49 protein-coding genes (2 of these 49 cut by a window edge) are annotated in these 57,671 nt (G+C 65.4%); 23 read left to right on the top strand and 26 right to left on the bottom strand.

The features are described from left to right. Positions 1–900, bottom strand: partial view of a cytochrome c/FTR1 family iron permease gene (locus tag DM373_RS02550; RefSeq protein ID WP_110992059.1) — the 5' end (the start) only. It extends 1,032 nt beyond the left edge of the window; 900 of the gene's 1,932 nt are visible here — the first part of the coding sequence; the start codon lies at positions 898–900; the stop codon falls past the left edge of the window. A 294-nt stretch (positions 901–1,194) separates the two neighbouring features. Here DM373_RS02550 and DM373_RS02545 point away from each other — a divergent pair, with 294 nt between their 5' ends. The 4 genes from DM373_RS02545 to DM373_RS02530 are packed head-to-tail and all read left to right on the top strand — an operon-like array spanning position 1,195 to position 4,314. Continuing rightward, complete coding sequence (locus DM373_RS02545) at positions 1,195–2,586, top strand: COG3014 family protein (RefSeq protein WP_110992058.1); 1,392 nt, start codon at positions 1,195–1,197, stop codon at positions 2,584–2,586. Positions 2,587–2,601: 15 nt separating this feature from the next. Continuing rightward, positions 2,602–2,958 carry a YcfL family putative periplasmic lipoprotein gene (locus tag DM373_RS02540; protein ID WP_110992057.1) on the top strand — a complete coding sequence of 119 codons (357 nt, stop codon included), beginning with the start codon at positions 2,602–2,604 and terminating at the stop codon, positions 2,956–2,958. Positions 2,959–2,979: 21 nt separating this feature from the next. After that, a complete protein-coding gene (lpoB, locus tag DM373_RS02535; protein ID WP_110992056.1) occupies positions 2,980–3,567 on the top strand; it encodes a penicillin-binding protein activator LpoB in 588 nt (195 codons plus the stop codon). A 3-nt stretch (positions 3,568–3,570) separates the two neighbouring features. Then, a complete protein-coding gene (locus DM373_RS02530) occupies positions 3,571–4,314 on the top strand; it encodes a penicillin-binding protein activator LpoB (protein WP_110992055.1) in 744 nt (247 codons plus the stop codon). 655 nt (positions 4,315–4,969) lie between these two features. On the opposite strand, the gene DM373_RS02520 is transcribed toward DM373_RS02530, so the two are convergent. From DM373_RS02520 to DM373_RS02495, 6 genes are all read right to left on the bottom strand, one after another. Next, complete coding sequence (locus tag DM373_RS02520; RefSeq protein ID WP_110992053.1) at positions 4,970–6,409, bottom strand: efflux transporter outer membrane subunit; 1,440 nt, start codon at positions 6,407–6,409, stop codon at positions 4,970–4,972. After that, a complete protein-coding gene (locus DM373_RS02515) occupies positions 6,406–7,281 on the bottom strand; it encodes an efflux RND transporter periplasmic adaptor subunit (protein WP_110992052.1) in 876 nt (291 codons plus the stop codon). Before DM373_RS02515 ends, DM373_RS02520 begins: the two co-directional genes overlap by 4 nt. After that, positions 7,278–7,490, bottom strand: coding sequence for a DUF1656 domain-containing protein (locus DM373_RS02510; protein ID WP_110992051.1), 213 nt, complete (start codon positions 7,488–7,490; stop codon positions 7,278–7,280). Before DM373_RS02510 ends, DM373_RS02515 begins: the two co-directional genes overlap by 4 nt. Next, a complete protein-coding gene (locus DM373_RS02505; RefSeq protein ID WP_110992050.1) occupies positions 7,487–9,574 on the bottom strand; it encodes an FUSC family protein in 2,088 nt (695 codons plus the stop codon). The genes DM373_RS02510 and DM373_RS02505 overlap by 4 nt, the downstream gene beginning before the upstream one ends. Next, positions 9,571–10,008, bottom strand: coding sequence for a MarR family winged helix-turn-helix transcriptional regulator (locus DM373_RS02500; RefSeq protein WP_110992049.1), 438 nt, complete (start codon positions 10,006–10,008; stop codon positions 9,571–9,573). Before DM373_RS02500 ends, DM373_RS02505 begins: the two co-directional genes overlap by 4 nt. A 127-nt stretch (positions 10,009–10,135) precedes the next feature. After that, positions 10,136–11,047: a LysR substrate-binding domain-containing protein gene (locus DM373_RS02495; RefSeq protein WP_110992048.1), complete on the bottom strand. Its 912-nt coding sequence runs from the start codon at positions 11,045–11,047 to the stop codon at positions 10,136–10,138. Between the two features lie 130 nt (positions 11,048–11,177). Between DM373_RS02495 and ycaC the strand changes: the two genes are divergently transcribed. From ycaC to DM373_RS02475, 4 genes are all read left to right on the top strand, one after another. Continuing rightward, positions 11,178–11,807, top strand: a complete 630-nt coding sequence (ycaC, locus tag DM373_RS02490; RefSeq protein ID WP_110992047.1) for an isochorismate family cysteine hydrolase YcaC — start codon at positions 11,178–11,180, stop codon at positions 11,805–11,807. A gap of 80 nt (positions 11,808–11,887) precedes the next feature. Continuing rightward, positions 11,888–12,448 (top strand): antibiotic biosynthesis monooxygenase, encoded by a 561-nt coding sequence (locus DM373_RS02485; RefSeq protein WP_110992046.1) that lies wholly within the window; start codon positions 11,888–11,890, stop codon positions 12,446–12,448. A gap of 42 nt (positions 12,449–12,490) precedes the next feature. Beyond that, on the top strand, positions 12,491–13,309 hold the full coding sequence (locus DM373_RS02480) for an alpha/beta fold hydrolase (RefSeq protein WP_110992045.1): 819 nt from the start codon (positions 12,491–12,493) through the stop codon (positions 13,307–13,309). A gap of 152 nt (positions 13,310–13,461) precedes the next feature. Continuing rightward, on the top strand, positions 13,462–15,435 hold the full coding sequence (locus DM373_RS02475) for an amidohydrolase (protein WP_110992044.1): 1,974 nt from the start codon (positions 13,462–13,464) through the stop codon (positions 15,433–15,435). A gap of 187 nt (positions 15,436–15,622) precedes the next feature. Here DM373_RS02475 and DM373_RS02470 read toward each other — a convergent pair whose 3' ends face one another. Next, positions 15,623–16,435 carry a tetratricopeptide repeat protein gene (locus DM373_RS02470; RefSeq protein ID WP_110992043.1) on the bottom strand — a complete coding sequence of 271 codons (813 nt, stop codon included), beginning with the start codon at positions 16,433–16,435 and terminating at the stop codon, positions 15,623–15,625. Between the two features lie 205 nt (positions 16,436–16,640). Here DM373_RS02470 and DM373_RS02465 point away from each other — a divergent pair, with 205 nt between their 5' ends. Continuing rightward, positions 16,641–17,198, top strand: a complete 558-nt coding sequence (locus tag DM373_RS02465; RefSeq protein ID WP_110992042.1) for a WCX domain-containing protein — start codon at positions 16,641–16,643, stop codon at positions 17,196–17,198. A 90-nt stretch (positions 17,199–17,288) separates the two neighbouring features. On the opposite strand, the gene DM373_RS02460 is transcribed toward DM373_RS02465, so the two are convergent. From DM373_RS02460 to DM373_RS02445, 4 genes are read right to left on the bottom strand one after another with little or no spacing between them, the layout of a single operon-like run. After that, positions 17,289–18,152: an ABC transporter permease gene (locus DM373_RS02460; RefSeq protein WP_110992041.1), complete on the bottom strand. Its 864-nt coding sequence runs from the start codon at positions 18,150–18,152 to the stop codon at positions 17,289–17,291. Positions 18,153–18,165: 13 nt separating this feature from the next. After that, a complete protein-coding gene (locus DM373_RS02455; protein WP_110992040.1) occupies positions 18,166–19,029 on the bottom strand; it encodes an ABC transporter ATP-binding protein in 864 nt (287 codons plus the stop codon). Between the two features lie 6 nt (positions 19,030–19,035). Beyond that, on the bottom strand, positions 19,036–20,055 hold the full coding sequence (locus tag DM373_RS02450) for an ABC transporter substrate-binding protein (protein ID WP_110992039.1): 1,020 nt from the start codon (positions 20,053–20,055) through the stop codon (positions 19,036–19,038). A gap of 18 nt (positions 20,056–20,073) precedes the next feature. Next, positions 20,074–20,973: a TauD/TfdA dioxygenase family protein gene (locus DM373_RS02445; protein WP_110992038.1), complete on the bottom strand. Its 900-nt coding sequence runs from the start codon at positions 20,971–20,973 to the stop codon at positions 20,074–20,076. A 268-nt stretch (positions 20,974–21,241) separates the two neighbouring features. On the opposite strand from DM373_RS02445, the gene DM373_RS02440 reads away from it, so the two are divergent. After that, the gene (locus DM373_RS02440; protein WP_110992037.1) at positions 21,242–21,583 is read left to right on the top strand and encodes a tryptophan synthase subunit beta; all 342 of its coding nucleotides are present in this window, start codon (positions 21,242–21,244) and stop codon (positions 21,581–21,583) included. 30 nt (positions 21,584–21,613) lie between these two features. On the opposite strand, the gene lapD is transcribed toward DM373_RS02440, so the two are convergent. Both lapD and lapG read right to left on the bottom strand, forming a co-directional pair. Then, positions 21,614–23,560, bottom strand: coding sequence for a cyclic di-GMP receptor LapD (lapD, locus tag DM373_RS02435; RefSeq protein WP_110992036.1), 1,947 nt, complete (start codon positions 23,558–23,560; stop codon positions 21,614–21,616). A 10-nt stretch (positions 23,561–23,570) separates the two neighbouring features. Beyond that, complete coding sequence (gene lapG / locus DM373_RS02430) at positions 23,571–24,263, bottom strand: cysteine protease LapG (RefSeq protein WP_110992138.1); 693 nt, start codon at positions 24,261–24,263, stop codon at positions 23,571–23,573. 276 nt (positions 24,264–24,539) lie between these two features. On the opposite strand from lapG, the gene DM373_RS02425 reads away from it, so the two are divergent. The 6 genes from DM373_RS02425 (at position 24,540) to DM373_RS02400 (ending at position 32,068) form a co-directional block, all read left to right on the top strand. Beyond that, a complete protein-coding gene (locus DM373_RS02425; protein WP_110992035.1) occupies positions 24,540–25,232 on the top strand; it encodes a GntR family transcriptional regulator in 693 nt (230 codons plus the stop codon). 33 nt (positions 25,233–25,265) lie between these two features. Continuing rightward, positions 25,266–25,838 (top strand): hypothetical protein, encoded by a 573-nt coding sequence (locus tag DM373_RS02420; protein WP_110992034.1) that lies wholly within the window; start codon positions 25,266–25,268, stop codon positions 25,836–25,838. Between the two features lie 589 nt (positions 25,839–26,427). Then, positions 26,428–27,204, top strand: a complete 777-nt coding sequence (locus DM373_RS02415; RefSeq protein ID WP_110992033.1) for a DUF3050 domain-containing protein — start codon at positions 26,428–26,430, stop codon at positions 27,202–27,204. After that, on the top strand, positions 27,201–28,130 hold the full coding sequence (locus tag DM373_RS02410; protein ID WP_110992032.1) for a diiron oxygenase: 930 nt from the start codon (positions 27,201–27,203) through the stop codon (positions 28,128–28,130). The genes DM373_RS02415 and DM373_RS02410 overlap by 4 nt, the downstream gene beginning before the upstream one ends. A 10-nt stretch (positions 28,131–28,140) precedes the next feature. Next, positions 28,141–31,572 carry an amino acid adenylation domain-containing protein gene (locus DM373_RS02405; RefSeq protein ID WP_110992031.1) on the top strand — a complete coding sequence of 1,144 codons (3,432 nt, stop codon included), beginning with the start codon at positions 28,141–28,143 and terminating at the stop codon, positions 31,570–31,572. A 28-nt stretch (positions 31,573–31,600) separates the two neighbouring features. After that, positions 31,601–32,068: an SRPBCC family protein gene (locus DM373_RS02400; protein ID WP_110992030.1), complete on the top strand. Its 468-nt coding sequence runs from the start codon at positions 31,601–31,603 to the stop codon at positions 32,066–32,068. Positions 32,069–32,140: 72 nt separating this feature from the next. Here the strand turns inward: DM373_RS02400 and amaA are convergent, their stop codons facing one another. Together amaA and amaB are read right to left on the bottom strand one after the other, a co-directional pair. After that, a complete protein-coding gene (amaA, locus tag DM373_RS02395; protein ID WP_110992029.1) occupies positions 32,141–33,427 on the bottom strand; it encodes an L-pipecolate oxidase in 1,287 nt (428 codons plus the stop codon). A gap of 151 nt (positions 33,428–33,578) precedes the next feature. Further along, entirely contained in the window at positions 33,579–35,069 is a 1,491-nt protein-coding gene (amaB, locus tag DM373_RS02390) for an L-piperidine-6-carboxylate dehydrogenase (RefSeq protein WP_110992028.1), read from the bottom strand. A 135-nt stretch (positions 35,070–35,204) separates the two neighbouring features. Between amaB and DM373_RS02385 the strand changes: the two genes are divergently transcribed. Both DM373_RS02385 and hglS read left to right on the top strand, forming a co-directional pair. Then, a complete protein-coding gene (locus DM373_RS02385; protein WP_110992027.1) occupies positions 35,205–36,089 on the top strand; it encodes a LysR family transcriptional regulator in 885 nt (294 codons plus the stop codon). A gap of 178 nt (positions 36,090–36,267) precedes the next feature. After that, positions 36,268–37,653 (top strand): 2-oxoadipate dioxygenase/decarboxylase HglS, encoded by a 1,386-nt coding sequence (hglS, locus tag DM373_RS02380; RefSeq protein WP_110992026.1) that lies wholly within the window; start codon positions 36,268–36,270, stop codon positions 37,651–37,653. 125 nt (positions 37,654–37,778) lie between these two features. Here the strand turns inward: hglS and DM373_RS02375 are convergent, their stop codons facing one another. Together DM373_RS02375 and DM373_RS02370 are read right to left on the bottom strand one after the other, a co-directional pair. After that, on the bottom strand, positions 37,779–39,755 hold the full coding sequence (locus DM373_RS02375) for a methyl-accepting chemotaxis protein (protein ID WP_110992025.1): 1,977 nt from the start codon (positions 39,753–39,755) through the stop codon (positions 37,779–37,781). 286 nt (positions 39,756–40,041) lie between these two features. Further along, on the bottom strand, positions 40,042–40,974 hold the full coding sequence (locus tag DM373_RS02370; RefSeq protein WP_110992024.1) for a LysR substrate-binding domain-containing protein: 933 nt from the start codon (positions 40,972–40,974) through the stop codon (positions 40,042–40,044). Between the two features lie 156 nt (positions 40,975–41,130). Between DM373_RS02370 and DM373_RS02365 the strand changes: the two genes are divergently transcribed. Next, positions 41,131–42,516 carry a NorM family multidrug efflux MATE transporter gene (locus DM373_RS02365; RefSeq protein ID WP_110992023.1) on the top strand — a complete coding sequence of 462 codons (1,386 nt, stop codon included), beginning with the start codon at positions 41,131–41,133 and terminating at the stop codon, positions 42,514–42,516. A gap of 63 nt (positions 42,517–42,579) precedes the next feature. Here DM373_RS02365 and DM373_RS02360 read toward each other — a convergent pair whose 3' ends face one another. After that, positions 42,580–44,247 carry a putative bifunctional diguanylate cyclase/phosphodiesterase gene (locus tag DM373_RS02360; RefSeq protein ID WP_110992022.1) on the bottom strand — a complete coding sequence of 556 codons (1,668 nt, stop codon included), beginning with the start codon at positions 44,245–44,247 and terminating at the stop codon, positions 42,580–42,582. Positions 44,248–44,570: 323 nt separating this feature from the next. Here DM373_RS02360 and rep point away from each other — a divergent pair, with 323 nt between their 5' ends. Together rep and xpt are read left to right on the top strand one after the other, a co-directional pair. Further along, positions 44,571–46,580: a DNA helicase Rep gene (rep, locus tag DM373_RS02355; RefSeq protein ID WP_110992021.1), complete on the top strand. Its 2,010-nt coding sequence runs from the start codon at positions 44,571–44,573 to the stop codon at positions 46,578–46,580. 63 nt (positions 46,581–46,643) lie between these two features. After that, entirely contained in the window at positions 46,644–47,216 is a 573-nt protein-coding gene (xpt, locus tag DM373_RS02350; RefSeq protein ID WP_110992020.1) for a xanthine phosphoribosyltransferase, read from the top strand. A 100-nt stretch (positions 47,217–47,316) separates the two neighbouring features. Here xpt and DM373_RS02345 read toward each other — a convergent pair whose 3' ends face one another. The 6 genes from DM373_RS02345 to dadA all read right to left on the bottom strand — a co-directional run bounded on the left by DM373_RS02345 (position 47,317) and on the right by dadA (position 55,152). After that, positions 47,317–49,179: an acetyl-CoA hydrolase/transferase C-terminal domain-containing protein gene (locus DM373_RS02345; protein WP_110992019.1), complete on the bottom strand. Its 1,863-nt coding sequence runs from the start codon at positions 49,177–49,179 to the stop codon at positions 47,317–47,319. Positions 49,180–49,555: 376 nt separating this feature from the next. Further along, positions 49,556–50,863, bottom strand: a complete 1,308-nt coding sequence (locus tag DM373_RS28655; protein WP_157966805.1) for a hypothetical protein — start codon at positions 50,861–50,863, stop codon at positions 49,556–49,558. A gap of 362 nt (positions 50,864–51,225) precedes the next feature. Beyond that, positions 51,226–51,630, bottom strand: coding sequence for a c-type cytochrome (locus DM373_RS02340; protein WP_110992137.1), 405 nt, complete (start codon positions 51,628–51,630; stop codon positions 51,226–51,228). A gap of 154 nt (positions 51,631–51,784) precedes the next feature. Then, positions 51,785–52,333, bottom strand: coding sequence for a cupin domain-containing protein (locus tag DM373_RS02335; RefSeq protein ID WP_110992018.1), 549 nt, complete (start codon positions 52,331–52,333; stop codon positions 51,785–51,787). 251 nt (positions 52,334–52,584) lie between these two features. Continuing rightward, complete coding sequence (gene alr / locus DM373_RS02330; RefSeq protein WP_110992017.1) at positions 52,585–53,658, bottom strand: alanine racemase; 1,074 nt, start codon at positions 53,656–53,658, stop codon at positions 52,585–52,587. 192 nt (positions 53,659–53,850) lie between these two features. After that, complete coding sequence (dadA, locus tag DM373_RS02325; protein ID WP_110992016.1) at positions 53,851–55,152, bottom strand: D-amino acid dehydrogenase; 1,302 nt, start codon at positions 55,150–55,152, stop codon at positions 53,851–53,853. A 155-nt stretch (positions 55,153–55,307) separates the two neighbouring features. On the opposite strand from dadA, the gene dadR reads away from it, so the two are divergent. Further along, entirely contained in the window at positions 55,308–55,796 is a 489-nt protein-coding gene (dadR, locus tag DM373_RS02320; RefSeq protein ID WP_003258963.1) for a transcriptional regulator DadR, read from the top strand. A gap of 122 nt (positions 55,797–55,918) precedes the next feature. Here the strand turns inward: dadR and DM373_RS02315 are convergent, their stop codons facing one another. Beyond that, entirely contained in the window at positions 55,919–56,272 is a 354-nt protein-coding gene (locus tag DM373_RS02315; protein WP_110992015.1) for a YkgJ family cysteine cluster protein, read from the bottom strand. Between the two features lie 154 nt (positions 56,273–56,426). Between DM373_RS02315 and DM373_RS02310 the strand changes: the two genes are divergently transcribed. Continuing rightward, on the top strand, positions 56,427–57,671 hold the 5' portion of the coding sequence (locus tag DM373_RS02310; RefSeq protein ID WP_110992014.1) for an NAD(P)/FAD-dependent oxidoreductase. Its footprint extends 48 nt past the window's final position; only the first 1,245 of its 1,293 coding nucleotides appear in the window; its start codon is at positions 56,427–56,429; its stop codon lies off the right edge, out of view.

Below are 57,671 nucleotides of genomic sequence, written 5' to 3'. Positions count from 1 at the left end.
GCGGTAGGCCGCCAGGCTCTTGTCCAGGGTGCTGGCGGTGTAGTCGAGCAACTGCGCCGGGCCGCGCTTGGCCTGCGGCGGCTTGGCACGCTGGGCACGGAAGGCCGCCACGGCATCGGGGCCCTCTTTTTCAGCCACTTCGGCGGGCGTCTGGCGGGCCAGGTCGGCAATGTTCCAGGCCTTGTCGCCCATGGCCACCTGCGGGTCGGCGCTGAAGCTGGCGATATAGGCCGCCACATCCCAGCGCTGGCGCTCGTCGAGCTGGTCGGCGAACGACGGCATCTCGGTGCCTTCGATCCCCAGGCCAAGGGTGTTGTACAGGTCGTACAGGCTCAGCTGATCCAGCCGCGCAACGTTGCGCAGGTTGGCCGGTGCCGGCTCAAGGCCCAGGCCGGCCGGGCCGTCACCCAGCCCGGTATCACCGTGGCAGATCGAGCAGTTCTGCGCGTACAGCGCCGCACCGCGGGCCGGGTCGGGGGTGATGATCGGCGCCTGGCTGACCTCGTAGGCCACCGCCAGGCGGGCACCCAGCTGGCGGGCCTGGCGGGCGACACCAGCACCCTCCTGGCGCTGCTCGATGGCCTCGCGCAGGCCCTGCACACCCTGTTCAAGCGCGGCGCGCTCGGGGTTGTCCGGCAGGCCCTTGACCAGCTCGGCCAGTACCCCGCTGAACTCCTGCTGCTCGCGGTATTCGCCACTGTCCACCACCTTGCCGTCACGCACCGTCGGTGGGTAATCGGCGCCAATGTAGTCCAGCAGATGCAGGGCCTTGGTCGCATCGGCGGGAGCCTCTGCCTGCGCCAGGGCGCTGCACAGCAGCAGCATCGGGGCGAGCAGCACGGCAAGCAGGCGGGAACGGGAATTCATGGCCAGTCTCGATGTAAATACGAAAGTGAACATTGTTCACTTCCACTCTGCGTCCCTCAAGCTTCAGGGGCGGATTTCATGAAAAATCTTGCTACAAAATCTCCCGATACCTTCGCCGTCCTCGTCAGGATCTTTACGACGGCAGGCCTGTCACAGGAGGGGTAAAGGCACATGGCCATTAAAACGCCGCCACTTTGCGTATAATGGCGCCCCTTGTAATAGCCATTGGCAATCAATGTGCCTTTACCCAAAGGATCTGGCCCGGCCAGAGGGCCCCGCCGCCCCGCTACAGCGGCTGCAACATGCTCCAGGGAATGAAAACCTCCGATGGCAACCCGCGTCCTGATCCTGGCAACCCTCTTCACCTTCCTGCAACTCAGCGGCTGCTCGGTGTTTCGCAGCTACGACAGCGAAATGCAGGCAACCAACCAGCAACTGGCCGCGGGCAATGTCGACGCCGCGCTGGCCCTGCTCGAAAGCCACAACACACGCGAACAGAAGGACCTGCTCTACTACCTGGAAAAAGGTGAACTGCTGCGCTCGAAGGGCGACCTGGCCGGCAGCCAGGCAGCCTGGCGCTCGGCCGACAGCGTGGTAGTGCAATGGGAAGAGGCTGTTCGCCTGGACACCGACAAGTACCTCAGCCAGTTCGGCAGCTACGTGGTCAACGACAAGGTCCGCCGCTACGAAGGCTACGACTACGAAAAAGTCATGCTGACCACGCAGATGGCCCTGAACCTGCTGGCCCAGAACGACTTCGACGGTGCCCGCGTGGCGATCCGCAAGAGCCACGAGCGCGAAGCGATCATCGCCGAGCTGCGGGACAAGGCATACCTCAAGCGCGAAGAACAGGCACAGGAGGACGGCATCAAGACCGAAGTCGCCGACCTCAAGGGCTACCCGGTCGCCACCCTCGACGCCCCCGAGGTGGTCAACCTCAAGAACAGCTACCAGAGCGCCTTCAGCCACTATCTGGCCGGTTTCGTCTACGAGGCCCTGGGCGAAAAAGGGCTGGCCGCACCGGGTTACCGCATGGCCGCCGAGCTACGCCCGAAAACACCACTGCTGGAGCAGGCCCTGCTGCAGCTGGACGGCAACAGCGCCAGCCCCGCGCAGAGCGACGTGCTGTTCGTGGTGCAGAGCGGCCTGGCGCCAGCCCGCGATTCCATGAGCATCCCCCTGCCCCTGGTGATCGATGAAAATCTGGTGATCACCCCGCTGTCGTTCCCGGTCATTCGCGAAGACCGCTCCACCGCGCACCTGGATGCCTTGCAGCTCGACGGCAGGCCCCTGGCCCTGACCTTGCTCAACAGCACCAGCGCCATGTCGCGCCGGGCCTTGCGCGATGACATGCCCGGCATCATCCTGCGCACCAGCGCGCGCGCCGTCTCGCGCACCTTGGCGCAGAAGAAGCTGAACGAGAAAGACCCGCTGGCCGGCCTGATCTTCGGCATCGCGTCGATGGTGCTGGAGAATGCCGATACCCGTACCTGGCGCACCCTGCCCGACCAGACTCAAGTGGCCCGCCTGCGCCTGAAGCCCGGCGAGCACCAACTGAACCTGCCGGCGGCACTGGGCGGGGCCGGGATCAACGTGAAGATCGACCGCCCCTATCAGGTGGTCAGCCTGCGCGTGGTCGGCAACCAGGTGTTCGCCAGCGGCCCGGCCGTCCAGGTCGCGCCCACCAACACGGCCCCCACCGTGGTCAGCCTCAAGTAACCTCAAGGATCGAACATGCGCAGAACCTGCCTCGCCCTGCTCACCGCCGCCTTGCTGGCCGGTTGCTCCAACACCGAAACCGCCGCCAGCAAGGTCGTGACCATGGGCCAGCTGGACGATATCGAAGTCCATCAGATGCGGGTCGCCCGCGAGAATGGCTTCCTCACCGTCAACGTGGCGCTGAACAACACCAGCCGCAGCAACCAGACCCTGTTCTACCGCTTCGCCTGGCTGGACGACAGCGGCTTCCCCGTGGCCGACGAGGAAGGCTGGAAGGCCCTGCCGCTGTATGGCAAGCAGGCCAAGTTCCTGCCCGCCATCGCGCCGACCCCCAAGGCCACCGACTTCCGCTTCGAAGCCCACACCCGGTAACCCCTTTCAGGAGCACCCTGCATGTTTGCACGCCTTTCCCTCGCCGCCGTCGCCATCGCCCTGGTCAGCGGCTGCAGCACCCCGTCGCCGGTCCTCGGCGGCAAGAACATCAGCTACGGCGACAGCAAGGCGGTCGAGCTGATCACAAACGAGTTCGGCTCCACCGACCTGCAGATGATCGCCGAGAGCATGACCCGCTCCCTGGCCCAGTCCGGCGTGCTGCACGGCCGCCCGGTGGTGCAGGTGTACGACGTGAAGAACAAGACCAGCGAGTACATCGATACCCGCGAGATCACCACCACCATCAAGACCCAGCTGATGAAGTCCGGCACCGCCCGCTTCGCCAGCGACAACACCGACATGCAGAGCCAGGTCGACCAGCTCCAGCTGCAGAACCAGAGCGGCCTGTACAAGAAGAGCACGGTGGCCAAGACCGGCAACATGATCGCCGCCCGGTATCGCCTGGAAGGCTCGATCAGCTCCATCGTCAAACGCAGCAGCGACTACAAGGACGTGTTCTACAAGTTCAGCCTGCAGTTGGTCGACGTGGAAAGCGGCCTGGCCGAATGGATGGACGAAAAAGAAATCCGCAAGACCACGGAGCGCTGACCGATGCGTGCATGGATGGCAGTCATTGGCCTGGCCTGCGCCTTCGGCGCGCAGGCGGCCCCCAAGGTGGCGGTGACCGACCTGGCCTACGAGGCGCAGGTTCAGGAGTACATCCACAGCGTCAACGCCCAGAACAACGGGCAGTCGAGCATGTACAACGCCAGCCAGTCGTCGAGCTACAGCGAGTACGAAAGCAGCAAGAGCTACATCCAGCAGGCCGAGCTGCGCAAGTTTGGCGGCGACATCAAGGGTGAAATCCTCAAGACCGGCATGTTCGAGCTGATCCAGGGCAAACCCTACACCGCCGAGGCCGAGGAAGACGTGTACGACGTGATCCGCCGGATCAAGAACGGCGCGTTCGCAGGCGCCGACTATGTGCTGTTCGGCACCCTGTCGGACATCGACTTCCAGGAGGACGTCAACGCCCTGGCCCACACCGACAGTTATTCGAAGGTACTGGGGCTGAGCGTGGTCGCCGACTTCAGCCTGATCGATACCCGCACCTTGCAGATCACCTCGGCGTTCACCGCCATGGGTGAGGGGCAGGACATCAAGCTGATGAAAAGCCAGGACCGCCGCGTGACCCTGAACCGCCCGAAGGTGGTGCGCGAAGTGTCGAAGGCGCTGGGGGAAGATGTGGCGCAGCAGTTGGCCGATCAGTTGGGCGGCGTAGGGCCAGGCCAGCCACGCCCGCCACGGGTGCGGGACAAGCTGCCGCCGGATGAGCCGGCGCGGATCTTGAACTGACGGCAAAGCTCCACTATTTGGGCTTGCACGTCCACTGTAGGAGCGGCCTTGTGCCGCGAAAGGGCTGCGCAGCAGCCCCCGCGATTTCTGCTTTCACGCTGAAATCCTGGGGCCGCGCTGCGGCCCTTTCGCGGCACAAGGCCGCTCCTACAAACCAGGTGTTCGCCGAAGGCCTTGCAGCGCCTATGAGATCGAGCGCCGCCCGCGCGGCGCATCGCGGGACAAGCCCGCTCCCACATTTGTTTCGGGCCAATGAGTCCTGTGAAAGTACCGCTGCCCGCCTTGGCGCATGTCTTGAGTCATGTGAAGCAGCGCTAGCGACCACGCAAAAACCGCGTCGTACCAACAAGGCGGACCAGGTAATAGCACAGGAGAGACTGGCCCGAAACAAATGTGGGAGCGGGCTTGTCCCGCGATGCGCCGCGCGGGCGGCGCTCGATCTCATAGGCACTGCAAAGGTTGTGGCGAGCACCTGCATGCCCTGATGCAATCAACAGCCAGGCACCCGGCGGCCCTGATGCAACCTCCAGCCAGGCCTCTATCCCCTCGTGGGAGCGGGCTTGCCCCGCGATTGGCCAAGCCTGAAACCACGCAACATGCCACTGGCTACGCCAGTGATCGCGGGGCAAGCCTGCTCCTACGCTGTCTACCTACATCAGTTGGTTGAGGTTTTATCCAGAGGCATGCCACTGCCCTTCCACCCCCCACCCAACGCCAGAAACACCCCGATCTGCCCCATCGCCACCTGGCTGTTCGCCGCCGCCAACTGCGCGCGCACATCGGTGTAGGTCCGCGTCGCCTGCAGGTCAGCCAGGAACGACTCACGCCCCACCTGATAACGCAGATGCGTCTGGTCCGCCGACTCTTTCGCCGAACGCTCCGCCTCGGCCAACGCATCGCGCCGGTCGAGCAAGGCGCTGTACTGCGCCAGCCGCGTCTGGGTCTCACGAATGGCGTTGAGCACCACGCCATCGAACTGCGCCAACGCCGCCTGGGTCGAGGCCTCGGCCATTCGAATACGCGCACGGGTGCCATTGGTGGGAATGTTCCAGCTGATCTGCGGGCCAAAGCCCCAACGGTTGGTTGACGGCTCACCGAGGTTTTCAAGAATGCCGATGGTGCCCACCTGTGCACCAATGCTGATATCCGGGTACAGCGCGCCAGAGGCCACGCCGATGTTCGCGGTCGCTGCCGCCAACTGGCGCTCGGCCTGACGCACATCGGGCCGGCGTTTGAGCAAGGCCGCGCCATCACCCACCGGGATCAACTGCGCAAGGTGCGGCAGCTCGGCGCAATCGGCAGTACCCGCCGGCAACTGCTCGACCGGCTTGGCCAGCAGCGCGGCCAGGGTGTAAAGGCCTGTTTCGCGCTCGGCCTTGAAGCGCGGCAGTTCCGCACGCAGCGACTTGAACTGGGTCTGCGAGCGGGTGACCTGGGTCTCGTCGCCACGGCCAGCGTCGCGCAAGCGCTGTGTCAGCTGCACGCCCTGCTGCTGCAGGTCCAGCGACTCCCGGGCAATGTGGTACTCCTCGTTGGCCGAACACACCTGGGTGTAGGCCTTGACCACATCGGCCACCAGGGTGATGCGCGCGGTGTCGGCAGCGGCCTGCACCGCATCGGCGTTGGCCTTGGCGGCCTCGGTGCCGCGCTTGAAGGTGCCCCACAGGTCGAACTGGTAGCTGACGCTCAGCAGCGCTTCGCCGATATTGGCCACCGGCACTTTCTCCGGCAGCAGGAAGGCTTCGCCGGACTCCTGCAAGCGCTGGGCACCGGCCTTGATGCCGCCATTGAAACCACCCTGGGACTCGGCCACCTCCACCTGGGCACGGGCCTTGGCGATGTTGGCGGCGGCCACGCGCAATTCGGTGTTGGCGCTCAGGGCCTGGCGCACCAGTTCGTTCAGGCGTTGATCCTGGTACAGCTGCCACCAATCCTCGGGCACCGGCGCCGACACCACGCTGTCGGCATCCTGGCGCAACGGGGCGTTGAGGTCGCTGCGCTGCACGGCGGCGTCCTTGGGCACTTCGTAGTTGGGCCCGACCATCATGCAGGCGCCGAGGGACAGGCTAAGCCCCACCAGGATCAGCTGTTTCATGGGCGCTGGCCCTCGATGATCGACACCGTGGCGGTGCGCCCGGCAATCATGCGGAAGTCCGCCGGCACCTCGTCGAAGGTGATGCGCACCGGAATCCGCTGGGCCAGACGCACCCAGCTGAACGCCGGGTTGACGTTGGGCAGCAGGTTGGCGCCGCTGCTGCGGTCGCGGTCCTCGATGCCGGCGGACAGGCTCTCGACACGGCCGCGCAGGCGGGTGTTGTCGCCCATCACGCGGATGTCCACGGCATCGCCGATATGGATGCCACCGAGCTTGGTTTCTTCGAAATAGCCATCGACGTGGTACGAGGCGCTGTCGACCACCGACAGCACCGGGCGCCCGGCGCTGACGAACTCGTGGGCGCGCGGGGCGCGGTCGTTGAGGTAACCGTCCACCGGGCTGCGCACCACCGAACGGTCGAGGTTGAGTTGGGCAAGGTCCACCTGCACCTGGGCCTGATTGACCGCCGAGCGGGCACGGGCCTCGCGCGACTGGCTCTCTTCCAACTGCTCGGCCGCCACCAGGTTGCCCAGCTTGCGGTTGCGCTGCGCCTCGCGGGAGGCCTGGGCCAGGGTTTCCTGGCGCTCGGCCAGGGTCGCCTTGGCCTGGCGCAGGGCCAGGCTGAAGCGGTCCTGGTCGATGGTGAACAGCACGTCGCCGCGCTTGATGGTCTGGTTGTCGCGCACCTCGACCTTTTGGATCAGCCCGGACACATCCGGGGCGATCTGGATCACGTCGGCACGGATGTGCCCGTCGCGGGTCCAGGGGGCGAACATGTAGTACACCACCATCTGCCACACGAGCACGGCGGCGAAGGTCACTACCAGCAAGGTCAGGACCACGCGGCCCAGGGTCAGCAAAGGTTTTTTCATGGCAGCATCAGGCTTCGGCAAAAGTGGTCGACCGCGCCCAGCAGCACGGCATACAGGGCAACGTTGAACAGCGCCCGGTGCCAGACCAGGCGGTAGAAATGCACGCGCACCAGCAGCGCGTGCACCCCCAGGAACAACAGGTAGGTCGCAAACATCATCACCAGCAGCGTGGGCAGGAACACCCCGCTGATATCCAGTTCACCGATCACAGGGGCGCTCCATCGAGCCCGGGGGGCAGTTGCGTTTGTTCAGTGGGTTCGAGCATCACCTCCACCCCCGGCAACAGGGCCAGGCGCAGGCCACTCAGGGCGTGCAGCAGGTGGGTGCGGGCATCGCCGCGCTCGTACAGTTCGTCCAGGTTCAGCGCCAGGCGCGCCCGCTCCATGTTGCGCAGCAGCGCCGCCGGGGCATGCAGGCGTTCGCCGGCGCGCAGGCAGGCGGCGTAGTGGCCGCCGACCTCCTCGATCACCGTCTGCAGGCGCTCGCGGGCCTGGCTGCCAGCGCGCGGCAGGTAGGCCAGCAGGTCGAGCAGGTTCAGCCCCACGCGCAGGTCGCGCAGCGCCACGCCGCTGTCCTGGCCGGTCTGCGACAGGCGCGGCAGGTGCTGCATCAGGCGGTCGAGCATCTGCACGCCGACCTGGCGGTGTTCGGCGAGGGTGGCCGGCGCGGTCATCTCAACGATGTCGCGCCAGGCGAAGCGGGTCATGCGCTTGGCCGCCAGCTCCACGCCGAACGGGCGCACCACGATGGTCCAGAGGAAGGCGAACAGCAGCCCCACCGGCCCCGCCAGGTTGGCGTTGAGGAAGGTGAAGAAGTCGGCGTCGTAGGCGCCCTGGATGCTGATGAAGGTCGAGGTGTTGACGATGGTCAGCAAGGTGCCCAGGTAGAAGCGCGGCTGCACGGTGAGGGTGCCGACGCAGATGAACGGCACGGCAAAGGCCAGCACCAGCATGGCGAAGTCATGCAGGTTGGGCAGTACCAGGAACAGGTACAGGCTGGAGAAGATCACCGACATCAAGGTCCAGAAGAAGAACCGGTAGATCTGCGGCGCCGGGTCGTCCATGGCGGCGAAGAAGCTGCACGACACGGCGGCGAGGATTACCGCGCTGGCGCCGTCGTTCCAGCCCAGGCCGATCCACAGGCCGCAGGCGACGACGATGGCGGTGACGGTGGAGAACACCGAGTAGAGCATCAGCCCACGGTCGAAGAAGGGCGTCAGCCGGCCCAGCCGCCAGTGCCGATACACTGCCCGCCAGGGCTTGGCGTCGTCGGTGCGCAGGGCGTGCTGCAGGGTGCAGCAGTCCTGCCACAGGTCGGCCCACTCGGTCAGGCGGTAAAGCGCATTGGACAACAGCAGCTCGGCGCGCTGGTCGAGGGCGGCGGCGCCGGGTTGCAGGCGGTCGATCTGCTCGTGCAGGGCGGTCCAGCGTGCCACCGCGGCGCTGTCGGCGGTGCCCTTGAGCCACTCGCGGGCAGCCGCCAGCACTGGCTGCAACTGGGCGAACTGCACAGGGGCGCGGCCTTCGAGGGCAATCAGGGCGTCGTCGAGGGCATCGATCACCGGCAGCAGGTGGATCATCCGCCCGCGCAGTTCGCGGGCGTTCTTCAAGGTGTGCGGGCCTGCGCCTTCGTGGCCGAGCTGGCCGATCATCAGCTCCAGCGAGTTGAAGGTGGCGACCATCGCCCCGCGCATGCCGCCGACCTTGTCGGCGCTGGCTTCGCGGGCCAGGTAGGTATCGCTGTAGCGGATCGCCTCACCGAACCAGCTGCCGGTCGCGCCCACCACCACCGGCGCCAGCCGGCGCGGCCAGAACACCGCGCCGACCACTGCCGCACAGACGATGCCCAGGCAGATTTCCTGGGCCCGGGACGAGGCCACGTCGAACACCGCCAGCGGGTTGTCGACCACGGCCAGGGCGATCATCGGCATCGTGTAGCCGGCCAGCATCAGCACGTAGTTGTTGGCGGTGCGCAGGTTCAGCGAGAGGAACAGCAGGGTGCCGGTCCACAGCGCGACGGCAATGCTCAGCAGCAACGGCGACTGCACCAGCAGCGGCACGAAAAAGATCGCCGCACCCGCGCCCAGCAGGGTGCCGAGTGCACGGTACAGCGCCTTGGAGGTGGTCGGGCCGAGGAATGGGCTGGAGACGATGTACACCGTGGCCATCGCCCAGTACGGGCGCGGCAACTGCATCAGCAGGGCGATGTACAGGGCGATCATGGACGCGGCGAAGGTGCGCACGCCGTAGAACCAGTCGCGGGCCGGGGGCACCGAGCTGAAGAAGCCGTTCATGGGGCGAGGCCCGCGTCTTCGAACACCCGGATCACCCGCAGGGTGGCTTCCAGGTCGGCCTGGTCGATGCCCTGCAACAGCTCGCGGCGCAGGCGCACCAGCTCGCCTTCGATGGACTCGGCCAGGGCGCGGCCGGTGGCGGTCAGGCTCAGCGCCTTGGCGCGGCGGTCCAGCGGGTCCTCGCTGCGGCATACCAGGCCCGCCTTGCACAGCTGGTCGAGCAGGCGCACCAGCGACGGGCTTTCCAGGCCGGCGGCCTGGGCCACCGCCACCTGGTGCACGCCGTCGCCCAGGCGCACGATCATCAGCAGCGGCACGGCGCAGGCCTCGGAGATGCCGTAGCCGGTCAAGGCGCCCTGGCACAGGCGACGCCAATGCCGGGCGGCCACGACCATGCCGCTGCTGATTTTCATGTGCAGTGCGTCAAGTGACATATGAGGAACCGAGGATATTCATAGTTTGCTAACTATCAATATACGCCCTGCCCTCCCCCTGCCGTCAACCGGGCCTGACGGCAGGCGAAGATGAAAAGTTGTTCATCCTCGCGTCAGACCCGCGCCGTCAGGCCATGTCGCTGGTGGCGAATTCCTCGGCCAGGTGGTCGATCAGCGCGCGCACCGACGGCAGCAACCCGCGCCGTGACGGGAAGATCGCATGGACGATGCCGCAACGCGGGTGCCATTGCGGCAGCAGCTCCACCAGCCTGCCCGCCGCCAGGTCCTCACGCACCGCCACCCGTGGCAGGTGGGCGATGCCCACCCCGGCCACCACGAAATGGCGCAGGGCAAACAGGTCGTCGCTGACCATGCGCGGCGTGTGCGGGATGACCAGGCTGTGCTGCTGGTCCTCGCCCTGGAACAGCTCCCACTGGTATTCGCGCTGGGCGCCGCCCCAGTGCAGGCTGGGCAGCGTGCTCAGTTGCTGCGGGTCGAAGCCCGCCGGCAGCTGTTCGAGGAATGCAGGGTGCCCGACCAGGCACTGGGTGCTGTTGCTCAGCACCTTCATCACCATGTCGGTGTTCTCCAGCGGCGGGAAGCGCACCCGCAGCGCCAGGTCGAAGCCTTCGTGCAGCAAGTCGACGCGGCGGTTGGTGCTCTCGATGAACAGTTCCACCTGCGGGTACTTGAGCATGTAGCGGGTGAGCATCGGCCCCACCCAGGAATTGAGCAGGGTGGTCGGGCAACTGATGCGCACCAGCCCGCGCGGCTCGCTGCGGTTGCGCTCGATGATTTCGGCGGCGCCTTCGGCCTCCACGCGCATGGCCAGGCAACGGTTGTAGTAGGCCTGGCCGATCTCGGTCAGCGAACAGTGCCGGCTGGTGCGGTGCAGCAGGCGCACGCCCAGGCGCTCCTCCAGGTCGGCGATGCGCCGGCTGAGCTTGGACTTGGGCATGTCCAGCGCCCGCCCGGCCGGGGCGAAGCCGCCGTGCTCCACCACCTGGGTGAAGTAGTACAGGGAGTTGAGGTCTTCCATTGATCGTTCACCAAATAGAACGCTAGAGGCAATTTTTGCAGTCTACCGCGCCAAAGGTGATGAATCTAATCTTTGCTCATCAACGCGAAACACCCCACCCAGTGAACGACACACCCTAAGGAGCACGACCATGGCTAACTTCAAATACAACCGCCTGAACAAAGACGACGCCGCCGTACTGCTGGTGGATCACCAGGCTGGCCTGCTGTCGCTGGTGCGCGACATCGAGCCGGACCGCTTCAAGAACAACGTGCTGGCCCTGGCGGACCTGGCCAAGTACTTCAACCTGCCGACCATCCTCACCACCAGCTTCGAACAAGGCCCCAACGGCCCGCTGGTGCCGGAACTCAAGGCCCTGTTCCCCGACGCGCCGTACATCGCCCGCCCAGGCCAGATCAACGCCTGGGACAACGAAGACTTCGTCAAGGCCGTGAAAGCCACCGGCAAGAAGCAACTGATCATCGCTGGCGTGGTGACCGAGGTATGCGTGGCCTTCCCGGCGCTGGCGGCCCTGGAAGAAGAGTTCGAAGTGTTCGTGGTGACCGACGCCTCCGGCACCTTCAACGAAATGACCCGCGACGCGGCTCACGACCGCATGAGCCAGGCCGGCGCGCAACTGATGACCTGGTTCGGCGTGGCCTGTGAGCTGCACCGCGACTGGCGCAACGACGTCGAAGGCCTGGCCGCGCTGTTCAGCAACCACATCCCCGACTACCGCAACCTGATGACCAGCTACAACACCCTGACCGCCGGCAAGTAACCCGCCGCCCGCCTGGCGCCCTCGTGGCGCCAGGCCCGCGCAGCACACCCCATCAACGCAGCTCACGCCAGGGCCCGCCGATGAACACTCCACACAACCGCAACGTCGTCACGCTGGTGATCCAGCACAAGGTCCGCGCCCAGGCGCTGGCGCCCTACGAGGCCTGGCTCAAGCATGCGGTGAGCACCGCACGCCAGCAGCCCGGCCACCTGGACGTCAACGTCATCCGCCCGGACGACGATGGCCGGCAGTTCACCACCATCGTGCGGTTCGCCGACGCCAGCCTGCTGCAGGCCTGGGTCAATTCGGCCGAGCGCCAGGCGCTGGTCAGCGAAGTGCTGCCACTGCTCGAAGAGGGCGACCAGACCCAGGTGCATGACGATCCGGAGTTCTGGTTCACCCCACCCAGCACCCGCGTCGCGCCACCGCCGCGCTGGAAGCAGGCCGTGCTGACCTACCTGGTGATATGCCCCATGACCCTGCTGATCCCGCAACTGCTGGCGCCGCTGTTCGCCCGCTACCCGCTGCTGGGCGGCCCGATCAGCGGCAACCTGATCACCAACCTGTTCGTCATCCTGCCCGTGGTGTTCTACATCATGCCCTGGGTGACCCGCCGCTGCGCCACCTGGCTGCGTGGCTGAAAGTTTTCTCACTGCCTCACTCGAATTTCAGGAGATACCGACATGAGCACACTCGTTACCCGCGATGGCACCTCGATCCACTACAAGGATTGGGGCAGTGGCAAACCCGTCCTGTTCAGCCACGGCTGGCCACTGGACGCCGACATGTGGGATTCGCAGATGGAGTACCTGGCCAGCCGCGGCTACCGCACCATCGCGTTCGACCGCCGGGGTTTCGGACGCTCCAGCCAGCCTTGGAGCGGCTACGACTACGACACCTTCGCCGATGACATCGCCCAGTTGATCGAGCACCTCGACCTGCGCGAGGTGACCCTGGTGGGCTTCTCCATGGGCGGCGGCGACGTCAGCCGCTACATCGCCAGGCACGGCAGCGCGCGCATCGCCGGCCTGGTGTTGCTGGGTGCGGTAACGCCGGTGTTCGGCAAGCGCGACGACAACCCGGACGGCGTCGACCGCGCGGTATTCGACGGCATCAAGGCCGGCCTGCGGGCAGACCGGGCGCAGTTCATCGCCGATTTCGCCGCGCCCTTCTATGGCATCAACCATGGCCAACAGGTGTCCCAGGGCGTGCAGACCCAGACCTTGAACATTGCGTTGCTGGCGTCGATCAAAGGCACCCTGGACTGCGTGAGCGCTTTCTCCGAAACCGATTTTCGCCCGGACATGGCCAAGATCGACGTGCCGACCCTGGTCATCCACGGTGACGACGACCAGATCGTGCCGTTCCAGAGCACTGGCAGGAAAGCTGCAGAGCTGATCCGCGGTGCCGAGCTGAAGGTGTACGAGGGGGCACCGCATGGCTTTGCCGTGACCCACGCGCAGCAGCTCAATGAAGACCTGCTGGCCTTCCTCAACCGCTGACAGCATCGCGGGACAAGCCCGCGCCCACGTCACTCGCGCATTTGCAGGCCTGGCGTGGGAGCGGGCTTGCCCCGCGATAGGCCTGGCCCAGCAACACAAATCCCCCTGGTTGCTAACCTTCACCCGCCAGCCGCAGCCCGATGGAGAACACCATGTCCCAGGACCCGAACGACAAGAGCCGCCGCCAGTTCCTCGCCACCAGCACCGTGCTCGGCGCCGCTGGCGCACTCTGGTCGGCCCTGCCCTTCAGCGGCTCCGCCGATGCATCCACCCAAGGAGGCTCCATGAACGCCGATCTCATCCTGTTCAACGGCAAACTGCACACCGTCGACCGTGAAAACCCCACTGCCACCGCCGTCGCCATCAAGGACGGCAAGTTCATCGCGGTGGGCAACGATGCCCAGGCCATGGCCCACAAAGGCGCCACCACGCAGATCATCGACCTCAAACAGCGCACGGTGATCCCAGGGCTCAATGACTCGCACCTGCACCTGATCCGCGGCGGCCTCAACTACAACCTGGAACTGCGCTGGGAAGGCGTGCCATCGGTGGCCGACGCCCTGCGCATGCTCAAGGACCAGGCAGCCCGCACGCCGACCCCGCAGTGGGTGCGGGTGGTCGGCGGCTGGAACGAATTCCAGTTCGCCGAAAAGCGCATGCCCACCCTGGAAGAAATCAACCAGGCCGCCCCCGACACCCCGGTGTTCCTGCTGCACCTGTACGACCGTGCCTTGCTCAACCGCGCCGCGCTCAAGGCGGTGGGCTACAGCAAGGACACGCCCAACCCGCCGGGCGGCGAGATCCAGCGCGACAAGTTCGGCAACCCGACCGGCATGCTCATCGCCCGTCCCAACGCGATGATCCTCTATGCCACCCTGGCCAAGGGGCCGAAGCTGCCACTGGAGTACCAGGTCAACTCGACCCGCCAGTTCATGCGTGAGCTCAACCGCCTGGGCCTGACCAGCGCCATCGATGCCGGCGGCGGCTACCAGAACTTCCCCGACGACTACTCGGTGATCCAGGAGCTGGCCGACAACGACCAGCTGACCGTGCGCATCGCCTACAACCTGTTCACCCAGAAGCCCAAGGAAGAGCTGGACGACTTCAAGAAGTGGACTGCCAGCGTCAAGCTGCACAGCGGCACCGACTTCCTGCGCCACAACGGTGCCGGCGAGATGCTGGTGTTCTCCGCCGCCGACTTCGAGGACTTCCTAGAGCCGCGCCCGGACCTGCCGCAGACCATGGAGCAGGAACTGGAGCCGGTGGTGCGCCACCTGGTGGAACAGCGCTGGCCATTCCGCCTGCACGCCACCTACAACGAGTCGATCACGCGCATGCTCGACGTGTTCGAGAAGGTCAACCGCGAGATCCCGTTCAATGGCCTGCCGTGGTTCTTCGACCACGCCGAGACCATCACCCCGCAGAACATCGAGCGTGTTCGCGCGCTGGGCGGTGGCATCGCCATCCAGGACCGCATGGCCTTCCAGGGCGAGTATTTCGTCGACCGCTACGGCGCCAAGGCGGCCGAGCAGACTCCACCGATCCAGCGCATGCTCGACATGGGCGTGCCGGTAGGTGCCGGTACCGACGCCACCCGCGTGTCCAGCTACAACCCGTGGACCTCGCTGTACTGGCTGGTCAGCGCCAAGACCGTGGGCGGCATGGCGCTGTACCCCGAAGGCCTGAGCCGCGACACCGCGCTGCAGCTGTTCACTCAGGGCAGCGCCTGGTTCTCCAGCGAGCAGGGCAAGAAAGGCCAGATCAAGGTGGGCCAGCTGGCGGACCTGGCGGCGTTGTCGCTGGATTTCTTCAGCGTCGATGAAGAGGCCATCAAGGGCATCGAGTCGGTGCTGACGGTGGTCGACGGCAAGGTGGTGTACGGCGCTGCCGAGTTCGACAAGCTGGGCCCGCCACAGGTACCGGTGCTGCCAGAGTGGTCGCCGGTGGCCAAGGTGCCGGGGCACTGGCGCGTGGGTACGCCATCGCTGGCGGCCGCCGTGCACCAGTGTTCAGGGCCATGCGGGGTGCATGCACACAGCCATGAACAGGCGCGCCACTCCAAGGTGCCGGTCAGCGACTTCCAGGGGTTCTGGGGGGCATTGGGTTGTTCGTGCTTTGCGTTCTGAGGTGACTCGATAGGCTTGCACGCCCACTGTAGGAGCGGCCTTGCCGGGGCGCCGGACCGGTCGGAAAGGGCTGCAGAGCAGCCCCGGCGATCTTGCATGATGCCGATATCCTGGGGCCGCGCTGCGGCCCTTTCCGACCGGTCCGGCGCCCCGGCAAGGCCGCTCCTACAGGGACAGCGCCAGGCCCTTAGCGCTGAACCTGGTCTTCCAGCTTCATGGTCAACGCCAGAGTGCTGCCCAGCTGGATCGCCTGGTCACGCCAGCCCAGGTAACGCGCCGTGTCGCGGCTGCTGAAGTGCACCGCCAGCTCCTCGGCGGCCTGCATCACCCCGGTGGCCGCCGCCAGCTCCAGCCAGTACAGGGCAGCCCGGGTGTCCGCGGCCACGTAGAGCCCATGCAGCAGGCGATAACCCACCTCGAAACGGCAGCGCGTCTCACCGCGTTGTGCCCCGCGCAGGAACCACTGGTAAGCCTCGAGCGGGTCCACCAGCCATGGCGGGTCGCCGTCGCACACTTCTTCCTCGTACAGGTCGCCCAGCGCTGCCGCGGCATGCAGCATGCCGCGCTCGAAGGCATGGCGGTAATACTCGGCGGCGTTGGCATACGACACCTCCACGCCCTTGCCGAAATAATGCTGCTGCCCCAGGTTGAACCAGGCAACGGCATTGCCCTGCAAGGCCGCCATGCGCAGCAGGTGCCCGGCCAGCCCGGTATCGCCGCGCCAATACTTGCCGTTGAGCCAGATCCAGCCGAGGTCGTTGAGCGCCGCCACGTTGCCGAGCAACGCCTGGCTGCACAGGTCGGCGTACACCGCCTGCAGGTCGGTGGCCTCATCCAGCCGGTCGATCAGGCCGAAGCGCTCACCGCCCTGCAGCGCCTGGCTCGGCATGCCGACGCCGACGAACAGCCGCTGGCGCTGGCCCGGCAATACCGGTACCGGCGCGATGCGCTCGGGCAGCAGCCGCGCGAGCAGCGAATGGATATTGCTGGCAGCAGACATGTTCATCCTCATTGAACGGCGCACAGCTCCAGGCTTTGCTGTGATGGGGCGTGATTCTGCGCGACGTCACGACAAAACCTGTCGCGAACGATCCAGGGCCAGGCAACCAATTGTCTGTTCCTTGATCTGAGCAGGCTGTGGCCAATTGCCATGACCTGCCCGTGCCGCCATTCTATGGCGGCAAGCCTAGACAAGGACGTTTCCTTTGCCGTTCGCCACCACCCGCGCCACCCTTAGCCGCCAATGGGCGCTTCTGCGCCATTTGCCCAGCCGCTCCCCCGGGACCACCAGCGCAGAACTGGTGTGGCGCCTGCGCGACGTGGGCTTCAACGTCAGCAAACGCACCGTCGAGCGCGACCTCAACGAGCTGTCGCTGATCTTCCCGCTGGAACGTAACGACAAAAGCATCCCGTTCGGCTGGCACTGGTCGGCCAAGGCCGGCAGCGAGCTGCGCGGCAATTTCGACCTGCAGGGGTATTTGCGCAGCGATACGTTGCAACCGGCCCAGGATGAGGGCGTGGAACTGCAAGCGTGGGTCAGCGACCTGCTGGCGCGGCAACTGCGCGAAGCGCCGCTGACCGGGGATATGCAGCTGACGGCGCTGGAGCAGGGGCACCGGCTACGGGCAACGGTGATCGATGGCTGGCCGTTGCGCTGGTGGCTGCTGAGCCAGGGGGAAGGGTTGGTGGTGGAGTTGCCACTGGCGTTGCGTGAGGAAATTGGCCGGACCCTGGCCAATGCGGCGGCGCAGTACCAGGTGTAGTGGCCTGTAGCGGCCCTATCGCGGGGCAAGCCCGCTCCCACGTTATTCGTAGGAGCGGGCTTGCCCCGCGAAAGGGCCGGCACAGCAGGCCTAGCGCTGCATGCCCCAGCGCCGCACGGTCAGCCGCTCCAGGGTATTGAACACCAGCCCTTCCACCAGCAACCCGATCAGGATCACCACCGCCAACCCGGCGAACACCTTGTCGGTATACAGCTCGTTGCGGTTCTGGAAGATGTACCAACCCAACCCGCCCTTACCGCTGCTGGCGCCAAACACCAGCTCGGCGGCGATCAAGGTGCGCCAGGCGAAGGCCCAGCCGATCTTCAGCCCCGACAGGATCGACGGCAGCGCCGCCGGCACCAGGATATGCAGCACCAGGCGCAAGCCGCGCAGGCCGTAATTGCGCCCGGCCATGCGCAGGGTTTCGGACACGCCGAGAAAGCCCGCGTATGTGTTCAGTGCCAGCGCCCACAGCACCGAATGCACCAGCACGAAGATCAGGCTGTTGTCGCCCAGCCCGAACCACAGCAGCGCCAGCGGCAGCAGGGCGATGGCCGGCAACGGGTTGAACATCGAGGTCAGGGTGCCCAGCAAGTCGCGCCCCAGTTGGGTCGACACCGCCAGGCTGGTCAGGCCGAAGGCCAGGACGATCCCCAGTACGTAGCCCTTGAGCAGCACCACCAGCGACACGCCGACCTTGGCGAATATTTCGCCGCTGAGCAGCCCCTCCCCCAACGCCGTAGCGGTCTGCACAAAGCTCGGCAACAGCAGGTCGTTGTCGGTGAAGCGCGCCACCAGCTCCCACACCCCGGCCAGCAGCACCAGGATCATCGCCTTGCGCAGCCAGCCTTGCTGCCACAGGCGCTGGGCCAGCGGCAGATCACGTTCCAGCGGCACCCCGGGCAGGGGCTGCAGTTGCACTTCGTATTCCTGGCGAACAGCTGTCGTCGTCATGCCAAGGCTCCTGTCAGTAGGCGATGCGGATATCGTTGAAGCCAAGGTCGCTGGCCTGTGCCGGCGCCTCGTCTTCGTCGAACAGCAAGCGGTGGATGCGCCGGGCACTGGCCTGGAAGTCGCTGCCACCCAGGCTGCCGAGGTGGTACTGGTGACTGTGCACTTCGGCCCGCACTCGGCCCGGGTGCGGCGACAGCAGCAGGATGCGGTTGCCCACCACCAGCGCTTCTTCGATGGAGTGGGTGACGAACAGCAAGGTGAAGCGCACCTCTTCCCACAACAGCAGCAATTCTTCCTGCATCTTGCGGCGGGTCAGGGCATCGAGCGCGGCAAAGGGCTCGTCCATCAGCAGGATCTTCGGCTGGGTCGCCAGCGCCCGGGCAATCGCCACCCGGGCCTTCATGCCGCCGGACAGGGTGTGCGGATAGGCATCGGCGAACGCCGCCAGGCCGACCTTTTCCAGATAGTGCAAGGCGCGCTCCTCGGCCTCGGCGCGCTTGAGCTGGCCGGACACCAGCAGCGGGAACATCACGTTCTGCTTCACCGTCTTCCACGGCGGTAACTGGTCGAACTCCTGGAACACCACGATACGGTCCGGCCCGGGCCCGCGTACCGGCTGGCCTTGCAAAAGGATCTGCCCTTCACGGGGCTCGATGAACCCGGCCACGGCCTTGAGCAAGGTGGACTTGCCGCAGCCGGAGGGGCCGAGCAGCACGAAGCGGTCGGCGCGGTCGACTTCGAAACTGACCTGGTGGGTGGCCCGCACCACGCGCTGGGCGGTGCGGTATTCGAGGCTCAGGTTGTCCACCGCCAGCAGCGGAGGGGTGGCGACACGGCTCAGGTTGCTGGCCGTGTGGCCTGGCAATGGGGCGGTCATGGTCGGTCAGCTCCCCTGCAGCGGGCGTTCATCCTGGAAGAAGTAGTCCTTCCACGATGCCGGCTTGTTCTTGATCGCACCGACGCGGTAAAGGAAGTCGGCCAGCTTGTAGGTGTTCTTCGGGGTCACGGTGAATTCGTACTGCGGGTTGTCGATCAGCTTGATCAGTGCGTCACGGTCGATCTTGGCCTTGGTCACGCGGATATAGGTGTCGGCGGCGGCCGCCTTGTCTTTCTGGGCAAAGTCGGCGGCTTCGGCCAGGGCATCGACGAAGGCCTTGTAGGTCTTGGGGTTGTCCTTGCGGAATTTCTCGGTGGCGAACAGCAGGGTCGGCGAATTGGGGCCGAGCAGGTCATAGCTGTTGAGCACCACGTGGACGTTCTTGTTGGCCAGCACCTGGTCCTGGAACGGCGGGTTGGAGAAGTGCCCGTTGAGCTCGGTGCCGCCGGCCAGCAGCGCGGCGGTGGCATCCGGGTGCGGCACGGCCAGGGTGTACTTGTCGAGGCGGTTGTACTCCTTGTCGCCCCATTGCTGGGCTGCGGCGTACTGCAGGAAGCGCGACTGCACCGACACACCCACCGCCGGTACGGCGATGCGGTCCTTGTCGCCGATGTCGGCGATGGTCTTCACGTTGGGGTTGCTGCTGACCAGGTAGTACGGGAAGTTGCCCAGCGACGCCACGGCCTTGACGTTCTGCCGGCCTTTGGTGCGGTCCCACACGGTCAACAGCGGGCCGACGCCGGCGCCGGCGATGTCCACCGAGCCGGACAGCAAGGCGTCGTTGATCGCCGCGCCGCCCGAGAGTTGGGCCCAATCGACGGCGATGTCGATGCCCTGCTCCTTGCCGTGCTTTTCGATCAGTTGCTGGTCGCGTACCACGTTGAGCAACAGGTAGACGATGCCGAACTGCTCGGCGATGCGGATCTTGCCCTCGGCGTGGGCCACGCTCGGCGCCGCGAGGCTGCCGACAACCAGACTGGCGCCCAGGCCGATGCTTGCCGCCAGGCGGCTGATGGATTTGCGCATGATGTTTTTCCTCAGTCGTCAGTACGGGGCATCGCCCTGGATGGTGGTGCGGTACAGCTTGCGCCGCAGGTGCGCGGGGCAACCGGTGGCCAGGTGGATCAGCGAGCGGTTGTCCCAGAACACCAGGTCATGGGGCTGCCACTGATGGCGGTAGATGTTCTGTTCGAGCACGCTCAGGGCGTACAGCTGCTGCAGCACGTCGCGGCTTTCGTCATCGGGCAGGCCGACGATGCGGGTGGTGAAGCCCTCGCTGACGAACAGCGCCTGGCGCCCGTTCTCCGGGTGGGTGCGCACCACCGGGTGGATGACTTCCTGCACCTGGGCCAACTGCTCGGCGCTCAAGGTCGGGCGCCAGTTGCCTTCGAACTTGGTCTCGGCATAACGCGCGGTGTAGGAGTGGGCGGCGTCACGGCCCTTGATGACCTTGCGCAGGGCATCGGGTACGGCGTCCCAGGCCTTGTGCATGTCGGCGAACAGGGTGTCGCCGCCCTCGCTGGGCAGCTCCTGGGCATGCAACATCGAACCCAGGCTCGGCAGTGGCTTGTACGACAGGTCCGAGTGCCAGAACTTGCCGGCATCGCCCAGGCCGATGTTGGTACCGCCCTCGACGATGTTGGACACGATCAGGATCTCGGGGTGGCCGGCCAGCAGGAACTGTTTGAGCACGTGGATCTGCAGTTCACCGAAGCGGCGGCTGAAGGCGATCTGTTGCTCGGGGCTGATGCGCTGGTCGCGGAACACCAGTACGTGGTGGTCCAGGTGGGCGCGATGGATTCGGTTGAAATCCTCGGCGTTGACCGGTCGGGTCAGGTCGAGGCCGACGATCTCGGCGCCGACGGTACCTGCGAACGGGCGGACTTCGAAGGTTTGCGGCAAGGCGCTGTCGATGGTCGACAAGGCGTTCGAGGCGGCTGGCATTGTTCACTCCCACGCAAGTGCGCGACTTCCAAGGCGCGCAACGATCAGAAACGCACGGGGATTGCCCGTGTGGGTTCGAGTCGTGCGGCGCGCCGATTGGTCGGCAGGTACGCAGTGGCAGTGACTATAAAGTCATAAGAACAATAATTTAAATACCGTTAATGCATATGCATATGAGGCTGTGCCGTGCCCGCGGGCCGACACGCTCGGCGAACTTTGCCTATGCTGCTGGCTACCCAAAGGAAACTTGATGACGAGGGACGACGCCATGTTCTACGTGCAACGCGACGCCGACGGCCAGTTGCTGCGGGTAGAAGCAGCCCCCTATCACGGCTACACGGAAATGCTGTCCGCCGACCAGGCGGAAGTCCAGGCATGGCTCGCCGAGGACGCCGTCGAGAACAGCCTGCAGCAGCTCAAGCAGAGCGACCTGGACATGATCCGGGTACTGGAGGACCTGATCGAGGTGCTGACCGCCAAGGGCGTGTTCAGCATCACCGACCTGCCCCCAGGCGCCCAGGCCAAGCTGCTGAGCCGCTCCAGCGCGCGCAAGGCCCTGGGTGGCCTGAACAACCTGATCGAGGAGGATGAGCACGGCGGGCTGATCTGAGGCTTGCCAGCGCCCTGCCCGGCGCTGGGCTCAACGCCAGGGCGCCGGCCGCCCCACCCGCTGCCCCTGAATGCCCTGCACGCCCATCTCGCACAGCACCTTCAACTCCCCCTGGGTTTCCACCCGTTCGGCGATCAGTGGCAGGTCGATGCTGTGCGCCGCCCGTTGGATGGCCTCGATGAACAGGCGCTTGTGCTGCTCGTGGTCGATGTTGCGGATGTAACCACCGTCGACCTTTAGATACGCCAGGCCCAGGTTGGCCAGGTTGCCGATCATGCTGAAGCGCCCGCCAAAACGCTGCAGGGCCAGGCTGAAACCCAGGCCGTGCAGGCGCCGGGTGAACTGCTCCAGTACGGCCTGTTCGGGCAACTGCTCTTCGCCAATTTCGAAGGTCAGCCGCGGCCCCAGTGCGCGGTGCTGGCCCAACAGCGCGTAGACGCGCTGCAAGGCCTGGGCATCGGCCAGGGTCGCGGCTGACAGGTTCAGCGCCAGCGCCGCGTGGTGCCGTGGCAGATGCTTGAGTACCCGCTCCAGCATCAGCGCATCGAGCCGCGCCATCCAGCCGAAGCGCTCCAGCCAGGGCAGGAAGCACCCGGCGGCCAACGGCTCGCCCTGACCGTCCTGCAGCCGTGAGGTCACCTTGAAATGCAGGATGCGTTGCGGTGCCTGGCAATCCACCACCGGCTGGAAGAACAGCTCGAACTGCCCTTTGCTCAGGGCCTGGTCCAGGCGGCTGTGCCAGGCTTGCTGGCTGCCGACGGCCTGGGCTGCCGACCCCTGCTCCAGGCATATCCAGCTCGGCGTGGCCTGGCTCTCGGCCCGGGCAAGGGCCTCATCGGCCTGCGAGAGCAGGGCTTGTGGCTCATCACCCGGCTCAAAGCTGACCATGCCGATACAGGCCACCGGGGCAACATCGCTGGCACCGGTCTCGTGCAGGCTCTGCAGGTTGGCTTCCAGGGCCTGGGCCAGCTCGATCGCCTCGTCATGCACCATGCCCGGCGCCAGCACGGCGAACTCGCCCCCGCGGCTGCGGGCGATCAGGTCATGGGTTTGCGGGTAACGGGCGCAGGCACGACGCAGCTGCTCAGCCACCGCCTGCAGCAACTGATCGCTGCGCGGGCCACCCAGGCGGGCGTTGAGGCCGGCGAGGTCCTGTACCCGCAACAGCACCAAGTAACCGGCGCGGGCCTCCTCCAGGTTGCTGACCTGGGCACTGAGCTGCATCTCGAAGTATTGGCGGTTGGCCAGCCCCGTGAGGCTGTCCTGGTAGACCTCATTGCGCAACTGCTCGCTGCGCTCGGCCTGCTCGCGGAACAAGGCTTCGAGCTTTTCGACCATCTGGTTCATCGCCTGCACCACCCGGCGCAGCTCAGGCGTGCGCGGCAGTTCTGGCAGGCTGAGGAATTCGCGCCGGGCAATGGCGTGGGACTGCGCCACCATGTAATCCAGCGGCCGCAGTTGGCGGCGCAGCAACAGCGCGCCAAGCGCCGCACTCAGCACGCCGCACAGCAACAGCCAGCCCAGGCTGCCCAGGGCGCTCTGCCAGAGCTTGGCCAGGGCGAACATCGGATGGCTGATCACTTCGACCCGAGCCGCCTGCTGCCAGCCACGGCTGACGATCGCATCGCCACCGGCCGGCTCCAGGTTGGCCAGCTGGATGAACCAGGCCGGTACACCTGCGCTGTCGGGTACGGCATGGCGCTCGACCAGCACGGCGTTGGAGCCCTGCTCGATGACCTTGATGCTGGCGTAATAACCGCTGTCGAAAATCGAGCTGACCATCAGCTCGACCATTGCCGGGTCGTCGATGTTCGGCGTCAGCGCCAGCGCCAAAGCGGTTGCGGCATCCTGGGCATGGGCGCGCAGCTGGTTGATGTACTGGCTGCGCGAACTCTCCAGGCTGACCATGAAACTGCCGCTGAAGGCGACCGTCAGGAGCAGGCAAATGGCAAGCAGCAATTGTTTGAACAGAGACATCTGTGCTCCTTCAGTAAACCGGCTCGGCCGGGAACCCTTCGGCCTGCATTTTCTTCAGCAACCCCTGCCAGCGCGACAGGCGCTTGGTATCGCCGACTTTCTTGTTGCCGCCCGCCCCCGTCAGCCACAAGCCCTCGCCGTTGAAAGCGTACACCGGCAACAGGTCAGTACGCTGGCTGGCCGGCTTGATCGCGTCCATCAGGCTGTCGAGCACCAGTGGCTGGGCCTGTGGGCTTGAATAATAGGTCAGGACCATGTGTGCCCGGTTCAGCCGCAGGGCCTTGACGTAAGTGATGCGCAGTTTGTCGGCGGGAATGCCCAGGCGCCGCAGGCTGAAGTACTTGGCGATGGCGTAGTCTTCGCAGTCGCCGGCGCCCTTGATCAGCGACTGGACCGGCGTGGCCCAATAGTCGACTTCGCGCCACAGGTCGATATCCTCGACATAACGCAGCTGCGTGTTGAAGAACAGGTTGACCGCCTGCAACTGGCCCAACTCGCTGCCCTGCTGTTGGGTCGCCAGCAGGCGTTGCCAGGCGTCGATGCGCCCCTGGCCTGCGCCGAGGGGCCCGTAGAGGGCCTGGGCACGGCTGCTGATCTGCGAGAAGTCCCAGTCCGCCTGGGTACCGCCCAGCAACAGGCAGCCCAGCAGTGCGGCAGCACCGATTCGGCGTACAGTCCTTGTAATGGCCCAAGGTATCGCCACTGCGAACACCCGTTCAGAATCAGTTGGAAGCCGCGATGGTGCGGGCAGGTATGGCAAAAGACAATGGCAGGTTGTGGCCCGTTTGCCAGCCGTCGGCAAACCCGCTTCGTACGGACCGCGGTCTTTTCACCGACTTCCCAAGGCCTGCGACTTGCTTCACGATACCCGCGTTTCTTCACCGGCTGCAGGCCTCGCCAAGCAAGCGGTTTGACAAGACCCCCGTTCCCTCACTAGGGTTATTGGATCCAATTTTCATGTTGCCGAGGCAAACCCCGCGTGGCTGAGAAACCCAAACTGCTGAGCACCGTACTGGGCAGCGAGCAAGTCCCGGCGCACCTGGCCCGTAGTGTGATCGAAGAACGCCTGCGCAGCGCCATCCTCGATGGGCGCCTGCCCCCAGGTACCGCCTTGCGCCAACAGGAACTGGCCTCGTTGTTCGGCGTCAGCCGCATGCCGGTACGCGAAGCCCTGCGCCAGCTCGAAGCGCAGTCGCTGCTGCAAGTGGTGATGCACAAGGGCGCGGTGGTCGCACCGCTGATCGGCGAAGACGCCGTGGACACCTACGCCTTGCGCGTCATCCTCGAGACCGAGGCCCTGCGCCAGTCGATTCCGCTGCTCGACGCCGATGACATTGCCCTGGCCCGGGGTTACATCCAACAGCTGGAAAACGAAACCCGCCACGCCGAGATCGGCCGCCTCAACCGGCTGTTCCACATGACGCTCTACAGCAAGGCGGGCAACCAGAAGCTGCTGCGCCTGATTGAAATCGAGCTCAACGAAGAAGAACGCTTCCTGCGCTTTCACCTGTCGTCCATGGGGCTCGGCAAGCTCACCCAGGACGATCACATCGCCCTGACCGATGCCGCCAGCGACAAACTGGTGGACGAAGCCGTCAGGCTGCTGGAAGCGCACCTGAACAATGCCGCCAGGACCATCAGGAAATACCTCGACAGACAAACTGCCGGCTGATCCCGCGGCAGGTGTCCGGCAAGAGGAACGCCCGTGCACGAGCACACTCCACAGGCAAGGCCCCCCGCGCAACTGCCCAGTATTCGCCTGGTCTGCCTGGCCAGCAATCGCCAGCAGCTTATCCAGTACCGCACCTGGTCCCATGCCTTGAGCGACCCCATCGAACTGGTCGCCGTCGACCTCAGCGCCACTGTGCACGCCGATGAGCTCGACGCCCCGCAGTCCCTCCCTGCGCTCGCCCGCACCCTGGCCAGCCGACTGCAACCCTTCCTGGCTCAGCCCCACGCCCTGTTTGCCCAGGATGAAGCCGCACACCTGGCGCTGGCGCTGACCTACCTGGCACAGCGCAGCCACCCAGGGCAAACCCGGCGCTTGTTTGTTTCCAGCTGTGACAGCCCTCAAGCCACCGAGGGTGGCCAAACCGAGCACCTCGAGGTGCCGGTGACCGCGTTCTATCCCCCCGGCACGCTGGCCGCCATGCTGGGTTGGCAGCGCCTTGCCCACCGGGAGCTCGAGCTTGTCGAGCTGCCGACCCACAGCCGGCCAGGCGACCAACGCCTGATCAGCATCCTCAATGCCCACCTTGGGCTGCTCTGTTTCGCCTGACCCCACCTGCTTTTCACGCCCGTGATCACAGTATCTGCACCGCCAGGTCCATCGCAGACCATGGCGGTGCCAGCCTTTTGAGCACACTCTACACACTGCAGCGGCCGCTGATTTACAAGCGGACCTGGCCGCCTGCAGCCACTTCCACCCGCAGAAGGAGCCTGCCACCGGGGCCAGGACCGCAGCACGATCAGCCGCCCCTTAACAGTTCAACGTCTTCAACACCCATTCATCAGTGCTCCGAGTGAAGCATTCACTCCTTGTTTGTTTTTCTGATAGTTAATTATCGGAAGGAGCACCTTATTGCCAAATTAAAACTTTCAAATAAGTTTTAACGCACCCGCTCAACTTGCAAATATTCAAACTTTAAAATAATTAAAAAAACAATTGCAGCAAACTTTGTCATTGTTTTAAGTTCTGTCTCGCCCCGTGCAACAGCGCGGAGGCACCGTGAACAGCAGCCCGCAACATCTCACGCGGCCTGGGCTTATTGATCTGCAGCGAAACTTTGTTCGGGGCACTTGCTCGCCCTGAATAGGGTGAGCACGGACAACTCGCCACACTTAAACCCACAACCAATGGAGCCTCCATGAGCACATTGAAGCGCACACTCGACCATAAAAAACATGCACTTTCCCAGCACCCGCTGTTTTGTGAAATCGACTCGCTGGCGACCTTGCGACGGTTCATGGAAACCCATGTATTCGCGGTATGGGACTTCATGTCGCTGACCAAGCGCCTGCAGCAGGAACTGACCTGCGTCAGCCTGCCCTGGCTGCCCCCTGCCGACCCGGCCGCCGCGCGGCTGATCAACGAGATCGTGCTCGGCGAGGAGTCGGACGACCGCCTCGACCACGGCCATTACAGCCATTTCGAGCTGTACCTGGACGCCATGCGCGAGGTCGGCGCCAACACCCAGGCCATCGAGCGCTTCATCGGCCTGCAGCAACAAGGCGTCGATGCGCTCAGCGCCCTGGTGCGCTGCGAAGCCAGCGACGCCGCGCAGCGATTCGTGCGCGATACCCTCGAAGTGGCCCTGCATGCGCCTGCCCACCGTGTGGCCGCGGCCTTCCTGCATGGCCGGGAAAGCGTCATCCCGACCATGTTCCAGCAGATCCTCGACGAGTGGGGCATTGGCAGCGAACAGGCCCCGACCTTCCGTTACTACCTGCAGCGCCATATCGAAGTCGACTCCGAGGACCACGGCCCCGCCGCCGAGCAGTTGCTGGCCCGCCTGGTCGAACACGACCCGGTGCGCCAGGAGGAGGTGCATGCCGCCGCCATCGCCGCCGTGGACAGCCGCATGGCCCTGTGGGATCGCCTGCGCGCCGCGCTGCAGGCACCGGTCGCCGAGGTCAGCCCATGAACGCCGTGGACTACCGCTCCTTCGCCGACGCCTGGGAGGCACGCGCGACCATCCGCACCCGGCCCCGGCGCCAGGTAGAGGACGACCAGCGCCTGATCTACCCCCTGAGCCGCCAGCCGCTGGTGCTGGGCGCCACTTTCCAGCGCGAGTGCCCGCAGCTGCGCGACTTCGTGCTGGTGCAGAGCCTCTACAAGTTCATCAACGACGTGGTGATCTTCGAGACCGAGATCGTCGACCGGACCGCCCGGCGCATCGCCAAGGATCGCTTCGCCGTGCGCTTCCCGTTCGCCTGCCGCTACGACGCGATGACCGTGGTGGTCGACGAGGACTACCACGCCCTGGTGGCCATGGACTTTCTGCAGCAGACCATCGCCCTGACCGGCATCGAGCCGATCGCCCTGCCACAGGAAATCGAACTCAGCCGGGCGATCCCGGCGGCGCTCGAGCAGGTGCCCGAAGCATTGCGCGACGCACTGGAGCTGGTGTGCGTGGGCATTGCCGAGAACACCCTGACCGACGATGTCGCGGCGTTCGCCCGGGATGATTCGGTCAAGCCGTCGGTCAAGGGGCTGATGGCCGACCACCTGCTCGACGAAGGCCGTCATTCGAGCTTCTGGGCCCGCCTTACACGGATCTACTGGCAGGCCGCGCCGGAGACCGAACGGCAAGCGATCGCCAAGGTATTGCCGGTGTTCCTCGGCCAGTACCTGACCAACGACATACAGCAGGCCTTCGACTTCGCCCTGATCGCCGCGCTGCCGGTGGATGAGGCGGTGCGCGAGGCCCTGCGCGAGGAGGCTCGGGGCCTGGCCTACCCGATCAACCACCAGCACCCGCTGCTGGGCAACATCCTGCGTTTCCTGCGCAGCAGCTCGATGCTCGAATCGGCCTGCGTGCAGGACGCGCTGCGCGACTACCTGCCCTGAGGAACCGATCATGAGACGCCTCGACATACTCCTGGTGGGCACCAGCCCCGCCATCGGCGCCTTTGCCCGCCTGCTCGACGAACATGGCCATGGCACCGCCACGGCGGACAGCGCGCAGGCCCTGCGCCGGCAACTGACGCCCGCCACCGCACTGGTGGTGGACGACGGCAGCCTGGCCCTGGCCAGCGGCGACTGGCAGGCACTGGGCAGCACGCCATTGCTCAGGCTGCGCCTGGGCGCCCGCCTGGGTGAAACCTTGCCGCACCTGGAAACCCTGTGTTGGTGCGGCAGTGCCAGTGCCCAGCGCCTGATCGACAGGCTGGCGGTGCAAGCGCCGAATTCAGGCAATGGCCAGCAACTGCATCAGGACACCTTGCAGGCCTTGTGCGATCAACTGGCCCTGCACGTCACCCGCTTTGCCCGCAACCCGCAGCACCTGCAGGAGGCGCCGACGGTCAGCCCCGGCGCCTGCGAGCAGGAGCACGGCCTGGGCTGGCTGGAGGCGTTGGCCTACCGGCATCCGTTCAACCGCGCGCTGCGCGCCGACCTGCTGGAGCACGCCCAGGGCAGCCTGGTCGGGCAGCTGGAGCAGAGCCTGCGCCGGCACGCCGCATCCTCGGCATTGCATTACGCGGGCCAGCGCCATAGCTATCGCCAGCTGCACGCCCGCACAGCCGCCATCCAGCAAGCCCTGCTGCCACTGCTGGCCGGCAGCGACACGTCCCCGCCGGTGGTGGCGGTGTGCATGGGCAAGTCGCCCGAGCTCTACGCCAGCCTGCTGGCGGTGTTGGGCTGCGCCGCCATCTACCTGCCGCTGGACCCGGCCACGCCAGCGGCGCGCCGCCAACGCATCCTCGACGATGCCGGCGCCTGCGTGCTGCTGCACGACGGCCAGCTGCCTGCCGCCATCGCCCACCTGGACGTGCGTGACATAGCACCTTTGCAGGGCCCTGAGCTGCCGAGCCTGGTACTGCGCGAAGCGCACCTCGGGCAACCCTGCGTGGCGATCTACACCTCCGGCACCACTGGCCAGCCGAAGGGCGTGCTGCTCAGCCAGGGCAACCTGATGCATTTCATGGCCTGGTACCGCGAGCACGTGGCGCTGGATCGGCACAGCCGGGTGCTGCAGTTTTCCACCATCGGCTTCGACGCCTCCCTGCTGGACATCCTGCCGACCTTCGCCTGCGCTGCCGAACTGGTGCTGCCCAGCGAAGACCAGCGCCGCGACCCGCGGCAACTGCTGGCACTTATCCACAGCCAGGAAATCACCCATGCGTTCCTGCCGCCGGCCCTGCTGAGCATCCTGCCGCGCGACGAACACCTGGGGCTCAAGCACCTGATCACCGGGGGCGATGTCTGCGAACCCGAGGTGATCGCACGGCTGGCCGGGCAATGCCGGATGCACAACATCTACGGCCCGACGGAAACCACGGTGCTGGCCACCACGCGGGTGATGGCGCCGGATGACAGCAACCGCAACCTCGGGCGGCCTATCGCCAACACCCAGGTGCTGATCCTCGATGATGCCTTGCGCCCGGTGCTGGAGCAGACCCCCGGCGAGCTGTACATCGCCGGGCCCGGCGTCGGGCTGGGTTACCTGAACAATCCACTGCTGACGGCCGAGCGCTTTGTCGAACTGGGCCTGCCCGATGGCCGCTCGCTCAGGGCCTACCGTACCGGCGATATCGGCAAATGGACCGCCCAGGGCATCGAGCTGTGCGGGCGACGCGACAACCAGGTGAAGATCCGCGGCTTTCGCGTGGAGCCCGAGGAGATCGAACACTGCCTGCGCGACGCCCGCCTGTTCGCCCAGGTGGCGGTGGTGATCGACCCGCAGCGGCGGGTGCTGGCCTTCCTCGCCCACCCGCAAAGCACCGACGCCCAAGCACTGCTGCGCGAGCACGCCGAAAGCAGCCTGCCCGACTACATGCGCCCGATGTTCTACCAGGTGCTGGAGCAGATGCCCTACACCGCCAATGGCAAGGTCGACCGCCAGGCGCTGCTGCAGCGGCCACTGGCCCTGGCGGCGCAACAGCACCTGCAACCGCAGACCGCCACCGAGCATCGGCTGCGCGAGGTGTGGAGCGAATTGCTGGAACTGCCACAGGCCGATATCGCCATCGACGACAGCTTCTTCAACCTGGGGGGCCACTCGATCCTGCTGTCGCGCCTGCTGCTGGAAGTGCGCGAACGCTTCGGCCAGGGGGTGGCGATCAACCGCTTCATCGAGCAACCGACCGTGCAACGCCTGGGCGCGCTGCTCGACGGTGTCGAGGCCGTGCAGCAGGACCCTCTGGCCCGCCCGGAACAGGATGCGAAGCGCGAACTGGGCCTGCGGGTGCTGCCGGTGGAACGACTGGGCGATGTGCACAAGGTGATCGTCACCGGCGCCAACAGCTTCGTTGGTGTGCACCTGGTCGAGGCGCTGCTGGACTGGGGCGCCAGCGAAGTGGCCTGCCTGGTGCGCAGCGCCGGCGGCCTCACGGCTGAGCAACGCTTCGCCCAGGCGCTGCGTGACAACCAGCTGACGCTGGACATGGCCCGCGTGCGGGTGTTCGAAGCCGACCTGCGCCAGCCGCGCCTGGGGCTGACCCAGGCCGACTACGACTACCTGGACCAACACTACGGCGCGCTGCTGCACAACGCAGCCCAGGTCAACCATGTGCTCGACTACCAGGCGCTGGCCGCCGACAACATCGAGCCGCTGTTCGAGTGCCTGCAGTTGTGCGAGGGCCGGCGCAAGAAAATCTTCAACTTCGTCTCGACCCTGTCCGCCTGCAGCGCCGTGGACAACGCCGGCCAGGTGCTGGAAGCCGAGCCTGCGGCGACGCCGCCGCTGTACATCCGCAACGGCTACAACCTGAGCAAATGGGTCGGCGAACGCATCCTGCAGCGCGCCCGCGCGCAAGGGGTGTGGGTCAACCTGTTCCGCCCCGGCAACATCACCTTCGACAGCCGCAGCGGCGTCTGCCAGCCCCACAGCAACCGCCTGATGCTGATGCTCAAGGGCTCGCTGCAGCTGGGCCAGGTGCCGCGTCTGGAGATCGATTTCGACCTGATGCCGGTGGACTTCCTCGCCCGTTTCATCGCCTTCCACAGCAGCCGCCACCAGCCCGGCGAATGCGTGTTCAACCTGCACAACCCCGAGCCGCTGCGCTGGAGCGATTACCTGGCGTCGTTCCGCGAGCAGGGCCATGCCTTCGAGCTGGTCAGCGTCGAGCACTGGCAACAGCGCCTGCGCAGGATCGACCGCGACAACGCGCTGTATGACGTCCTCGGTTTCTACCTGGACGGCTTCGGCGAAGACATCGGCGACATCGGCGGCATCGCCCACGACAACGCCCGCGCCGGGGTGCGGCGCATGGGTAGCCATTACCCGAGCAAGAGCCCGGCGCTGCTGCGCCGGGGCTGCCGCTACCTGGCCGACATCGGCTTCATCTGACCTTCACCCACAACCGGAGCAACACGACATGCAAGCACTCAAGCCCGATACCCTGATCCGCAACCCCGAAGGCTGCCGGGTGGTGTCCAGCGTGGACATCGCCGCGCCCGCCGCCAGCGTCTGGAACATCGTCGGCAACTTCGCCGGCTTCCCGGTGTTCATCCCGGCGCTGGCGCACATCGACATGACCGGCAGCGGCGTACGCTCGGTGCGCAAGAAGCTGTTCAAGGACGGCAACGTGGTGATCGAACAGCTCAACGCCCGTGATGAGCAGGCCATGCACATGACCTGGAGCCTGATCTACACCAGCCTGAACATCGGCAACCTGTGGGCGGCGATGGCCGTGGAGGCGCTCGATGCCGGCCACAGCCGCGCCACCTGGACCATCCAGGCCGAGCCCCAGCAAGGCGGGCCCGAAGCGCTGCCAGGCTTCCAGGCATTCCTGCAGGGCTTTGCCGATGAGGCGATGAACAATGTGAAGAACCTGCTCAGCTGACCCCGCCCAACGACAAAAAGCCGCGCCCCCCAGGGACGCGGCTTTTTGTCGTTGGGCAACCCTGCTTGCGGGTTACAGCACCACGCGCAGGCACTGCCCGGCGTGATACAGCGAGAACCCCGATTCATAGAACGCCGTGCGCAACGACGGCGCACTCACCGGTTTCATCGGCGAGAACGGGATCGGCAGGCTGTCCGGATCGTCCTTGAGCAGGAACTCGGCGAACGCCCGGCCGATCACCGTGCCGGTGGTGTTGCCACGGCCGTTGTAGCCAGTCACCGCCACCAGCCCCGGCGCCGGCTCGAACAGGCGCATCAGGTGGTCGGGGGTGAAGTCGATGCAGCCGGTCCAGTGCATTTCCCACTCGACCTTGCCCAGCTCGGGGTAGTAGTGGCTCTGGATGCGGTCAGCCCAGCTGCGCACGAACCACGCAGGCTTGTTGTCGACCCGGCCAAGGCTGCCGAGCAGCAGGCGGCCCTGGTCGTCGCGGCGGATGCTGCTGAGCACGGTGCGGGTGTCCCACGAGCCCTGGCCATGGCGCAGGACCTTGTCGGCGGCCGCGCCGTGCAAGGGCTTGGAGGCCACCTGGTAGTAGTAGCCACGGAAGAACTGCTTCTGCAGGTTGCTCCAGTCGCCTTCGGTGTAGGCGCCGGTGGAGATCACCACCTTGTCGGCGCGCACCGCGCCGCGCGCGGTCTTCACCCGCCAGGCGTCGCCGTCGCGCTCCAGGCCCTCGACAGCGGATTGCTGGAACAGCTTGCCGCCCAGGCGGGCCACGGCGCCCGCCAGGCCCTGGGTATAGCCCATGGGGTTGATGGTGCCGGCGCGGCGGTCAAGCAGCGCGGCGGAGATTTTGTCGGTACCGCAGTATTCCTGGCATTGCGCGCCGGTCAGCAGCTCGACATCGGCGCCACGGCGCGACCATTGCTGGTGGCGGGCTTCGAGGTCTGCGATGCCGGTGGCGTTGTGCGCCATGTGCAGGGTGCCTTTGTGCTGAGCCTGGCAGTCGATGCCAAGGCGCTCGATCATGGCGAACACCTCACCCGGTGCCTCGCCCAGCACTTTGTTCAGGCGGCTGCCCTGCTTGTGGCCGAGGGTGGCCTCGACATCATCGGGTCGGATCCAGGTGCCGGCGTTGACCAGGCCGACGTTGCGCCCGGAACCGCCGTGGCCGATCTTCCAGGCCTCCAGCAGGATCACCGACTTGCCCTGCTCCAGCAGGTGGATCGCCGCGGACAGCCCGGTGATGCCGCCGCCGATCACGCAGACATCGGCCTTGTGCTCGCCGGCCAGGGCCTGGGCGGCGACGGCCGGCTGGGTGACGTGTTCCCACAGACATTCTTGACGCAGTTCGGACATGGCCCGGCTCCAGCAATTTGTTCTTATTGGGGCTGCTTTGCAGCCCATTCGCGGCACAAGGCCGCTCCTACAGGAGATCGCGATGCCTGTGTAGGAGCGGCCTTGTGCCGCGAACCGGGGGCATAGCCCCCGGCCATGCAGCATCAATCCATCAGTCGAACACGATACCCTGCGCCAGCGGCAGCTCGCGCGAGTAGTTCACGGTGTTCGTCTGGCGACGCATGTAGCCTTTCCAGGCATCGGAGCCGGACTCACGGCCACCGCCGGTCTCTTTCTCGCCACCGAACGCCCCGCCGATCTCGGCGCCGCTGGTGCCGATGTTGACGTTGGCGATGCCGCAGTCGCTGCCCGAGGCACTCTGGAAGCGCTCGGCCTCGCGAATGTCGGTGGTGAAGATGCACGACGACAGGCCCTGCGGCACTTCGTTGTTCAGGCGCAGGGCCTCTTCGAAGTCGTCGTAGGCCAGCACGTAGAGGATCGGCGCGAAGGTTTCGTGGCGCACCACGTCGCTCTGGGCCGGCATCTCGGCGATGGCCGGGGTCACGTAGTAGGCGTTCGGGTACTGCTCGGCCAGCTGACGCTCGCCACCGAATACCTGGCCGCCTTCGTCGCGGGCCTTGGCCAGCGCGCCTTGCATGGCATCGAACGACAGCTTGTCGATCAGCGGGCCGACCAGGTTGTCCTTGCGTGGGTCGCCGATGCGCACTTTGGCGTAGGCGGCCTTGACCCGGGCAACCACTTCATCCTTGATCGAACGGTGCACGATCAGGCGGCGCAGGGTGGTGCAGCGCTGGCCGGCGGTGCCCACGGCGGAGAACAGGATGCCGCGCACGGCTAGGTCCAGGTCTGCGCTCGGGGCGAGGATCATGGCGTTGTTGCCACCCAGTTCGAGGATGCTGCGGCCGAAGCGTGCTGCCACACGTGGGCCTACTTCACGGCCCATGCGGGTACTGCCGGTGGCGCTGACCAGCGGAACGCGCGGGTCGTCGACCAGGGCTTCACCGGCTTCGCGGCCACCGATCACCAGCTGGCTCAGGCCGGCCGGCGCATCGCCGAAGGCTTTCAGGGCTTTTTCGAACAGCGCCTGGCAGGCCAGGGCGGTGAGCGGGGTCTTCTCGGACGGCTTCCACACCACCGAGTTACCGGCCACCAGGGCCAGCGCGGTGTTCCACGCCCACACGGCGACCGGGAAGTTGAAGGCACTGATCACGCCGACCACGCCCAGCGGGTGCCAGGATTCACGCATGTGGTGGCCCGGGCGCTCGGAGGCGATGGTCAGGCCGTACAGCTGGCGCGACAGGCCGACGGCGAAGTCGCAGATGTCGATCATTTCCTGCACTTCGCCCAGGCCTTCCTGGGTGATCTTGCCGGCTTCGATCGAGACCAGCTCGCCGAGGTCGGCCTTGTGTTCGCGCAGCACTTCACCGAACAGGCGCACCAGCTCGCCACGGCGCGGGGCCGGCACGCTGCGCCAGGCTTCGAAGGCCTGCTGGGCCTGGTCGATGCGGGCAATGGTGTCGGCCTTGCCGAGCAGTTTCACCGAGGCGATCTGGCTGCCGTCGATCGGGGTGTGAACAGGGTAGTCGCCCTGGGTGTAAGCCGTGGCGGCAACGCCAAGGCGCTCGAGCAATCCAGCAACCATTGTGCTTCTCCTTTCATCGTGTGAAGGGTTGGAAAATGACGTGGGTCAGTATTAATCCGATTACACAAGTGCAACAAACGACCTTTATTCCGCATATCATTCCGGCAGGTAATGATTCGAGCCGCAGAGACCGCTATGTCCAAACGCCTGGTACCGTCCATGACCGCCCTGCAGTGTTTCGAGGCAGCGGCGCGCCACCTGAGCTTCACCCGCGCCGCCGAAGAGCTGCACCTGACCCAGAGCGCGGTCAGCAAGCAGGTCGCGCAACTGGAGGAGATGCTGCGCCACCACCTGTTCCTGCGCATCCGCCGGCGCCTGCAGCTCACCCCCGCAGGCTCGTTGTACCTGGCCGAGGTCAACAAGATCCTCACCCAGGTCGACATGTCCAGCCGCTACGTGCAGACCTACGGCACGCAGACCGAAGTACTCAAGGTAGCCACTCAACCGAGTTTTGGCGTGCGCTGGCTGATCCCGCACCTGAAAGGCTTCGGCAAGCGCCACCCGAACATCCACCTGGACATCCGCAACGAGATGGAGCCGTTCGCCTTGCTGCAAGGCTCGGCGGACGTGGTGTTCTTTTACGGCCAGGGCACCTGGCCGGGGGCGACCTGCGTGGAGCTGTTCGGCGAGGAGGTGGTGCCGGTGTGCGCGCCAGAGTTGCTGCAGGGGCGCACGCTGCCGGACGCGGGTGCGCTGGCAGACCTGGTGCTGCTGCAGAGCGCCTCACGCCCGGAGGCGTGGCATGAGTGGTTCCTGGAACAGGGGCTGCACACCGACAACAGCTACCACGGGCCGCGTTTCGATACGTTCTATATGGCGTTGAGCGCGGCACAGTCGGGGTGTGGGGTGGCGTTGGTGCCGCGCTATCTGGTGGCCAGGGAACTGGCCGAGGGCAGCCTGGTGATGGCCTGGGACCATGCGATGAAGAGCAGTGGCGCGCATTACCTGGCCTATGCCGAGCATGCGGCGGAAGTGCCGAAGGTGCGGGCGTTGGTGGAGTGGATCAAGGAGCAGGTCTGACGCCATCGCGGGGCAAGCCCGCTCCCACGGTCTGACACAGCGTGGGAGCGGGCTTGCCCCGCGATAGGGCCTTGAAGGTCGATCAAAAAAGGAATGAAACACTCACTTTTTTTCGCTTGTATGGCAACTCCATTCCCAGCTTTCATGTAAGCGTCCGAACCTAACCAGGAAGCTTGCGATGCCCGCCCACGATTTCGTCAGCCCCGACAGCATCCGCGCGCAGTTCTCTGCCGCCATGTCGCTCATGTACAAACAGGAAGTGCCCCTGTACGGCACGCTGCTTGAGCTGGTGAGCGAGATCAACCAGCGGGTGATGGCCGAGCAGCCCAAGGTGGCCGAGGCCCTGCGCTGGACCGGCGAGATCGAGCGCCTCGACCAGGAGCGCCACGGCGCCATCCGTGTCGGCACCGCCGAAGAACTCGCCACGATCGCCCGGCTGTTCGCGGTGATGGGCATGCACCCGGTCGGCTACTACGACCTCAGTTCGGCCGGTGTGCCGGTGCATTCCACCGCCTTTCGCGCAGTGCACGAACAGTCGCTGCACGTCAGCCCGTTCCGTGTATTCACCTCGCTGCTGCGCCTGGAGCTGATCGACAACCCGCAATTGCGCGAACTGGCCCAGAGCATCCTCAGCCAACGGCAGATCTTCACCCCGCGCGCGCTGGAGCTGATTGCCCAGTGCGAACGCGACGGCGGCCTGAACGCGAGCGACGCCGAGCGCTTCGTCAACGAAGCCCTGCACACCTTCCGCTGGCACCAGGACGCCACGGTCACCGCCGAGCAGTACCAGCAGTTGCACGATCAGCACCGCCTGATCGCCGACGTGGTGGCGTTCAAGGGCCCGCACATCAACCACCTGACCCCGCGCACCCTGGACATCGACGCGATCCAGGTCGGCATGCCGGCCAAGGGCATACCGCCCAAGGCCGTGGTCGAAGGCCCGCCCACCCGTCGCCACCCGATCCTGTTGCGGCAAACCAGCTTCAAGGCATTGCAGGAAAAGGTCGCCTTCAGCGATGCCCAGGGCAGCCACACGGCGCGCTTCGGCGAGATCGAACAGCGCGGCGCGGCGCTGACGCCCAAGGGCCGCCAGCTGTACGACCGCCTGCTCGACGCCACTCGCGCCGCCCTGGGCGGCGTACCGGCCGAGGCCAATGCCGAACGCTACAAGGCGCTGCTGGAGGCGCAGTTCGCCGAGTTCCCGGATGACCTGGCGCAGATGCGCGAACAGGGGCTGGCGTACTTCCGCTACTTCGCGACCGAGAAGGGCCTGGCCGCACGCGGCCAGGCGGATCGCCCGACCACCCTGCAAGGGCTGATCGACGCTGGCCACGTGCATTACGAGGCGCTGGTGTACGAGGATTTCCTGCCGGTGAGCGCGGCGGGGATCTTCCAATCCAACCTGGGCGACGAAGGCCAGGCCGAGTACGGCAGCAATGCCAACCGCGAGGCATTCGAGGCGGCGCTGGGGCTCAAGGTGGAGGATGAGCTGGGGTTGTATGCGCAGAGCGAGCGCAGGTCGTTGCAGGCGTGTGCGCAGGCGTTGGATCTGGGAGCGATGTAGGGTTCGAGATCCCGGGGCCGCCTTGCGGCCCTTCGCGGGTAAACCCGCTCCCACAGGTTGCCGTGCTTGCAGAGTCCCTGTGGGAGCGGGTTTACCCGCGAAGAGGCCGGTACAGACAACCGCTGTTACCTGACTCGGAACCGATCCACTTCCTGGCGCAACTGCCCCGCCAGCCCCTCCAGTTCCCGCGCCGTCATGGCAAGCTCATTGGCCACATCACGCTGTTCACTGTTGGCCTGGGCGATGCTCTGCAGATTCCGGCTGAGCACCGTCGCGGTGCTGCTCTGCTCCTGGGTCGCCGTGCTGATCACCGCGAACTGCTCACCCGCCGTACGGCTCTGCTCGTCGATGCGCGCCAGGGCCTCGGCCACCTTGTCGTTGCGCGCCAGACCTTCCTGCATCAACTGGTTGCCCTGCTCCAGGGTGCTGATGGCATGGCCGGTCTGCTGCTGGATGCTGGCGATCATCCCGGAGATCTCATCGGTGGCCTGGCGGGTGCGCGCGGCCAGGCCACGCACCTCGTCGGCCACCACGGCAAAGCCACGGCCCTGCTCGCCGGCACGCGCCGCCTCGATGGCGGCGTTGAGCGCCAGCAGGTTGGTCTGTTCGGCGATCGCGGTGATCACCCCGACGATACCGCCGATCTCCTGCGAACGGGCACCCAGGGTGTCCATGACCGTCGCGGTACCGCCCAGCGCCTGGGCAATCTGCTTGAGCGAGGCCGAGGCTTGGTCCATGGCATTGCGGCCGATGCGGGTCTGCTGGGCGTTGTCGCGGGCCATGCGTTCGGTGCCGGCCATGTTGTCGGCGATGTTCATCGACGTGGCGCTGAACTCTTCCACCGCGCCGGCCATGCTGGTGATCTCGCCGGACTGCTGCTCCATGCCCTCGCAGGCTCCGGACGACAGGCCCGACAGCGAACGGGCGCGGCCGCTGACTTGCTCCGAGGCCTCGCGGATATGCTCGACCATGGTTGCCAGGGCATCGGCCATCTGGTTGAACCCGCGCGCCAGCTGGCCGATCTCGTCATGGCTGGTGACGCTCAGGCGGGCATCGAGGTTGCCGGCCCCCAGCGCCTCGGCCTGGCGCACCAGGTCGCCCAGCGGGCGCAGCTTGCGGCGCAGCAGCCAGAGCGTGGCGACCACGGCCAGCAACATGGCCAGCAGGCTGCCGATGGCCAGGCGCAGGCCGACACTCCAGGTCACCTCGCTGATTTCTGCCTGCGGCATGCTCGCCACCACGGTCCATGGGCCCTCGGCGAACGGCATGACGACACTGAACTGCGGCACGCCGGCGCTCTCCCAGAAGCGCCCCTCGCCGGCCTTGAGGCCTTTGATGGCCTGGGCCGCGGCCTCGCCGTCACGCACCTCGGCCGGCGGCACCAGCCACTTGCCCTGCTCGTCGAGCAGCGCCAGCGAGCCGGTCTGGCCAATGCGGAAGCGCTTGAGGTTGGCGAACTGGGCGTTCTGCGCGTCGGTATAGTCGAAGCCGACGAACAGCACCGCGATCACCCGGCCGCTGCCGTCGCTGACAGGCACGTAGCGGGTCATGTAGTTGCGCTCGAACAGCACGGCGCGGCCGACGTAGGTCTGCCCGGCCATCAGCTTGGCGTAGGCCGGGTGCTGGCGGTCGAGCTGGGTGCCGATGGCGCGGCTGCCGTCCTGCTTGGTCAGCGAGGTGCTGATGCGCACGAAGTCGTCGCCGCTGCGCACGAACAGGGTGGCGACCCCGGCGGTCATCTGCTGGAACTCGTCGACCTGGCGGAAATCGTTGTTCAGCAAGTGTTCGCCCAGGTACAGCGCCGGGGTGGCGACTCCGGCCACGCTGACCGTCTCGCCCGCATGCAGGGCCAGGCCCGTGGCGAAGCGGCGCTCGAACAGCCCGCTGAGGCGCTGGGTGTTGTCCCTGAGCGACCCGTGGAAGGTGTCCAGCTGGTCGGCCAGCAGCCGCGCTTCGCTGCCCAGGTGGGCCTGGCGGGTGGTGAGGTTGGCGTCGTCCAGCGAACGCAGGGCGAACAGGGTACTGCCGGTGATCACCAGCGCCAGCACGATGGCGAGGGCGATGCCGAGCTGCGAGGCGATACGGGCACGCGGTTGAGACATGGGAGAGCTCCTGGCAAGAGGCCGGGATCGTCCTGATCACGCTGACCACCCGCTTCCTATGAACGGGGAATCGCGCCCTCTTCCGGGACGCTGGTGCCAATGGATCGGCGTCGCGGGGGAATACTTGAGTGTCGGGCCGGGGTATTCGCAAACCTTTGCGCAGGGTTGGGCGGCAGCCGCCCATCGCGGGGCAAGCCCGCTCCCACGCAGCCTCTGGGAGCAACTGTCTTGCTCATTTTTTGGAAGCTGGCGCGATCCCTGTGGGAGCGGGCTTGCCCCGCGATGGCTATGACACTTGCGCTGCAAGTATCTGCACGTCCGGCAAATCCATCCCCACCGCCTCCTCCTGCAAAAACCCGCTCAACCTGCGCAACCGCTCGCCCCCCGGCCGGGTCCTGGGCCACACCAGGTAATAATCCAGCCCGCTGGCCACCGCCGTCGGCCAGGGCAGGCTCAGGCGCCGCTGGGCCACATCCTCGGCCACCATCAGCAGGTCGCCCATGGAGATCCCGTACCCACGGGCAGCCGCGATCATGCCCAGCTCCAGGGTGTCGAACACCTGCCCGCCCTTGAGCGACACCTTGTCAGTGAGCCCCATGCGCGCCAGCCAGGCACGCCAGTCACGCTTGTCGGGGGTGGGGTGCAGCAGTTCGATGCCGGCCAGCCGCCGCTCATCCCAGGGCGCATCGTCGAGCAGGTCCGGCGCCCCCACCGGGATCAGCAGCTCGCTGAACAGCCGGCGTACCTCCCAGTCGGCCGGGAAATTGCCGTCGCTGAGCAGCACCGCACAGTCGAACGGCTCCTGGTTGAAGTCCACGTGGTCGACGTCCATCCAGGCACTGGTCAGTTGCACTTCGTTGCCCGGCTGCAGGTGGCGAAAGCGGCTCAGGCGCGCCAGCAGCCAGCGCATGGTCAGGGTGGACGGCGCCTTCATGCGCAGGATGTCGTCTTCGCCGCGCAAGGTCTCGCAGGCTCGCTCCAGCGCGGCGAAGCCGTCGCGTACGCCGGGCAGCAGCACCCGCGCGGCCTCGGTCAGTTGCAGGCTGCGGCCGCTGCGCACGAACAGGCGGCAGGCGAAGTGCTCTTCGAGCGTGCGGATATGCCGGCTGACCGCGCTCTGGGTGATCGACAGTTCGACACCGGCGCGGGTGAAGGAGCTCAGCCGCGCGGCGACTTCAAATGCGCGAAGCGCATACAGCGGAGGGAGCTGGCGGGACATGGCGTACCTGGCATGCGGGGCCGTGGAGGCAGTGCACTGGATCATACATACATGAGTCAGACTCATGGCAGTGATCGCATTTATCCTTTTGTGCAAAGCTGACCGAAGCCTCAGAATCGACCGCTCGCTCATTGCTCCCCCCACAAGGACAAGCCCATGCACGTCGCGCCCACCACTGAACTCAAGGCTTTGCTGCGCCTGGCCGGGCCGCTGATCGCCTCGCAGTTGGCGCACATGCTGATGGTGCTCACCGACACCTTGATGATGGCCCGCATCAGCCCGCAGGCGCTGGCAGGTGGCGGGCTGGGGGCGGCGAGCTATTCGTTCGTATCGATCTTCTGCCTGGGGATAATCGCCGCGGTCGGCACGCTGGTGGCGATCCGCAAGGGCGCCAACGACATCGAAGGTGCCACCCGCCTGGCCCAGAGCGGCCTGTGGCTGGCCTGGGGCCTGGCCCTGGCGGCGGCGCTGGTGCTGTGGAACCTCAAGCCCGCGCTGCTGCTGTTCGGCCAGCGGCCGGAGAACGTCGACGCGGCCATGCAGTTTCTCACCCTGCTGCCGCTGGCCCTGCCCGGCTACCTGACGTTCATGGCCCTGCGCGGCTTCACCAGTGCGCTGGGGCGCTCCACGCCGGTGATGGTCATCAGCCTGGTGGGCACCGTGCTCAACTACCTGCTCAACCATGCGCTGATCGAGGGTATGTTCGGCCTGCCCAAGCTGGGCCTGATGGGCATCGGCCTGGTCACCGCGGTGGTGTCGATGGGCATGGCCATCGCCTTGGCGCTGTACATCCGCTGGCACAAGGCCTATGCCGCCTACCCGCTGCGCAAGGGCCTGATGCGCCCTTCGCTGCCGGCGCTGCGCGAGCTGTGGCGCCTGGGCCTGCCGATCGGCGGCACCTACATGGTCGAGGTCGGGCTGTTCGCCTTCGCCGCGCTGTGCATGGGCGTGCTTGGCAGTACCGAGCTTGCGGCGCACCAGATCGCCCTGCAGATCGTCTCGACCGCGTTCATGGTGCCGACCGGGCTTTCGTATGCGGTGACCATGCGCGTCGGCCTGTACTACGGCGCCGGCAACTTGCTGGCGGCGCGCAGTGCCGGGCGTGTCGGGATCGGTTTCGGTGCCACGCTGATGCTTGGCTTTGCCGCGCTGTTCCTGCTGCTGCCGGACAACCTGGTGGGCTTGCTGGTCAACCGTGACGACCCGGCCTTTGCGCCGATCTTCCAGCTGGCGGTGCAACTGGTGATGGTGGCGGCCTGGTTCGAGCTGTTCGACGGCGTGCAGACCATCGCCATGGGCTCGATCCGGGGCTTGAAGGATGCCCGCACCACCTTCCTGATCGGCGCGGTGTGCTACTGGCTGGTGGGGGCGCCGAGTGCCTGGTTGTTCGCCTTCACCCTCGGCGGTGGGGCGCCGGGGATCTGGTGGGGGCTGGCGCTGGGGCTGGCCTGTGCGTCGGTGGCGCTGACGTTTGCCTTTGAATGGCGGATGAAGCGGATGATTGGCCGGGGCGCAGGTGTGAACGCCGCTGTCTCGGCCTGATCGCGGGGCAAGCCCGCTCCCACGCTGTTCGACGTGGGAGCGGGCTTGCCCCGCGATTGCGGTTCAGAGGACTTCCACCCGCTTCGGCTTCTCGATCTGCAACAGGTACTCGATCAACTCCGCCACCGGCAGCGGCCGGCTGACCAGGAAGCCTTGCACCTGGTCACAGCCGAACTCGCGCAGCAACGCCATCTGCTCCTCGCTCTCGACCCCTTCGGCCACCACCTCCAGGTTGAGGTTGTGCGCCAGGTTGATCATCGCGTGCACCAGCTTGCGGTTCTCTTCGCGCTGCTCCATGCCGCCGACGAAGCTGCGGTCGACCTTGAGCAGGGTGATCGGCAGGCTGTTGAGGTGCACGAACGAGGAGAAGCCCGTGCCGAAGTCATCCAGCGAGAAACGTACACCGAGGCGCCCGAGGGCATCCATGGTCTGGCGCACCAGCTCATTGCGGCGCATCACCGCGGTTTCGGTCAATTCGAATTCCAGCCAGCGCGCATCGACGCCGTGCTCGACGATCAGCCGGCTCAGGGTGGCCAGCAACTGGCTGTCCTGGAACTGACGGAAGCTCAGGTTCACCGCCATGTGCAGCGGCGCCAGGCCGCGTTCGCGCAAGGCCTGCATATCGCTCAGGGCACGGGAGATCACCCAGTAGCCCAGCGGCACGATCAACCCGCTCTGCTCGGCCAGCGGCACGAACTCGCTGGGCGGCAGCAGGCCGCGCTCCGGATGGTTCCAGCGCACCAGGGCCTCGAGGCCGACGATACGGCCGTCGGTGAGGTTCAGCCGTGGCTGGTAGTGCAGTTCCAGCTCGTCGCGGCGCAGGGCGCGGCGCAGCTCGCTTTCCAGGTCGGCGAGGCTGCGCGCGTTGCGGTTGATGCGCTCGTTGAACACATGGAAGGTGCAACCCTGGCTGCCCTTGGCCTGGCGCATGGCGATGTGCGCATGCCACATCAGCGGGTCGGCGCCGGCCTGGGCGCGGGCGTGGGCAATGCCCAGGCTGCAGCCGAGCAGCAGGCTCTCGCCGTCGATCCAGTAGGGCTCGGTCAGGGCCTCGGTGATGCGTTCGGCGATCCATTCGGCGCGGTTGGCGTCACGCCGGGTGTCGATCAGCAGGGCGAACTCGTCACTGCCCAGGCGCGCCAGCTGGTCGGTGGCTTCGAGCTGGCTCTTGAGCCGCGCCACCACCTGCAGGATCAGGCGATCGCCGCCCTGGTGGCCCAGGGCATCGTTGACGTGACGGAAGTTGTCGAGGTCGAGGTGGCCCAGGGCCAGGCCGCGGCCTTCGTTTTCGGCCAGGCGCGTGGTCAGCAAGGCCTGGAAGCCCTGGCGGTTGGCAATGCCGGTCAGCGGGTCCTGCTCGGCCAGGCGTTGCAGGGTGGCGACCAGTACGCCGCGCTCGCGCACATGGCGCAGGGAGCGACGCAGGGTGTCGGTACCCAGCTGCGCCAGCACCAGCCAGTCGCTGACGCCCACCGGTGTAGCCGCAGGTTCCTGCTCGAGCAGCAGGATGGTCGGCAGCTCGCAACGCCCTGGGGCTGGCTGCAACTCGGGGGTGGCCAGCACCACGGCCTGCCGGTCGTTGGCGAACAGGCTGTCGACCGCTGCCCAGTTCGGTGCGGTCAGCAGCACCGCGCTCCCACCCAGAGGCTGCAGGCATTCGCGCAAGCGTGCGGCCCATTCCGGCTCATCGGCCAACAGCAGCAAACGCAGGGGTTCGGCGGGCGTGGACAAGCGGGCTCCTTAGGCGTGGACGGTGGAACGGCGGGGGCGGTGTATCCTACCGCAACAAATGAAAATGATTTTCACTTTTAGTCATGGCCGTCCCTGACCAGCGCCCCGTCGCATTTTGACGTGCATCCTGCGCGAAACCCGCGCAACCGGCAAACAGGATTTCGGTGATTTGCATGGCGGTTGGCAGTATCGCCCTGCCAGGCCGTGAAAAACCCCGCCCGGCAGGCGGTAAAAGGTTGACTCACACGTCAGACGGTCGCGCCACAACCCCTTGATGCCTGTTAGAATGCGCGGCTATTTTCTGGCGACCCCCGGTTTCTAGCATGTCCCGACTCAATCCCCGGCAACAGGAAGCCCGAGACTACGTTGGCGGCCCTCTTTTGGTGCTCGCTGGTGCAGGCTCCGGCAAGACCAGCGTGATCACGCGCAAGATTGCCCACCTCATCCAGAACTGCGGCATCCGTGCCCAGTACATCGTGGCGATGACCTTTACCAACAAGGCCGCCCGCGAGATGAAGGAACGTGTCGGCACCCTGCTGCGTCCGGGGGAAGGCCGTGGCCTGACGGTGTGCACCTTCCACAACCTGGGCCTGAACATCATCCGCAAGGAGCACGAGCGCCTGGGCTACAAGCCGGGGTTCTCGATCTTCGACGAGTCCGACATCAAGGCGTTGCTGTCGGACATCATGCAGAAGGAATACTCCGGCGACGACGGCATCGACGAGATCAAGAACATGATCGGTGCCTGGAAGAACGACCTGATCCTGCCGCCCGAGGCCCTGGAAAAAGCGCGCAACCCGCGCGAGCAGACCGCCGCCATTGTCTATACCCACTACCAGCGCACGCTCAAGGCGTTCAACGCGGTGGACTTCGACGACCTGATCCTGCAACCGGTCAAGCTGTTCCAGGAGCACCCCGAAGTGCTCGAGCGCTGGCAGAACCGCGTGCGCTACCTGCTGGTGGACGAATACCAGGACACCAACGCCAGCCAGTACCTGCTGGTGAAGATGCTGATCGGCATGCGCAACCAGTTCACCGTGGTGGGCGACGACGACCAGTCGATCTACGCCTGGCGGGGCGCGCGGCCGGAGAACCTGATGCTGCTCAAGGAGGACTACCCCTCCCTGAAGATCGTCATGCTCGAACAGAACTACCGCTCCACCAGCCGCATCCTGCGCTGCGCCAACGTGCTGATCGCCAACAACCCCCACGCGTTCGAGAAACAGCTGTGGAGCGAGATGGGCGTGGGCGACGAGATCCGCGTGATCCGCTGCAAGAACGAGGAAGCCGAGGCCGAACGCGTGGCCATGGAAATCCTCACCCTGCACCTGCGCACCAACCGCCCGTACAGCGACTTCGCCATCCTCTACCGCGGCAACTACCAGGCCAAGCTGATCGAACTGAAGCTGCAGCACCACCAGGTGCCCTATCGCCTGTCCGGCGGCAACAGCTTCTTCGGCCGCCAGGAGGTCAAGGACCTGATGGCCTACCTGCGCCTGCTGGTGAACCCGGACGATGACAACGCCTATCTGCGGGTGATCAACGTGCCGCGCCGCGAGATCGGCTCGACCACCCTGGAAAAGCTCGGCAACTACGCCACCGAGCGCGGCGTGTCGATGTACGCCGCCAGCGAGGAGCTGGGCCTGGGCGAGCACCTGGACGCGCGCTATACCGAGCGCCTGCAGCGCTTCAAGCACTGGCTCGACGGGGTGCGCCACAAGGTGGCCCTGGACGAGCCGATCGCCGCGCTGCACGAGATGATCCGCGACATCGACTACGAGAACTGGATCCGCCAGCAGACCGCCAGCGACAAGGCGGCGGAGTTCCGCATCAGCAACGTCTGGTTCCTGGTCGAAGCGCTGAAGAACACCCTCGAGAAGGACGAAGAGGGTGACATGACCATCGAGGACGCCATCGGCAAGCTGGTGCTGCGCGACATGCTCGAGCGCCAGCAGGAAGAGGAAGAGAACGCCGAGGGCGTGCAGATGATGACCCTGCATGCCTCCAAGGGCCTGGAATTCCCCTACGTGTTCATCATGGGCATGGAGGAGGAGATCCTCCCCCACCGCTCGAGCATCGAGGCCGACACCATCGAAGAGGAACGCCGCCTGGCCTACGTGGGCATCACCCGCGCGCGCCAGACCCTGGCCTTCACCTTCGCCGCCAAGCGCAAGCAGTACGGCGAAATCATCGACTGCACGCCGAGCCGGTTCCTCGATGAGCTGCCGCCGGACGATCTGGCCTGGGAAGGCCTGGACGATGCGCCGGTCGAAGTCAAAGCCGCGCGGGGCAACAACGCGCTGGCCGATATCCGGGCCATGCTCAAACGCTGATCAACCATTACTCTTTAACTTTGCCGCTATTTGCGGCCACCTTTGTTACATCGGAGACACACAGTGGAAGCACTGCAGCAGAAGATTCGCGAAGAAGGCATCGTGCTTTCCGATCAGGTCCTGAAAGTCGATGCGTTTCTCAACCACCAGATCGACCCGGCGCTGATGCAACTGATCGGTGACGAGTTCGCCCGTCTGTTCGCCGACTCGGGCGTGACCAAGATCGTCACCATCGAAGCCAGCGGCATTGCCCCGGCGGTGATGACCGGCCTGAAGCTCGGCGTGCCGGTGATCTTCGCCCGCAAGCACCAGTCGCTGACCCTGACCGAGAACCTGCTGACTGCCTCGGTGTACTCCTTCACCAAGCAGACCGAGAACACCGTGGCCGTCTCGCCGCGCCACCTCAACAGCAGCGACCGCGTGCTGGTGATCGACGATTTCCTGGCCAACGGCAAGGCGTCCCAGGCGCTGATCTCGATCATCAAGCAGGCCGGCGCCACCGTGGCGGGCCTGGGTATCGTCATCGAGAAGTCGTTCCAGGGCGGCCGCGCCGAACTGGACAGCCAGGGCTACCGCGTTGAATCGCTGGCACGGGTGAAGTCGCTGGAAGGTGGCGTGGTCACCTTCATCGACTGATGGCCCCGTGGGAGCGGGCTTGCCCCGCGATGGCGTCAGATCAGACGACGATGTTGTCCGCGCTGACGCCATCGCGGGGCAAGCCCGCTCCCACGTTCCGCTATTGCCTGGAGGCCTTGAGGCCCGCCAGCAGCAACCGCTGGTACAGCTCTTCCTTCAGCCCCTTGGGCTGATCCAGTTGCATGCGCACCAGGTGCGCCTCATACCCCTCGGGCCCTGGCGCATCCAGCGCCGCCTTGCCCAGCTCCAGCACCTCGCTCAGCTTGAACTTGCTCTTCAACCAGTTCAGCGCCCGCAGCAGGTCGCGCTCCTGGGCCGTGAAGTCGCTGCCCAGCGGGTACTCCGGGAACAGCCGTGCATGGCGCGCACGGATCGCCTCCAGGCGCTCGGGAGTATTGTCGCGATAGCGCTCGTCGAGCTCGAAATCCTTTGCCAGTTTGCCCGCCGCCTTGGCCTGCGCCGTCAGCTCGGCCTGAAAACGTGAATCACTGATCGCCAGCAACCGCGCAATCACCTCGCTGTCGGTTTGCCCGCGCAGGTCGGCGATGCCGTACTCGGTGATCACGACATCGCGCAGGTGCCGGGGAATCGTGCAGTGGCCGTAGGTCCAATAGAGGTTGGAGCTGACCTCACCGCCCGCCTCGCGCCAGCTGCGCAGCAGCAGGATCGAGCGCCCGCCCTCCAGCGCATGGCCCTGGGCGACGAAGTTGTACTGCCCGCCCACGCCGCTGAGCACCCGGCCATCCTCCAGCTGGTCGGCCACACCGGCGCCGAGCAGGGTCATGCCGAACGCCGTGTTGATGAAGCGCGCGTCGCGGCGCTGGCGGCGTTTCAGTGCCTCCTGGCCGTACAGCTCGTTGATGAAGCTGATGCGGGTCATGGCGAACTGTGCGCGCTGCGCCAGCGGCATCTCGCGCAGGCGCTGGTAGAACGCCTGCGGGCCGAGGAAGAAACCGCCATGCACCAGCACGCCCTGCTCGTCCGCCGGGCGTCGCACCACGCCGGCCTCGGCCAGGGCCAGCAGGCCGTTGACGAACATCTCGCTGCAGCCGTACAGGCCCTGGGCGAAGGCATCCAGGCCCCCTTCCCGCTCGATCAGCACCTGCCACGGGCCGATATCCAACGCCTCGAGCAGGGCCCGGTAACCGTCGTTGTCGCCCTGGCGCGCCAGCAGGGCGGCCGCCACGGCATCGCCCATGGCGCCGATGCCGATCTGCAGGGTGCCGCCGTCGCGCACCAGGCTGCTGGCGTGCAGGCCGATGCAGTGGTCCTGGGTGGTAACCGGCATGTTCGGCGTGGAGAACAGTCGGCGTTGCTCGGGCTCGTCGATCAGCAGATCGAAATCGGTAGTGGCCAGCTCGGCGTCGCCGGGCATGTAGGGCAATTCGCTGTGCACCTGGCCGAGCAGCAGGATGGTTTCGCCGGCCGCACGGCGCTTTTCGATCATCGGCAGCAGGTCGAGGGTGATGTCGGGATTGCAGGCGAGGCTCAGGCGATCCGGGTGTTCAGGCGTGGCGGCCACCAGCTGCGCTACCAGGTTCAGGCCCTTGGCGTTGATGTCACGGGCGGCGTGGCTGTAGTTGCTGCTGATGTAGTCCTGCTGTGCCGAGACGCTGTGCAGCAGGCTGCCCGGCTGCATGAAGAACTGCTCGACGCGGATGTTCGGCGGGAGGCTGTCGGCGCGCAGGTCGGCGACGTAGGTGAGCTCTTCGTAGTCGGCGAACACGCGCTCGACGAAGGGTTCGAGGAAGCGCCGTTGCAGGCCATCGCCGAGCGGTGGACGGCCGAGGGACAAGGCGGTGTAGATCGTCAAGCGGCGCTGCGGCAGGTCGCGCACCCGGGCGTACAGGGCGTTGATGAAGGCGTTGGGTTTGCCCAGGCCCAGGGGCAGGCCAACATGGATATGGGCAGGAAGGCGGGTCAATACTTGGTCGACGGCCTGATCGATCGAGCAGAGAAACATCATCGCCTCCTGAGCCACTCATGAGTTCAGTGGGTTGGACAAATGGCGGGCTCGTTGGTTGCCTTCACACGTTCATAGTCTGAGTGCCTGGACAATCAGGTGGCGCGAAACCTAACGCGCACGCCACGAGACTACTCACGCGCCTATACATTAGCGGTGGCTGATCAGATCGAAAAAGGTGAAGTCAGCTCATGGGTATGGGTGAAGTGCACGCGTAGTACTGGAGGCCGGATTGAATACATCCGGCCTCCAGAGGTTTACCACTCGTTGGTAGATAAATTACCGCTGCTCCAACGTTGCAGAAATACCACAAACCGCACAGACAACAGATGTCGTGCAAGAATGAAATCGTGAGCCGCAATACTTCATCAGCCTTTCAGGACGTTGCGACAGCGACCACCGCCGCAACACCATTCCTATTACACGCCACCAACAATGAGCCACGGGACGTTAGTGTGGGCGGCATAGAAAATGTCGTAGATGTGTGCGAGGGCATACCGTATCCATACTCAGCGAAAGAATGATCCAACTCTCCCGACTCAGCCCGATAACAACCCAACATCGAAGAACGGTAAACGTCCGATCCCCCACAATAAATTCTATCCCCCGCCATCGTAGCAGCGTCCCATTGGGAATCTAGCTTGGGAACAAACAATGTGGTGAAACGCTTTGTGATTTCTCCGGCCTCATCGATAGCCCATACAGTCGCAGCTCCGCGACGTGGATCATAAGCCTGAACATAGCCCAGCACCCCGAGACTATTATCGGAATGTAGCGCACACCCCCTGGCAATGAATCCCTCAAGCTCAACTTTACCCGCACTGCCATAACTGAGGTCGACATCACCCGTTAATTTGAATGCGCGGACAACAGACCATTCAGCATCACCAGGCGAGGCGAACACGCCTACTAGCCGTGCTCCGTGCACAACAAGCTCTATCAACATTCTTCCATATGAAAGTTCATCGTGATTTCCTACAATTACGCCACCACGATTACCAAACTCCTTATCGATCGCTCCGTTCGCATCGAGTCGCACTATCAGGCTTGCCTGCTTGACCTTAGAGTAAAGGAAAGCGATCAGGTAGCAACCTCCATAGGGGTCGAAGACCGCCCCGCTGCAGTAGGCCTGTTCAAACTCTGGATTTAGAGGAATGAAATGCGAAGCCAACAACCCATCTACATTCAGCAGGCCTTGATTTCCAAAGGCATCATCCAGCCTCCCCGCGCCATCCATGCATATCAAGTAAGCGACTTGTTTAAGATAAATTCCTTCACGCCACGCGGACAATGCATACGTGATTAATCTTCCTTTAGCGTCTATGAACGTCGACCTCGGAACAGTATAGCCTCTCGACTCCAATTGAATGGTCAAGCTACCTCCTGTACCAAATGACTGTTCAACCACCCCCTTTTCGTCAAACATCGTAAACCCGGCTTTTCGCGAGAGACCACTAACAACATAATTATAATAGCTAACGACATAGCTACCTTTACCTGCAGGGTAAGGTATCAGTGTCAACGCGTTTCCAGCGGGAACACCATCGATTTCAAACGACTTGACACCGGATTCGGCGAATCGTTTGTCCAGGCCCAGATCGGGGATAGGAAGACCCGTTTCAGACGCGCTGGTCGAATTCGTACCAGGGCCAAAGTACAATGCTTTTTCTTCGATATTTTTCATGATACTTATCCTGTTAAATCGAGCATCATTACTGGACGCAGTATTCACACCTAGGAAAAGTACTTATCAATGCGAAAAGGCTTTATTCCAGGAGGGAGGGGGACGGATTTAGCATTCTCGCAAGAGCTCATTTACTTAAGCACACTTCCCTGATTGCCTAGTCCAGCTTCATGCAGTCGCACTACACCCTGATTGAAACGCTGTTCGAAAAGCTGCGCAACTGTCAAAAATGCCAGTTTTTATTGAGCACTGCGTGAGGCTGGTAGCGACTTACAGCTAGAGGGGGCATGCCAGTGAATAATGGTTCAAGCGGATAAGAAAAAGCCCGCCATGCGGCGGGCTTTCGGTAATTCAAGCAGCGTTCAGAGCCCGGACATCTTCTTGATCGCACCCTTAAGGTCATCATCCGAGCAATCCGCGCAGGTGCCCTTCGGCGGCATGGCGTTGATCCCGGTAATGGCCTTGGCCAGGATGCCGTCGAGGCCGCCCTGGTGGTCGGCGCGCTCTTTCCAGGCTGCGGTGTCGCCGATCTTCGGAGCGCCCAGCAGGCCGCTGCCATGGCAGGCGTTGCAGTGCTTGGCGATGATGTCGTCCGGCGTCTTGGCACCGCCGCCGCCAGCGCTGGCGACCACTTCCATGCCCTTGCATTCCTGGCCCTGAACGCAGACTTGGCCAACCGGCGCCAGGCGCTTGGCGATCTCGTCGTTGGTCGCAGCGGTTGCGCTCATTGCCCAAAGGGCGAATACGGCTGCTGGTACGGCCAGCATCTTCTTGATTTGGTTCACACGTACACCCTCATGGTGGCTAATCACGCTCGCGGCCACGGGATAGCGAGCGTTGAAAAGTATAGCGGCACTCCTGAAAGCGTGGAACGACCACACTCTGGGAAAGGGTATTGGCGAATCAATGCACTGCGCTGGATCAAAAGTTCGACGGGGTGGCCGCGCTGATCAACCGGGCAGGCTCGGCGAACGGGTTGCGAAAACGGTGCGGGCGAGTGCTTTCGAAGTAGTAGCTGTCGCCGGCTTCGAGGATGAAGATCTCGGTGCCGACCACCAGTTCCAGGCGGCCTTCCAGGAGGATGCCGGTCTCTTCGCCGTCATGGGTGAGCATCTCTTCGCCGGTATCGGCGCCGGGCGGGTAGACCTCGTTGAGGAAGGCGATGGCACGGTTGGGGTGCGACTTGCCGACCAGCTTCATGGTCACCGCGCCGTCGGAGATGTCGATCAGCTCGTGGGCCTTGTAGACGATCTGCGTCGGGCTTTCCGGTGCCAGTTCGACCGAAAAGAACTCGACCATGGACATGGGGATGCCACTGAGCACTTTGCGCAGGGAGCTGATGGAGGGGCTCACGCTGTTCTTCTCGATCATCGAGATGGTGCTGTTGGTCACCCCGGCGCGTTTGGCGAGTTCGCGCTGGGACAGGCCCTTGAGCTTGCGGATGGCTTGCAGTCGTTCACCGACGTCCAAAGCGTGGGCCTCCAGGAAGGGTCAGGTGGGGGATGTGTGAACGATATGATGGCAATGCCGTTCAGTATTTACAACACACCGCCCCGCAGCCTGTCCGCTTCGGGTTTGGACGAAAAGTCGCCGAGCGGCGATCAGGCAAGGCGAAAACAGGCGAGGAAGCGGAGTTTACGGGTTGTAAATGAGCATTCCGAGCCTGTTTTCAACGCAGCATGATCGTCGCGCAGGCACTTTTCGTACAAAGCCTTGGCGCCTTATTCGCCGATATAGTCCCGTGGCACGCGCTTCAGGTTGCAGAAGATCTGGTACGGGATGGTACCGGCCTGCAGCGCCACGTCGCTGGCCAGCACCTGCTTGCCCCACAGCTCGACCGGGCTGCCGATGGTGGCCTCGGGCACCTCGGTGAGGTCGATGCAGAGCATGTCCATCGACACCCGGCCGATCAGCTGGGCGCGCTTGCCGGCGACCACCACGGGCGTGCCGGTGGGTGCCTGGCGCGGATAGCCGTCGGCATAGCCCATGGCGACCACGCCGACCCGGGTCGGCCGAGGGCTGACGAATTTGGCGCCATAGCCCACCGGCTCACCGGCCGGCAGTTCGCGCACGCTGATCACTCGCGATTGCAGGGTCATCACCGGTTGCAGGCGGGCGGCCTGGGCCTGCTCCACCTCGAACGGGGTGGCGCCATACAGCATGATGCCCGGGCGCACCCAGTCGCTCTTGATGCTCGGCCAGCCCAGCACCGCCGGCGAGTTGCGCAGGCTGCACTCGGCACTGAGGCCCTGGCGGGCAGCTTCGAACACCGCCACCTGCTGCTCGGTGGCCGTGGCGTCGAGTTCGTCGGCACGGGCGAAGTGGCTCATCAGCACGATGCGCGACACCTTGCCGCTGGCCAGCAGGCGCTGGTAGGCGTTGTGGTAGTCCTTGGGGTGCACGCCGACCCGGTGCATGCCGGTGTCCATCTTCAGCCAGATGGTCAGCGGCTTGTGCACGGCGGTCTTTTCCAGCGCTTCGAGCTGCCACAGCGAATGCACCACGCACCACAGGTCGTGCTCGGCGATCAGCGCCAGCTCGCTGGCCTCGAAGAACCCTTCGAGCAGCAGCACCGGCGCCTTGATGCCGGCCGCGCGCAGCTCCAGGGCTTCCTCGATGCAGGCCACGGCAAAACCGTCGGCCTCGGTTTCCAGGGCCAGGGCGCAACGCACCGCGCCATGGCCGTAGGCGTCGGCCTTGACCACGGCCAGGGCCTTGACGCCGGTCAGCTCACGGGCCAGGCGGTAGTTGTGACGGAGGGCTTGGAGGTCGATCAGGGCACGGGCGGGGCGCATGGCGGCAGCCTTCTGGCAGTTCTGGTTATCGGTAAAGCCCCGGCGCGGCGAGTGGGGGTAGGTACCCACCGCACCGGGGTGAGGGAACAGGTCGATCAGTGTTTGCCCCTTCGCGGCTGAAGCCGCTCCCACAGCAAGCGCGATCTCTGTGGGAGCGGCTTTAGCCGCGAAGAGGCCGGTACAGGCGCCCGCTTACTGGTGCGCCGGCGCCGGCTGGCCTTGGCCGGCAGCTTCGCGGCTGCTGCCGTAGCGCGAGATGTCCAGGCCTTCGGCGCTGATCTGCGGCTTCTTGCGGGCAATCAGGTCGGCCAGCAGGCGGCCGGAACCGCACGCCATGGTCCAACCCAAGGTGCCGTGACCGGTGTTGAGGAACAGGTTACGGAACTTGGTGGCACCGACGATAGGCGTGCCATCCGGGGTGGCCGGGCGCAGGCCGGTCCAGAAACTCGCCTGGCTCAGGTCGCCGCCGCGAGGATAAAGGTCGTTGACGATCATCTCCAGCGTTTCGCGTCGACGCGGGTTCAGCGACAGGTCAAAACCGGCGATCTCAGCCATGCCGCCAACACGGATGCGGTTGTCGAAACGGGTGATCGCCACCTTGTAGGTTTCGTCGAGGATGGTCGAGGTCGGCGCCATGTCGCCATCGGTGATCGGCACGGTCAGCGAGTAGCCCTTGAGCGGGTAGACCGGGGCCTTGATGCCCAGCGGCTTGAGCAGTTGCGGCGAGTAGCTGCCCAGGGCCAGCACGTAGCGGTCGGCGGTTTCCAGCTTGCCGTCGATCCACACGCCGTTGATGCGGTCACCGGCGAAGTCCAGGCGCTGGATGTCCTGGCCGAAGCGGAACTCGACGCCCAGCTTGACGGCCATGTCGGCCAGCTTGGTGGTGAACAGCTGGCAGTCGCCGGTCTGGTCGTTGGGCAGGCGCAGGGCGCCTGCAAGGATATCCTTCACGCCGGCCAGGGCCGGCTCGACGCGGGCGATGCCGTCGCGGTCGAGCAGCTCGTACGGCACGCCGGACTGCTCCAGCACGGCGATGTCCTTGGCAGCGGCATCCACCTGGGCCTGGGTGCGGAACAGCTGGGTGGTGCCCAGGCTGCGGTTCTCATATGCGATGCCGGTTTCGGCACGCAGTTCGTCGAGGCAGTCGCGGCTGTACTCGGACAGGCGCACCATGCGCTCCTTGTTCACCGCGTAGCGGCTGGCGGTGCAGTTGCGCAACATCTGCGCCATCCACAGGTACTGGTCGACGTCGCCGGTGAGCTTGATGGCCAGTGGGGCGTGGCGCTCCAGCAGCCATTTGATGGCCTTGAGCGGCACGCCTGGCGCGGCCCACGGCGAGGCATAGCCGGGCGAGATCTGGCCTGCGTTGGCAAAGCTGGTTTCCATGGCCACCGCCGGCTGGCGGTCGACCACCGTGACTTCGAAACCTTGCCGGGCCAGATAGTAGGCACTGGCGGTTCCGATCACACCGCTACCTAGTACCAGTACTCGCATTGTTCATCCCTCGCACGCGGCTCGCCGCAGTCTTTTGTTGATATGGCATGGATGCGCGCATTGTATGAAGGACAGCCCAGTGCAATTCACTATATAAACGCCTATATTTGGCGAGAATTCTCGGCAAAATTGCCTTTGACGGAGGGGCATCCCCTATGAGAACCCAGCACCAGAGCAAGCGTGAACTGGACAAGATCGACCGCAACATCCTGCGGATCCTGCAGAATGACGGCCGCATCTCGTTCACCGAACTGGGCGAGAAAGTCGGGCTGTCGACCACCCCCTGCACCGAACGCGTGCGCCGCCTGGAGCGCGAGGGGATCATCATGGGCTACAACGCCCGGCTCAATCCACAGCACCTCAAGGGCAGCCTGCTGGTGTTCGTCGAGATCAGCCTGGACTACAAGTCCGGCGACACCTTCGAAGAGTTCCGCCGCGCCGTGCTCAAGCTGCCCCACGTGCTGGAGTGCCACCTGGTGTCGGGCGATTTCGACTACCTGGTGAAGGCGCGCATCTCGGAAATGGCCTCGTACCGCAAGCTGCTGGGCGACATCCTGCTCAAGCTGCCGCACGTGCGCGAGTCGAAGAGCTACATCGTGATGGAAGAAGTGAAAGAGAGCCTGTGCCTGCCGATCCCGGATTGACAGGCAGCCCTTTCGCGGCACAAGGCCGCTCCTACAGGAAACCGCGATCACTTGTAGGAGCGGCCTCGTGCCGCGAAAGGGGCGCGAAGCGGCCCCAGCAATCCCGAATAGGTATGGCGTGTTCAGACCAGCACTTGCCGGGTGGTGGCGATGAACTGGTGCACCAGCTGCTCGGCCGCCGGGTCGATCGGCTGCTCAGGCCCGCGGCCGCGGGGGCAGGCCAGGCGCGGGGTGGTGCCGAACAGGCGGCAGATCATTGGCCGTTCTTCATACACCGTGCAGCCGTTCGGGCCCAGGTGCACGCAGTTCAGGTGCTCCAGGGCCGCTTCCTGCTCCTGCGCTGTCTTACGCGGCAGGCGCGCCATCTCTTCGGCCGAGGTGGTGACCGGGCCACAGCAGTCGTGGCAGCCGGGCACGCACTCGAACGAGGGAATGAGTTCGCGCAGGAAGTGGATCTTGTGGCGGTTGCAGGACATGGGGGAGGACAGAGCGAGGAATGAGGTTGAATTATAAGCCCAATCGCGGGGCAAGCCCGCTCCCACGACTAGATAGCGGCGTGGGAGCGGGCTTGCCCCGCGATTGGCCAGTTGCCTATTCTCCACCTTTCGCCTCAGCCCCGGGAATCGACAGATGATCCACAGCGCGCAGCACGCCGCCTCCTACTACGCCGCCAGCAGCGCGCCACACCCCGATCATCCCTACCTGCAGGGCGAGCACAGCGCCGATGTGTGCATCGTCGGTGGCGGCTATTCGGGCCTGAACACCGCCATCGAGCTGGCCGAGCGCGGCCTGTCGGTGATCCTCCTGGAAGCCCGCAAGCTCGGCTGGGGCGCCAGCGGGCGCAACGGTGGGCAACTGATCCGTGGGGTCGGCCATGGCCTGGAGCAGTTCCTCCCGGTGATCGGCGAGGACGGCGTGCGCAGCATGCGTTTGATGGGCCTGGAGGCCGTGGAGATCGTCCGTGAACGGGTCGAGCGCCACGCCATCGACTGCGACCTGACCTGGGGCTACTGCGACCTGGCCAACAAACCCGCCGAGCTTGCAGGCTTTGCCGAGGACGCCGAAGAACTGCGCAGCTTGGGCTATCGCCACGAACTGCGCCTGGTGCAGCCCGGCGACATGCATTCGGTGGTCGGCTCCGACCGCTATGTCGGCGGCCTGATCGACATGGGCTCGGGGCACCTGCACCCGCTCAACCTGGCGCTCGGTGAGGCGGCTGCCGCCAGCCGCCTGGGCGTGCAGTTGTTCGAGCAGTCGCAAGTCGCCCGCATCGAGTACGGCCCTGAAGTGAAAGTGCACACCGCCCAGGGCCGGGTCCGCGCCAAGACCCTGGTGCTGTGCTGCAACGCCTACCACAACGACCTCAACCGCGAACTGGGCGGCAAGGTGCTGCCGGCCGGCAGCTACATCATCGCCACCGAGCCGCTGGGCGAGGAGCGTGCACGCCAGCTGCTGCCACAGAACATGGCGGTGTGCGACCAGCGCGTGGCCCTGGACTACTACCGGTTGTCCGCCGACCATCGCCTGCTGTTCGGTGGTGCCTGCCACTACTCCGGGCGCGACCCGCAGGACATCGCCGCCTACATGCGGCCGAAGATGCTCAAGGTGTTCCCGCAACTGGCCGACGTGCGCATCGACTACCAGTGGGGCGGGATGATCGGCATCGGCGCCAACCGCCTGCCGCAGATCGGCCGCCTGGCCGGGCAGCCGAACGTCTACTACGCCCAGGCCTACTCCGGGCATGGGGTCAACGCCACCCACCTGGCCGGGCGCCTGCTCGGCGAAGCCATCAGCGGCCAGCAGAGCGGGCGTTTCGACCTGTTCGCCAAGGTGCCGCACCCGACCTTCCCCGGCGGCAGGCTGATGCGCTCGCCG

Source organism: Pseudomonas sichuanensis (assembly GCF_003231305.1).
In the GTDB taxonomy this organism is placed as follows: domain Bacteria; phylum Pseudomonadota; class Gammaproteobacteria; order Pseudomonadales; family Pseudomonadaceae; genus Aquipseudomonas; species Aquipseudomonas sichuanensis.
Note: the sequence above shows the minus strand (reverse complement) of the source record. Positions and strands in the feature narration are given on the sequence as shown.

Excerpts from the sequence above, each read along its gene's own strand:
- DM373_RS02545 (WP_110992058.1), top strand. The coding sequence starts at position 1,195 with ATGGCAACCCGCGTCCTGATCCTGGCAACCCTCTTCACCTTCCTGCAA.
- DM373_RS02540 (WP_110992057.1), top strand. The coding sequence starts at position 2,602 with ATGCGCAGAACCTGCCTCGCCCTGCTCACCGCCGCCTTGCTGGCCGGT.
- lpoB (WP_110992056.1), top strand. The coding sequence starts at position 2,980 with ATGTTTGCACGCCTTTCCCTCGCCGCCGTCGCCATCGCCCTGGTCAGC.
- DM373_RS02530 (WP_110992055.1), top strand. The coding sequence starts at position 3,571 with ATGCGTGCATGGATGGCAGTCATTGGCCTGGCCTGCGCCTTCGGCGCG.
- DM373_RS02520 (WP_110992053.1), bottom strand. The coding sequence starts at position 6,409 with ATGAAACAGCTGATCCTGGTGGGGCTTAGCCTGTCCCTCGGCGCCTGC.
- DM373_RS02515 (WP_110992052.1), bottom strand. The coding sequence starts at position 7,281 with ATGAAAAAACCTTTGCTGACCCTGGGCCGCGTGGTCCTGACCTTGCTG.
- DM373_RS02505 (WP_110992050.1), bottom strand. The coding sequence starts at position 9,574 with ATGAACGGCTTCTTCAGCTCGGTGCCCCCGGCCCGCGACTGGTTCTAC.
- DM373_RS02500 (WP_110992049.1), bottom strand. The coding sequence starts at position 10,008 with ATGTCACTTGACGCACTGCACATGAAAATCAGCAGCGGCATGGTCGTG.
- DM373_RS02495 (WP_110992048.1), bottom strand. The coding sequence starts at position 11,047 with ATGGAAGACCTCAACTCCCTGTACTACTTCACCCAGGTGGTGGAGCAC.
- ycaC (WP_110992047.1), top strand. The coding sequence starts at position 11,178 with ATGGCTAACTTCAAATACAACCGCCTGAACAAAGACGACGCCGCCGTA.
- DM373_RS02485 (WP_110992046.1), top strand. The coding sequence starts at position 11,888 with ATGAACACTCCACACAACCGCAACGTCGTCACGCTGGTGATCCAGCAC.
- DM373_RS02480 (WP_110992045.1), top strand. The coding sequence starts at position 12,491 with ATGAGCACACTCGTTACCCGCGATGGCACCTCGATCCACTACAAGGAT.
- DM373_RS02475 (WP_110992044.1), top strand. The coding sequence starts at position 13,462 with ATGTCCCAGGACCCGAACGACAAGAGCCGCCGCCAGTTCCTCGCCACC.
- DM373_RS02470 (WP_110992043.1), bottom strand. The coding sequence starts at position 16,435 with ATGTCTGCTGCCAGCAATATCCATTCGCTGCTCGCGCGGCTGCTGCCC.
- DM373_RS02460 (WP_110992041.1), bottom strand. The coding sequence starts at position 18,152 with ATGACGACGACAGCTGTTCGCCAGGAATACGAAGTGCAACTGCAGCCC.
- DM373_RS02455 (WP_110992040.1), bottom strand. The coding sequence starts at position 19,029 with ATGACCGCCCCATTGCCAGGCCACACGGCCAGCAACCTGAGCCGTGTC.
- DM373_RS02450 (WP_110992039.1), bottom strand. The coding sequence starts at position 20,055 with ATGCGCAAATCCATCAGCCGCCTGGCGGCAAGCATCGGCCTGGGCGCC.
- DM373_RS02445 (WP_110992038.1), bottom strand. The coding sequence starts at position 20,973 with ATGCCAGCCGCCTCGAACGCCTTGTCGACCATCGACAGCGCCTTGCCG.
- DM373_RS02440 (WP_110992037.1), top strand. The coding sequence starts at position 21,242 with ATGTTCTACGTGCAACGCGACGCCGACGGCCAGTTGCTGCGGGTAGAA.
- lapD (WP_110992036.1), bottom strand. The coding sequence starts at position 23,560 with ATGTCTCTGTTCAAACAATTGCTGCTTGCCATTTGCCTGCTCCTGACG.
- DM373_RS02415 (WP_110992033.1), top strand. The coding sequence starts at position 26,428 with ATGAGCACATTGAAGCGCACACTCGACCATAAAAAACATGCACTTTCC.
- DM373_RS02410 (WP_110992032.1), top strand. The coding sequence starts at position 27,201 with ATGAACGCCGTGGACTACCGCTCCTTCGCCGACGCCTGGGAGGCACGC.
- DM373_RS02405 (WP_110992031.1), top strand. The coding sequence starts at position 28,141 with ATGAGACGCCTCGACATACTCCTGGTGGGCACCAGCCCCGCCATCGGC.
- DM373_RS02400 (WP_110992030.1), top strand. The coding sequence starts at position 31,601 with ATGCAAGCACTCAAGCCCGATACCCTGATCCGCAACCCCGAAGGCTGC.
- amaA (WP_110992029.1), bottom strand. The coding sequence starts at position 33,427 with ATGTCCGAACTGCGTCAAGAATGTCTGTGGGAACACGTCACCCAGCCG.
- amaB (WP_110992028.1), bottom strand. The coding sequence starts at position 35,069 with ATGGTTGCTGGATTGCTCGAGCGCCTTGGCGTTGCCGCCACGGCTTAC.
- DM373_RS02385 (WP_110992027.1), top strand. The coding sequence starts at position 35,205 with ATGTCCAAACGCCTGGTACCGTCCATGACCGCCCTGCAGTGTTTCGAG.
- hglS (WP_110992026.1), top strand. The coding sequence starts at position 36,268 with ATGCCCGCCCACGATTTCGTCAGCCCCGACAGCATCCGCGCGCAGTTC.
- DM373_RS02375 (WP_110992025.1), bottom strand. The coding sequence starts at position 39,755 with ATGTCTCAACCGCGTGCCCGTATCGCCTCGCAGCTCGGCATCGCCCTC.
- DM373_RS02370 (WP_110992024.1), bottom strand. The coding sequence starts at position 40,974 with ATGTCCCGCCAGCTCCCTCCGCTGTATGCGCTTCGCGCATTTGAAGTC.
- DM373_RS02365 (WP_110992023.1), top strand. The coding sequence starts at position 41,131 with ATGCACGTCGCGCCCACCACTGAACTCAAGGCTTTGCTGCGCCTGGCC.
- rep (WP_110992021.1), top strand. The coding sequence starts at position 44,571 with ATGTCCCGACTCAATCCCCGGCAACAGGAAGCCCGAGACTACGTTGGC.
- DM373_RS02345 (WP_110992019.1), bottom strand. The coding sequence starts at position 49,179 with ATGTTTCTCTGCTCGATCGATCAGGCCGTCGACCAAGTATTGACCCGC.
- DM373_RS28655 (WP_157966805.1), bottom strand. The coding sequence starts at position 50,863 with ATGAAAAATATCGAAGAAAAAGCATTGTACTTTGGCCCTGGTACGAAT.
- DM373_RS02340 (WP_110992137.1), bottom strand. The coding sequence starts at position 51,630 with ATGCTGGCCGTACCAGCAGCCGTATTCGCCCTTTGGGCAATGAGCGCA.
- alr (WP_110992017.1), bottom strand. The coding sequence starts at position 53,658 with ATGCGCCCCGCCCGTGCCCTGATCGACCTCCAAGCCCTCCGTCACAAC.
- dadA (WP_110992016.1), bottom strand. The coding sequence starts at position 55,152 with ATGCGAGTACTGGTACTAGGTAGCGGTGTGATCGGAACCGCCAGTGCC.
- dadR (WP_003258963.1), top strand. The coding sequence starts at position 55,308 with ATGAGAACCCAGCACCAGAGCAAGCGTGAACTGGACAAGATCGACCGC.
- DM373_RS02315 (WP_110992015.1), bottom strand. The coding sequence starts at position 56,272 with ATGTCCTGCAACCGCCACAAGATCCACTTCCTGCGCGAACTCATTCCC.